Source organism: Metabacillus arenae, assembly GCF_014773385.1.
In the GTDB taxonomy this organism is placed as follows: Bacteria; Bacillota; Bacilli; order Bacillales; family Bacillaceae; genus Metabacillus_D; species Metabacillus_D arenae.
This window is the reverse complement of record NZ_JACXAI010000014.1, coordinates 115,343-158,026: the sequence shown is the minus strand read 5'-3', so window position 1 is coordinate 158,026 and position 42,684 is coordinate 115,343. Positions and strand designations below refer to the sequence as shown.

Annotated in this window: 32 protein-coding genes (1 of these 32 running past the window's edge); all 32 read right to left on the bottom strand. The window is 38.3% G+C overall.

Features of this window, described 5'->3' with window-relative positions; all coding sequences use genetic code 11:
* Positions 1-245: 245 nt before the first annotated feature.
* Positions 246-1,661 carry a glycoside hydrolase family 1 protein gene (locus tag IC621_RS12290; RefSeq protein ID WP_191158603.1) on the bottom strand — a complete coding sequence of 472 codons (1,416 nt, stop codon included), beginning with the start codon at positions 1,659-1,661 and terminating at the stop codon, positions 246-248.
* A 69-nt stretch (positions 1,662-1,730) separates the two neighbouring features.
* A complete protein-coding gene (locus tag IC621_RS12285; protein ID WP_191158602.1) occupies positions 1,731-3,596 on the bottom strand; it encodes a beta-glucoside-specific PTS transporter subunit IIABC in 1,866 nt (621 codons plus the stop codon).
* A 187-nt stretch (positions 3,597-3,783) separates the two neighbouring features.
* The gene (locus IC621_RS12280; RefSeq protein ID WP_191158601.1) at positions 3,784-4,671 is read right to left on the bottom strand and encodes a LysR family transcriptional regulator; all 888 of its coding nucleotides are present in this window, start codon (positions 4,669-4,671) and stop codon (positions 3,784-3,786) included.
* 244 nt (positions 4,672-4,915) lie between these two features.
* Positions 4,916-5,311: a cupin domain-containing protein gene (locus tag IC621_RS12275; protein WP_191158600.1), complete on the bottom strand. Its 396-nt coding sequence runs from the start codon at positions 5,309-5,311 to the stop codon at positions 4,916-4,918.
* A gap of 80 nt (positions 5,312-5,391) precedes the next feature.
* A complete protein-coding gene (locus IC621_RS12270) occupies positions 5,392-6,723 on the bottom strand; it encodes an MFS transporter (RefSeq protein WP_191158599.1) in 1,332 nt (443 codons plus the stop codon).
* A gap of 717 nt (positions 6,724-7,440) precedes the next feature.
* Complete coding sequence (locus IC621_RS12265; RefSeq protein WP_191158598.1) at positions 7,441-8,184, bottom strand: glucose 1-dehydrogenase; 744 nt, start codon at positions 8,182-8,184, stop codon at positions 7,441-7,443.
* 107 nt (positions 8,185-8,291) lie between these two features.
* Complete coding sequence (locus IC621_RS12260; RefSeq protein ID WP_191158597.1) at positions 8,292-9,263, bottom strand: SMP-30/gluconolactonase/LRE family protein; 972 nt, start codon at positions 9,261-9,263, stop codon at positions 8,292-8,294.
* A gap of 210 nt (positions 9,264-9,473) precedes the next feature.
* Positions 9,474-10,559, bottom strand: coding sequence for a zinc-binding dehydrogenase (locus tag IC621_RS12255; protein WP_191158596.1), 1,086 nt, complete (start codon positions 10,557-10,559; stop codon positions 9,474-9,476).
* Between the two features lie 234 nt (positions 10,560-10,793).
* Complete coding sequence (locus tag IC621_RS12250) at positions 10,794-11,756, bottom strand: NAD(P)-dependent oxidoreductase (protein WP_191158595.1); 963 nt, start codon at positions 11,754-11,756, stop codon at positions 10,794-10,796.
* Positions 11,757-11,908: 152 nt separating this feature from the next.
* On the bottom strand, positions 11,909-12,271 hold the full coding sequence (locus IC621_RS12245) for a cupin domain-containing protein (RefSeq protein ID WP_191158594.1): 363 nt from the start codon (positions 12,269-12,271) through the stop codon (positions 11,909-11,911).
* Between the two features lie 170 nt (positions 12,272-12,441).
* A complete protein-coding gene (gene dctP / locus IC621_RS12240; RefSeq protein ID WP_191158593.1) occupies positions 12,442-13,530 on the bottom strand; it encodes a TRAP transporter substrate-binding protein DctP in 1,089 nt (362 codons plus the stop codon).
* Positions 13,531-13,723: 193 nt separating this feature from the next.
* Positions 13,724-15,025 carry a TRAP transporter large permease gene (locus IC621_RS12235; protein WP_191158592.1) on the bottom strand — a complete coding sequence of 434 codons (1,302 nt, stop codon included), beginning with the start codon at positions 15,023-15,025 and terminating at the stop codon, positions 13,724-13,726.
* Positions 15,026-15,027: 2 nt separating this feature from the next.
* The gene (locus IC621_RS12230) at positions 15,028-15,510 is read right to left on the bottom strand and encodes a TRAP transporter small permease (protein ID WP_191158591.1); all 483 of its coding nucleotides are present in this window, start codon (positions 15,508-15,510) and stop codon (positions 15,028-15,030) included.
* Positions 15,511-15,931: 421 nt separating this feature from the next.
* Entirely contained in the window at positions 15,932-16,903 is a 972-nt protein-coding gene (locus tag IC621_RS12225; RefSeq protein ID WP_191158590.1) for an SMP-30/gluconolactonase/LRE family protein, read from the bottom strand.
* Between the two features lie 183 nt (positions 16,904-17,086).
* Positions 17,087-18,586 (bottom strand): aldehyde dehydrogenase, encoded by a 1,500-nt coding sequence (locus IC621_RS12220; protein WP_224752489.1) that lies wholly within the window; start codon positions 18,584-18,586, stop codon positions 17,087-17,089.
* 225 nt (positions 18,587-18,811) lie between these two features.
* On the bottom strand, positions 18,812-19,603 hold the full coding sequence (locus IC621_RS12215; RefSeq protein ID WP_191158589.1) for an SDR family NAD(P)-dependent oxidoreductase: 792 nt from the start codon (positions 19,601-19,603) through the stop codon (positions 18,812-18,814).
* A 755-nt stretch (positions 19,604-20,358) separates the two neighbouring features.
* The gene (locus tag IC621_RS12210) at positions 20,359-21,114 is read right to left on the bottom strand and encodes an SDR family NAD(P)-dependent oxidoreductase (RefSeq protein WP_191158588.1); all 756 of its coding nucleotides are present in this window, start codon (positions 21,112-21,114) and stop codon (positions 20,359-20,361) included.
* 38 nt (positions 21,115-21,152) lie between these two features.
* Positions 21,153-22,307: an acyl-CoA dehydrogenase family protein gene (locus IC621_RS12205; protein WP_191158587.1), complete on the bottom strand. Its 1,155-nt coding sequence runs from the start codon at positions 22,305-22,307 to the stop codon at positions 21,153-21,155.
* Positions 22,308-22,380: 73 nt separating this feature from the next.
* Complete coding sequence (locus IC621_RS12200) at positions 22,381-23,145, bottom strand: enoyl-CoA hydratase/isomerase family protein (protein ID WP_191158586.1); 765 nt, start codon at positions 23,143-23,145, stop codon at positions 22,381-22,383.
* A 37-nt stretch (positions 23,146-23,182) separates the two neighbouring features.
* Positions 23,183-24,718, bottom strand: a complete 1,536-nt coding sequence (locus tag IC621_RS12195; RefSeq protein WP_191158585.1) for an ATP-dependent acyl-CoA ligase — start codon at positions 24,716-24,718, stop codon at positions 23,183-23,185.
* 54 nt (positions 24,719-24,772) lie between these two features.
* On the bottom strand, positions 24,773-25,087 hold the full coding sequence (locus tag IC621_RS12190; RefSeq protein WP_191158584.1) for an AtuA-related protein: 315 nt from the start codon (positions 25,085-25,087) through the stop codon (positions 24,773-24,775).
* A complete protein-coding gene (locus IC621_RS12185) occupies positions 25,080-26,432 on the bottom strand; it encodes an acyclic terpene utilization AtuA family protein (RefSeq protein ID WP_191158583.1) in 1,353 nt (450 codons plus the stop codon). The genes IC621_RS12190 and IC621_RS12185 overlap by 8 nt, the downstream gene beginning before the upstream one ends.
* A 699-nt stretch (positions 26,433-27,131) precedes the next feature.
* Positions 27,132-29,120, bottom strand: coding sequence for a TRAP transporter permease (locus IC621_RS12180; RefSeq protein ID WP_191158582.1), 1,989 nt, complete (start codon positions 29,118-29,120; stop codon positions 27,132-27,134).
* A 193-nt stretch (positions 29,121-29,313) separates the two neighbouring features.
* Positions 29,314-30,366: a TAXI family TRAP transporter solute-binding subunit gene (locus IC621_RS12175; RefSeq protein WP_191158581.1), complete on the bottom strand. Its 1,053-nt coding sequence runs from the start codon at positions 30,364-30,366 to the stop codon at positions 29,314-29,316.
* A gap of 320 nt (positions 30,367-30,686) precedes the next feature.
* Positions 30,687-31,448, bottom strand: coding sequence for an SDR family NAD(P)-dependent oxidoreductase (locus tag IC621_RS12170; protein ID WP_191158580.1), 762 nt, complete (start codon positions 31,446-31,448; stop codon positions 30,687-30,689).
* A 175-nt stretch (positions 31,449-31,623) separates the two neighbouring features.
* Complete coding sequence (locus IC621_RS12165; protein ID WP_191158579.1) at positions 31,624-33,066, bottom strand: aldehyde dehydrogenase family protein; 1,443 nt, start codon at positions 33,064-33,066, stop codon at positions 31,624-31,626.
* 81 nt (positions 33,067-33,147) lie between these two features.
* A complete protein-coding gene (locus IC621_RS12160; protein WP_191158611.1) occupies positions 33,148-34,449 on the bottom strand; it encodes an MFS transporter in 1,302 nt (433 codons plus the stop codon).
* A gap of 111 nt (positions 34,450-34,560) precedes the next feature.
* Positions 34,561-35,793: an MFS transporter gene (locus IC621_RS12155; RefSeq protein WP_191158578.1), complete on the bottom strand. Its 1,233-nt coding sequence runs from the start codon at positions 35,791-35,793 to the stop codon at positions 34,561-34,563.
* A 137-nt stretch (positions 35,794-35,930) separates the two neighbouring features.
* Complete coding sequence (locus tag IC621_RS12150) at positions 35,931-38,096, bottom strand: acetate--CoA ligase family protein (protein ID WP_191158577.1); 2,166 nt, start codon at positions 38,094-38,096, stop codon at positions 35,931-35,933.
* A gap of 372 nt (positions 38,097-38,468) precedes the next feature.
* Positions 38,469-39,656 (bottom strand): thiolase family protein, encoded by a 1,188-nt coding sequence (locus IC621_RS12145; protein WP_191158576.1) that lies wholly within the window; start codon positions 39,654-39,656, stop codon positions 38,469-38,471.
* Positions 39,657-39,753: 97 nt separating this feature from the next.
* Positions 39,754-41,124 carry a CoA-binding protein gene (locus IC621_RS12140; protein WP_191158575.1) on the bottom strand — a complete coding sequence of 457 codons (1,371 nt, stop codon included), beginning with the start codon at positions 41,122-41,124 and terminating at the stop codon, positions 39,754-39,756.
* Between the two features lie 258 nt (positions 41,125-41,382).
* Positions 41,383-42,684: the 3' portion of a sigma 54-interacting transcriptional regulator gene (locus IC621_RS12135; protein WP_191158574.1), read on the bottom strand. Its footprint extends 783 nt past the window's final position; the window shows 1,302 of its 2,085 coding nt (coding positions 784-2,085); the start codon falls outside the window, past its right edge; its stop codon occupies positions 41,383-41,385.

The window sequence follows — 42,684 nt, the reverse complement described above, 5'->3', positions numbered from 1 at the left end:
TTATCCATTATAAAGGACTTTTTCTTTGCACAAAATAATAAAATTGAACATTTTGAGTATTCTTAATAGTGAAAATTAATTAATGCAACACTAGTGTTGAAACATAAATTAAGTTTAGAAAGCAACTTTGAAAGAAATGCTAAAAGGCTGCCGAGAAAAATATCGGCAGCCTCCTTTTTATACAGTAATCAAAATAAAAAGAAGTGATGGCATCTATCTAATAAGCTATAAACTTCGTTCCTTTTTTATTGTAATTTTTCTCCATTGGAACGAATCACATCCTTATACCAATAAAAGCTTTGCTTAGGAATACGACGAAGTTCTTTCAAGTCAAATTCCTCACGGTCGACAAAAACGAAGCCGTATCGCTTCTTTGCACCTGAGTGCGTGGAAATTAAGTCAACCGCTGACCACGGACAATATCCGAAAAGATCTACCCCGTCAGTAATAGCAAGCTGCATTTGTTCAATGTGTTGTTTAAAATAATTAATGCGGTAAGGATCACGAATAGATCCGTCCTCTTCAACCTTATCTATTGCTCCAAGCCCATTTTCAGTAATGATAATTGGTAACTGGTAACGATCATATACCTCACGAAGCGTTGCACGGAATCCAACCGGATCGATTTGCCACCCAAAATCATTTGTTGGAAGGTTAGGGTTGCTATGCCCTTTATAAACACCTGCTTCCCCAATGACAATTTCCTGATCCCCAGTTCCACTCTTATCATTCCCATCTCCAACGGAGGCTTCGACTGTTTTTGTAGCATAATAGTTAAACGCAATGTAATCTGGTTTAGCTTTTTTCAAAGTTTCCATATCCCCATCTTCAATTGTAGGAACATAGCCTTTTTCTTCTAAATAGCTCCAAGCCGTTGCATTATACCGGCCATATACGGCAGCGTCTAGATATAGCCAGTTTCGAATTGCATTGAAATTTTGCGATGCTAACACATCCTCTGGGTTAGAGGTAGCTGGATAAACATAAGCAATATTAGGAGCTGGCCCGATTAAAGCTGCAGGCAGTGTTTGATGACATAAGTCCATTACCTTCGCTTGTGCAACTAGCATATGGTGATTCTGCTGATAAAGCTCACGATCTGCATCCTCTAGATCTGGGTCGAGTATACCAAGTGCTTTACCGTGCATAATCATCATGTTCTGTTCATTAATTGTCAGCCAGTATTTTACGCGGTCGCCGTAGTTTTCAAATAAGACTTTTGCATAATCAACAAAGGCATTAACCGTTTCTCGATTAGACCAGCCGCCGCGCTCATGCAGGGCATATGGCAGGTCAAAGTGATACATCGTCACGATGGGCTCGATATTATATTTGATAAGCTCATTGATTAAATTGCTGTAGAATTCAATCCCCTTTAGATTCACTTCACCCGTTCCGTTCGGGATAATCCGTGTCCAGGCAATCGAGAATCGATACGCTTTAAAGCCCATTTCAGCCATTAGCGCAACATCTTCCTGATAGCGGTGATAGTGGTCGCTCGCTACTTTAAAATCTGTTGTCCCCTCTGGATATTTCCTTCTCATATCCATGACAGAAGGACCTTTGCCATCCTTATTCCAAGCTCCTTCCACTTGGTAAGCGGAAGTTGATGCTCCCCAGAAAAAATCCTTTGGAAATGGTTTTAATTGTGCGTGTTTCATTATTAAATTCCTCGCTTTCTAAAAAACAGACGGTTTCAGCGCCAAGCTGAAACCATATGTCTCTTCATTTTATGCTTTTAAAACTAACAACTCATTGTTAAGATCAATATTTTTATTACTGATATTTGTTATTACATCAGAATAATTGTGAGTATTCGTTACAATAATAGGAGTTTGGGTTACATATCCTGCCTGCTTAATTTTCTCCAGCTCAAACGTCAATAAAGTCTGTCCTTTGGTGATTCTTTGACCCTGTTCAACATGAGCTTCAAAATATTTTCCATTCAGTTCAACTGTGTTTATTCCAACGTGGATGAGTACTTCTACTCCATCATCTGATACTAAACCGATTGCATGTTTCGTAGGAAATAGTGAAACAATTTTTCCATTAAAGGGAGCGATCACTTTTCCTTCACTTGGTTCAATGGCAGCTCCTTTCCCCATCGCTTCTGAGGCAAAGGCCTGATCTTTCACTTCACTTAAAGAAACAATTTGACCACTGATTGGATTTGGTATGACTGTATCTTTAATTCTAATCGTCTTATCTTCTTTCTTATCTTCATTCTGCTTAGGTATATCTTTTTCATATTTTAGACTTAAAATATACGTAAGGATGGCAGTTACAATAATTGTAATGACTGATGCGATTAATATGTTATATAAGTTCCACATGTTTTCTCCGATATAAAGCGGAATAGCTGGAATACCTGAATGACCTACCGCATAACGTGAAACATTCATAATACCTGCGTAAAGACCTCCACAAGCACCACCTATCATAGCAGCAATAAGAGGATACTTTTTAGGTAAATTAACACCGTAAAGTGCTGGTTCCGTAATCCCCATCAATCCTGTTATTCCAGTAGTAGTTGCAATTTGTTTAGTTCCTGCATCCTTTACTCGCAAACCTACTACTAATGCAGCAACACCTTGAGAAATATTTGCGAGCATAGCTCCAGGACCTATAATATTCTCGTATCCTAAGGTAGTTAGTTGCCCGACTGATAACGGAGATAAACTATAGTGAATTCCAAACATAACAAGTATTGGCCAAAAGGTTGCAATTAAGAAAATGATTATCCAAGATCCTTGTGCTCCTAAAAAGTCAAATCCCATTGCTAAATAATCGCCGACCAAAGATCCTATCGGTCCTAATAAAGTCACACCTATGATTCCAGTAACCATAATTGTAAACAACGGAACAAAAATAATTTTTACAGCGTCAGGAATAATCTTCTTAAAAAATGGTTCAATGTAAGATTGTGCCCAAACGATCAAGAGAATTGGAACCACTGATGAACCATAGTTAACAAGTGACATCGGAATTCCGAATATACTTACATCTTCTCCAGCCGTTCGCAATTCAACCATGTTTGGATGGATTAATATTCCAGCTAATACCATTGCAAAAACCGGGTTACATTTTAACTTGTTAGCTGCTGAGTATGCTAGTACAATCGGCAAGAAGTAAAAAATAGTATCTGCCATGAAATTTATTACATAATAGGTCTGAGACTCTCTTGTAATCAAATTAAATACAAGAAGTAAAGCCAATACCGCTTTAATCATCCCTGCACCCGCAATAGCTGGTATGAGTGGACCAAAAGTCCCTGATACAAAATCGATTACTTTATTCAGAAAACCTTTTTTCTCTTTAGAACCTTCAGTATTTGTATTTTCCGATGGTTCTATATGCTTGACTACCTCATGATAAACTTCTTCAACATGTGCGCCGATAACAACCTGAAATTGTCCACCACTTTCAATAACATTAACAACTCCATCTAAAGCTTTAATACCTTCTAGATCCGCTTTTCTATTATCGTTTAGTGCAAATCTAAGTCTGGTCATACAATGGGTGAATGTTGATACATTTTCGGTACCGCCAATTTTTTCGGCGATATCCTGACCTAATTTTTCATATTTTTTTCTCATAGAATATCCCCCTCTTTTTATTTTTAAAACATGATCAAATATTGATAATCAATGTCTATAATTTTTAAATCGTTTTCAAAAACAAAAAAGTTATTTATCGGCAATAATGAAAGGTTGTAATCGCGTTTACATCCTTATATTATCACCAAATAAATAACTATATCTAATACCTATAATCTATGCCTTATTATGCCTTTAAAGCATGTTTGATAAATTGGATAAAGCGAGTAGCAGTTTCACTCATAACCTTGTGTTTTTTCCAAACGATTACACATCCTGATAGAAGTTCGGGATAAAACGGCCTGAAACAAAGATGGTCAGAATCCCTCATCCCAAGAGCACCTTCTATACATATTGCATTTCCCAAACCATTTTCTACAAGATTAATGACATTGGAAATTAAGGTAAAGGTAGCTACAAAACGTAAATGTGCATAGTCATCAGCAAACCAACTAGCAATTTCATTTTGTACTACTGGGCGACCAGAGATGAGTAGGGGAACTCTAATAAGATCTTTAGGAGTTACATGATCCTTCTGTGCAAGCGAAGAAGATATCTTTGTAAGTATTCCCCATCGTTCCTTTTGAGGCAACCTGATAAAATCGTATTTTTCACTGTTGATATTAATAGGCTCTAATAAAATTCCGACCTCAAGTAATCCATTATCTATTTTTTCCTTTATTTCATCTCCTGTTCCTGTAAAAATATGATAACTTACTTGTGGGTATTCAGCATAAAATGCTTTTAACAATTTCCCTAAAACTTGCGAAGACATTGCTTCAACGCTTCCAATGGCTATTGTACCTCCTACAAGGTTTTTTCGATCTTTAAATTCTTTCTCTGTCCGATCAGCAAGGGTAAGGATTTCTTCTGCTCTTTGACGAAAAAGCATACCAGCATCTGTTAATGATATCTTTCTTTTTCCACGTATAAGTAGTTGAGTACCTAACTCATTTTCTAAATCCGCTAGTTGTCTGCTTAACGTGGGCTGTGTTATATGTAATATATCAGCCGCATGAGTAATACTTTCTACACGTGCAACTGTCAAAAAATACCTAAGCACTCTTAACTCCATTTTCCAGCTCCTAATTAATATTCATTTTTAACTTAGGTTATCATAAATCCGTTGATTTACTCGCGAGAATTTATGGGATTCTTCCTATGTCTCCTCCGGGCGAATTTGATGATACAAATATTGCTTATAAAATACTGTTAGACGAGTTATTTCTCTTGTGGAGAGTTGTTATAAGAACGGCAAAACCGATTCCCCAAAATAATGGAGAATCGGTTACTTATTCAGGCATTAGCCGTTTATATAATTATAATTCATTATACCATTCATCATCGACAGGTTCTAACCAATCCGTTTCACCCGGTGTCATTGCTAAGTGGACAAACCAACTGTCTTTTGTCGCACCATGCCAATGTTTTACATGCGGCGGAATATTCACCACATCCCCTGTTTTGAGTAACTGAGCTGGTTTTCCTTCTTCTTGATACCAACCCTCACCTCCTGTAACTAATAAAACTTGCCCAATTTTATGAGAGTGCCAGTTATTGCGAGCACCTGGTGCAAAGGTTACATTCCCGATTGATGCATTGAGTGGCGTCTCATCGGTAAACACCATTTGTAAGTATGCATCCCCGATAAAGTTTGCTTCAACTTTTTCCCCCAATGGAAAGATTGTGCTATTGCTTAATTGTTCATTTTCCATATTTTAATTCCTACTTTCTTTTTAATTTTTTTATGAATTGATACTATTTATTAAATCTGTTTGAGAGATTAGACAAAACCTTATTCATTTACAGTTAATGATTTCATCGGTTTTGAAACAGCAGGTTTTTTCCTAGGATTTACAAACAGCATTGCTACTGAGCCCAATAAAGCTGCAACAGCTGCTCCTATAAACATTGCCGTATATCCATTGCTTGCAACAAGAATTCCTGTTAATGTTGGGCCTAAAATGGATGCAGTGCTCTGTATAAATTGCGTCATTCCTCCAAATGTTCCTATTTTAGAAGGAGCTGTATCCACAATTACGGTCCAATGTATACCGACAGATAGAAAATTAAATGCGTTCCCAACACACATTAAGAGTATCACTATTGCAGCACTATTTGCATTAAGGGTTAATATAAAGCAAACAGCGGTACAAAAGTAGGAGAATGCAGTCAAACCTGATCTTGCAATTTTCAAGCTACCTGTTTTGCTTTTTAATTTATCAGAAATTTTCCCCCCCAAGACGATCGTAAAAACAGCTCCAATCCATGGAATCATCCCCAGATACCAAAGAGAAGAAAGACCATAATTAAATGTATCCATTAAATATTTCGGTGTCCACGTTAATATCACAAAAGCTATATACGTTCCACAAAACCATCCTAAAGCATTAAATATCAATGTTGGGTTCTTAAAAAACGTATACCATGGAATATGTTCTTTTTCAGATTCATCTATTGTTATTTCATTTTCGAGCAAACCTTCCCTAGAACGAATAGCCGCTAACTCTAAGCTTGTTACTTTTTTATTGTCCTCAGGACGATTTGTGAAAACTTTACTCCATATAATTGCCCAAACAATACCAATTGCACCTAAAATAACAAACATCATTTTATAACTAGCAATAGATAGCAACCCTACAGCTACAGGGGCTGTTAGTAAAGCACCTATCGGTACACCTACAACTCCGATAGAATTAGCAAAAGCTCTTTCTCTTGGTGCTGTCCAGTTAGCCATACTACGAATTCCTGCTGTACCAAACGGAGCTTCCGCAAGTCCAAACATTATACGTACCACTGCTAATCCAAATAAAGCAGATCCTCCAAAAATTTCTATACTTATTTGTCCAGCAAAGGGAGTAAGGGCCACAAAGATTGACCAACCGCATGCGGCTAATATCCAAACAAGTTTCGGGCCTAACTTATCCACAAGAATGCCACCCAATAGCGCTCCAAAGATATAACCGTAACCGAAAAAGCCCAATACTTGTCCCCATCCCTCAGTAGTTAAATGATATTCTGAAATAAAATATTCCGAAGCGTAGGAAATGGCTCCTCGATCTACATAATTAACAATATTAATAAATATAATCAGTGACATAATAAAGAATCTATATCGATTATTCATTTATCTTATCCCCCTATATAAACTACCAATTATTTTAGTGAACGCTTACAATTTGTCCTCATTTCGTTGTGAGTCCAAGATACGTCCTCACCTTTGCACCGTTAGCCCGTTTCTCCTTTAATGCCTAACATTGCATGATCACAAAGATTTATGTCCTACCGAGATTTACGTTTTCATCCTTCTGCCTCCTACTAGTATTATTAATCTATTAATTTTGCAAAATGCATGCCAACATAAATTTTACTAGTAGTACCTTGATTTTACTTTGTCTGTATATATATGGTTGATGTAATTTCCCATCCTTTACTGTAACATTGCATGATTACAAAGGTTTATGTCCTACCAGATATTTACGTTTTCATCCTTCCACCTCTTCCGAAAATTCAATGGTCTTTTTCTTAACCTCGACCGTTACGATTTCTTCCAAAAACCTGCCCGGTTGCTCCGCTTGCTGCGTTCAGCGCTGACTTTCTCGGCTGGCAAATGCCTTAAAAGAGGGTTTTATCATGTTATCATAGAGAAATCGATAGAAACGAGAAAAACCGCCCCATCTTTGGTTTGATAGGCGGTTTTCTCGTATCTCACAAGGCGTTAGCCCCTTTCTTTTGTTTATGTATATTCTACCGATAGGGGTAGTACTCGCACCCTTCACTTAGATAAAGGATGGTTTAGACTATACAAAATTGTATAGCAAAGATTTCGATTTTATAAAGTGAATTAATTGGATGCGGTGACGCCACCATCAAGAACAAATTCGGATCCCGTCGAATAACTTGAATCATCTGATGCCAAGAATATCACGAGTTTAGATACTTCTTCTGGTTGTCCAACTCTTTTTAATGGTGCTTTTCCATACGTTTCTCCAGCATTTTCTATCGCATCCTCAGTTTCAATCATCGGAGTTTGAATAGCACCTGGATGAACGGAATTTACTCGAATGCCATATTCGGCAAATTCCAATGCGGCAGTCTTCGTTATCCCCCTTATCGCAAACTTAGAAGCGTCATAGGCTGCACTGGCAACCATACCTCGTAATCCATTTATGGAAGATACATTAATGATAGAACCTTTTCCTGCCTTTTTCATAGAAGGAAGAACTGTTTTCATGCCAAGGAATACAGAAAAAAGATTAACATTAATCACTTTTCGAAACTCTTCTTCAGAAAGGTCTTCAATATACTTTCCCAAATAGATCCCAGCATTGTTTATGAGTATGTTAACAGCTCCAAAGGTTGATTCCGTTTCATCCATTACATGTTTCCATTCTTTCGGATTCGTGACATCATGTTTAACGAATTTAACATTTTCACCTAGTTCTTTTGCTAAGGCTTCTCCTTCATCAACAAGAATATCAGTGAAAACGACTTTAGCCCCTTCTTCTACAAACATGCGAACATGTGAAGCACCTTGTCCGCGGGAACCACCAGTGATGACAGCGACTTTCCCAGCTAATTTGCCCATTACTTAACTCCTCCTTATTGTCATTTCATATTCTTTTATGAAACTATATCCCAAAAGTGTAAACACTTTATGTCGTGAGGGTTAGGTGATCTGTGTTCCAATTCATCCTACTCGCTAAATTGATATCCTAAATGCCCGGTTGCGAATCCTCGTGCAATGTAAATCCATGCACCACGTCCATTGGTGCCATCATTTGAACAAATAAGGAGTTGATCTGTACCAGGTATAAAAGCTGGATGAGTTGAACGTAACATATGCCCTGTATCGCGCCCTGGCAAGAGGATTTGTCCAATTGGGTAACCGGTTTTACTAAAAACAAGGGCTCTTCCTTGTTCATACATTGCAACGTAGAGGTTGTCATCACTATCAATACAGCAAGAGTCAGGTCCATGATGACCAGTAAAAGTATACGGAATATTGGCGCCAAATGGAGCAATCTGAATGCCGTCATCTTGCAAAAGAACACGGTGCAGCCTATTCGCATTTAATTCCGTAGCCCAAAGGGTTTTTTCATCTGTGCTTAAGGCAATTCCATTCGCAGCAGCCATGTTTTGTAAGACAGGCTGTATTGTGGTAAAATCCGGTGATACATAATAGACACCACCTATAGGATTGGTAGGGAACCCTTTAAGATCGGTGAAGTAAAATCCGCCTTTTTGGTCAAATACCAAATCGTCAATACAGTACCCCGTACTAGAAGGTACAATCACTTCTACTTCCGATCCGTCTTGTTGCATGGCTAAAATACGACCCGTACTTTTAAAGTCGCCCACTCCACATACAAAAAGTCTGCCATCTTTATGGATTTTCACTGCAGCCGGGTTTAATTCCGGTAACCTGTAGATAATCTTTATCTTTTTTTCAGGAAGGGTGACCTGGTATACATTTCCGCCGAAGGCATCAACAAAATACAAATTACCTTGACGGTCGAAACACAGTCCTTCCAACGCAAGACCTTCATCGGATATTTTCAACCAAGGTTCAGCGATGACTGTTTGTAAATTGCTTTCTCCACTAAACATCGGAACTAAGGAGTCCCCCTGTTTATACTTTAGTTTCGGTAGCTGTTTCACGTACATTGTATCGCCTCTCAATTGTTAAAATTCGAGTACAATGAATTTAGGACTTAGTGGTAAAGGTATGTACGCAGCGTAGGAGATCCTGTATTTTTTGAGTTTGAATAATGGGAATATTCTTTGTACTCGTGTCAAAATTTAATCAATGGCTGTTTTTAACTGGCTTTCACCCAATGCCTATAAAAGTGCCATTTTTAATACAGCGTTTACAAATTAAGCAATCACAATGGATGCTCTTGTTACTTCTCTATTAATTGATTTATTTAAAGCGATTTCAATTTCTTCAAAATGAAAATCCGCGTCCACCAAATCTGCAAACGGATATTTGTGTATATTACTAGCTAAAAAATCTAGTGATTTATTTAAAAACCAAGGTTGATAACGATTAACAGGATAAATATTTATCGATTTTCTTGTCAATAAACCGGGATCAAATTTGGTAAACGCTCCAGTTATAATATTTCCCATAGTGACATACCTTCCGCCTGGTCTTATATGGTGAATTCCTTCACTAAATGCATCTGGAACGCCTGTGACCTCCATGCCGACATTGGCTCCGTTTCCATTCGTGAGTTCCTTTATTAATGAACTTCTTTTTGCTACCGTATCATATTCATGTAAATTAATTATATAATCGGCACCGAATTTCTTGGCAAGATCTAATCTCTCCTGCACCCCATCAATGATAATTACTTTTGCTCCGCTTTCTTTTGCAATAGCGGCTCCATAAAGCCCCAATCCGCCGGCACCTTGGATCAGGATCGTTTCATTCATTTTCAGCTGGGATTTGTCGATTCCATATAAAACCTGAGATATGGCACAGTTGGCACTTGCTGCAACAGAATCCGGGATGATATCAGGAACTTTATAAAAAAATTGATTAGGATGTACATAATAATGTGTGGAAAAAGTCCCATGAAAATGAGGAGATTCTTCTGGCTGTTTATTTAAAAATTCGTACGTATTTTCACATAAAACATATTCCCCATTCGCACAAGAACGGCACCTACCGCATGCTTGAAAATAGGTCACAGCTACACGGTCTCCGGCACGAACCGGTTTTCCCGAATGATCCTTAGTAACTCCTTCACCGATTTTTTCTATTAACCCTACCATCTCATGTCCCAAGACACCATCCTTTTTCACTGGATGACCTCCGTGCCAAACATGCAGTTCTGATCCACAAACGTTTGTTCTAATAACCTTCAACAACAAAGCGCCTTTTTCTGGAGTCGGCAAATCATATTGTTGATATTCAAGTTTATGCGGTTCTACCATAACGGCGACTTTTCCTTTCATTAAATAACCTCCACAAATATGTTTTATTAGAATTAATACTTTAAATATGTACCTCGCTTAAGCTGCACCTTGGTAAGAAGGAAGTTTCTGCGTCTTAAGCATCTGTTAGGGTACGGATGTGAAACAATTCGAAAATGAAACAATATAAAATTGTAAAACTGTTATTATCTATAGTGGTTCACGATTGAAAATTGAATGCTTTAAGGGACTTGCAGCTGTTTGGGCTTGATCTAGTTATTCAGAAACCGTTCCCCTAACTTTAACATTGCACCACTCTTCATACATATTAATAATATTTAGACAATCTTCATCGCCTTCACCCTTAGCAACTGGAATGTTCCACAACTGATAGACGGTATTTGAAATAAAAGCAGGAATTTTTAATCCCTTAGCAATTTGGTTATATAATCCAAGGTCTTTAGTCATTAAGTTCAATGTGAAATTAAACTCCTTATTTGGTAAGACATAATTAGGAAACTTGTTCATTGTAGCATCATTTCTCCCCCCGCTATCTCGGAGCACCTCAATAGCTTTTTGAGGAGAAATCCCCGCCTTCGTTGTAACCATTATTGCCTCAGCTACAGCAACCGTACCAACTCCAGACAAAAAATTATTTACTAGTTTAATTGTATGTCCAGAACCAATCGGCCCAATATGAATAATCTTTCCCCCTATCACTTCTAAAATAGGGCGGCATTTTTCGAATATTTCTTCATTACCACCGGCCATAATGGATAAGGTTTGGTTGATCGCACCGATTGTTCCTCCACTTACTGGAGCATCAATCATTTCAATGCTTTTTTCTCCCAGCATTTGGCTTAATTTTTTAGTACTGTTAGGATCAGCCGTAGTCATATCAATGACAATAGTATCCTTCCGAGAGTTGTTTAAAATCCCATTAGGTGCTAATACTAACTCCTCTACCTGTTTTGAAGTTGGCATACTAATTATTATTATATCGCTCATTTCAACTAGTTCTTCTAAAGAAGATGCGCCTTTTGCCCCAGTTTCTAATAAATCATTAAGGACAGCTAATTTCTTCTCATAATCTGGTGCAATTGGAGAAAAACCAGTACTTGCATCTATTTCCTTTCGATAAGCAGGCAAGACAAGGGAATAGCCATTTTTTGATAAACTGCAGCACATTGGTAACCCCATAGAGCCCAGACCCAAAAAACCAATTACAGCATTTTTCAAACAATCTCCTCCAAATCTTATTGTGGTTTGAAACACCACAATTTTTATTTTTGTTCAATAGAGTTGAATAAATAAAGCTGCTGTCAAGTCTCTATTTATAGTATTTTATGAGATTATATGGTGTAACTCCTAAATATTTAATTAAGAGAGCATTAATCCTCCACCTGGGTAGTGGTAGCTTCCGCGTAAACTATGGCAATGTGGGAAAAATTTGATTCATTGCTTGCACCATGCCAATGCTTTAGTTCCGATGGAATACAGACTATGTCTCCTCTACTCACTTTCCATTCCTCATTCTCCGTAGCAACAATGCCTTCCCCATCAGTTATGATGAGTATCTGCTCGCTACTGTGAGTGTGAAATTTATTTCGCACACCCTTTGAAAAGTTAACAACCCCCATTACAAAGTCTTTGCTGTCACCAACAGACAACAAAGGCCCACGCATAACATCTCCTGTAAAAAAATTCGTATTCGAATGATCCAACTTCACTTCATTCCCTTTTATAATCTTCATATTTCATTATTCTCCTCTCTCATTTTTATAATAGGTATTCTGCACTTAATCATCTTCGTTAGTAGTTTATAAGTCAGGCGTGCGAAGGAAAGATGAAGTTAATAAATAATGGGAAGGGTAGCCATCTCTTTGTCTTTCAGTGCGATAGTATTAGGAACAAATCTCTCATATTATTTAATAAATTCCACATTCACACCCTCTTCTTCAAGTAATTCAATTAAATAATCTACCATTTCTTCTCCAGGATAACCTCTCTCATTTGCCATTTTAACCCATTCATTCCATGCCACAAAACCATGTTTAGTAAAATCCTCAAGCTCTTGTTCTGGCAACCTTGTAATAGTAACATCCTCTGGTCCCATTTCTTCTGAATACGTTTTCGATAAATCAGCATAGGACTTTGCTATCATTTCCCCGAGAGCAGGTGCCAGTTCGTTATCAAAGATTTCTTTCAAATCTTCCGGAAGACTCTCATATTTTTCTTTGTTCATTATCAGAGGTAGGGTGCCGTTCGTAATAGCCAAATTTTGTACGAAGTATGGAGCGACTTCATTGTATTTTTGTCCGCTTTTTCCTGCAGAAACTCCACTAAAAATAACTGCATCAGCTGTCTTACGTTGTAACGCTTCATATATTTCATTTGATTCAAAAAATACCGGTGTTGCCCCCCACTTCTCAAGTATTCTAGCTGGTAAACGTCCAGATACAGCGATATTCATACCTTGGACATCCTCTATTGAGTTGACGGGCTTTGTACTTACTACTATATACGGATCCCGTGGAGCATGACTCAAATATTTTACATGTTGATTGAGTTCTTCTATACCAAATTTTTCAACCACTTTCGAAACAATTCTTTGGGTTTGTACTGGATCGGTAAATACAAAAGGCAGCTCACTTATTGTCCAAGGAAACAACTCTGTGTCATAGGCATAATCTGATCCTGTTACTCCAATGTCATATACACCGCCTTTAACATCCTCATATACACTGAGATTCCCACCAATTGAGGCTCCAGAATATACTTCGACCTTCATTCTTCCATTTGTCTTTTCTTCTACCAACTTTGACCATGGTTCAAATCCATTGACAGTTATATGATGAGTAGCTGGAGCTGTGTTATTAAGTAGTAGTGTAATTGGTTTATCATCGTTATTCGATCTATCTTGACCCGTCGTAGCAGTGTCCGTTCCGCAAGCACCCAGAATAAACAATAAGCTTATAGAACTTACAAAAAGAATTCTTCTTAGCAATTTCATTCACAATACCCCCAGTAAATAAAGAAAATTTGAAATTTTCAGATATAAAATTAGAGACGTTTATTTTTTCTCTATAATTGCTAAACTCCTCCACATGACCTCCTTACCTTCTTCCCCTCCACTTTGTTTAAAGTATTTAAACCTTTAAAACAATAACCTTGTAAGGTAACCACTTCTATTTACATATACTGCTTTAACCTACTCTATCTGGAAGAAAAAGGGCGAGTTCCGGGAAGATAATCAAAATAGTAATTAGGACTACTATGGCAATGATAAATCTTGATGCCCCCAGAAATATTTCTCCTATTTTTAAATCTGGTGCTATCCCTTTTAAGACAAAAATATTCATACCTATCGGAGGAGTGATTAACGCAAGTTCAATAACCAAAACAATGATTACACCAAACCAGACCAGGTCGTAGCCTAAAGCCTGTATAACTGGAATTACAATTGGAATCGTAACTACAATCATAGCTAACGCATCCATTAATGCACCGAGTATGATATACATAAGTATGATAAGTATAAGAATCATTAGAGGACTTAAACTTGATGAAGTTAAAAAATCGGCTATTAAAATAGGAACTCTGGTGATAGTTAGTAGATAATTTAATAGAAATGAGCCAAGTATAATCGCAAAAATAAAGCCTGTTGTACTCAATGTTCTGCTAACAGAAGCTATAAATAAGTCCCTTGTCATTTTTCTTCTAAACAATGCGATTAAGAATGTACTTACAGCACCGACTCCTGCAGCTTCTGTTGGACTAAACCAGCCCATATACATCCCACCAATTACTACCAAAAAGACAATCATTATCCATATTACTTTACTAAGAGATTTGAATTTTTCTTTCAAAGGTACCCTTTCACCTTCAGCTGCTAGATTAGGTTGTAGCATTATTGATAGATAAACGGTTAACATAAAGAATATTGTTAAAAGGATTCCAGGAACGATACCAGCTATTAACAGCCTGCCGATAGATTGTTCTGTTAACATGCCATAAATGATAAACGATGTACTTGGAGGAATTAATATCCCAAGTGTTCCACCAGCAGCAATCGTTCCGCTAGCCAAACTATTACTGTAACCATATTTTTGCATTTCTTTTAACGCCATAACTCCAATTGTTCCTGTTGTGGCTACACTGGAACCCGATGCCGCAGCAAACATGGCAGAAGCTCCTACCGTAGAAATTCCGAGACCGCCTTTTAACCTCCCGAACCACTTTCTAAACATGTTGAATATTTCTTGACTAATTCCTGACATATAAATAAACTCGCCCATTAAAATAAACATCGGAATAGTAGTTAACAGATAACTAAAACTTTGGTTCCAGATAATCGTGTGTATTGCTGTATTCAATGGTGCGAACCCTCTTAGAAAATAAATACCTAAAAAAGATACTAACAACATGGATATTGTAACTGGAACCCTTAGAAATATAAGAATTAACACTAAGATAAGTGCTAGAAATCCAATCATCTCAACAGACATGTTCACACCTCATTTCTATTATTTGTAAACATCATGACTACTATTTGTACAAACCATGCAGTAAACCCGACGGCAACGATTACCTCAAAAGGATAGAAAGGTATCCCATATGAGTCTGTTGTTCTACCACTATTTATTGCACTGCTAAATGCAACATTATAGTACACTATTGCGATAGTCATGATGACAAATAGTGACATTAAATTTGACATGAACATAATGATCTTTTGTACTTTTTTAGGGAATTTTTCGACAAAAAGTTCTACCGCTATATGGGCTCTTTGGGATTCACAATAGGAAAGGCTGCAGGTTATAATAATAACCATCATGAGCCGAACAATTTCAATATTACCCAACAACGGGCTTCCCAGTTGTCTCAATATTACACCGGCGGCAATAAAAAACATCATCAGGGTAATTGTAAGTAAACCTGTCCACTTTGTTATTTTTATCATCCAGTTCGTTATAGAAAATACTTTCTGCATGCTTGGCCTCCCTTGTTAGTGTTATAAAATATTACCCTTATTACAATTATTAAGATTACCGCTATAAACTTGTTCATATTTTAAGTCTGACAAGAATTTATTTATTATGAGAAGGATCGTTTAAGCTGTATATTGATAGAAGTAGCAAAATCAAATTCACCTGATTCGTTGAATTCCTTTGCCATGTTACTTGTCAAAACCAAATTAATTCTCAAAACAACTGTATCCGCTTTCATTTATCCGCTACATGTAATCGTAATGCAAATGATAACTTCATTCAGGTTATTGTCCGTAATCAGAATACAAAACAACGTATTACTAGAATTGAATTTGTTTTTGTTAGGGTCGTAAATTTGTATAAAAGACTAAATTTTGATTTCAAAGATTAAGGTTTGTCTTCGAAACGATATTCCTAATTATCCTACTCGCTAAATTGATATCCTAAATGTCCTGTTGTAAACCCTCGTGCAATGTAAACCCATGCACCACCTCCATTAGTGCCATCATTTGTACAAATAATGAGTTGATCTGTACCAGGGATAAAAGCCGGATGAGTTGTATTTACCATATTCCCTTTATCACGCCCCGGGATAAGGACTTGCCCGATTGGAAAGCCGGTTTTATTGAAAATAAGGACTCTGCCTTGTCTAGCCATTGCAACGTAGAGGTTGTCGTTACTATCAATACAGCAAGAGTCGGGTCCACGATAACCAGTAAAAGTATACGGAATAAAGGCGCCATATGGAGCAATCTGAATGCCGTCCTCTAACAAATTAATATGATGCAGCCGATTTGCATTAAATTCCGTAACCCAAAGGTATTTTTGATTCTTGCTTAAGGCAACTCCATTCGGAGCAGCCATGTTTTGTAAAACAGGCAGGATTGTACCGAAGTCCGGAGATACATAATAAACACCACCTATAGTGTTGGTGGGGATCCCTTTAAAATCGGTAAAGTAAAATCCGCCTTTTTGGTCAAATACCATGTCGTTAACACAATACCCCGCACTTGGGGGTACAATTTCTTCTACATCTGATCCGTCTGGTTGCATGGCTAAAATACAACCTGTACTTTTAAGGTCACCCACTGCACAGACAAAAAGTCTGCCATCTTTATGGATTTTCACTGCAGCCGGGTGTAAACCCGGTGAATGGTAGATAATCTTTATTTCTCGATCAGGAAAGCTGCCCCGGCATACATTATCACCGGAACAATCAACAAAATACAAATTACCCTGACGGTCAAAACACAATCCTTCTAACGTAATACCTTCATCAGATACTTTCAGCCAAGGTTCGGCATTGACAGTTTGTAAGTTGCATTCTCCACCAATAATCGGATAAATGGAGTTTACCTGTTTATATTGTAATTTTGCTAACTGTTCAACGTTCATGGTTCGCCTCTCAATCATTAAATTTTTTTCTTAGTCACTAATCTTGAATTATATAAAGAACGGTTACGGCTTGTTCTTATTATTTAGTAACCGTTCCCCTGACTTTTACTTCCCACCATACCTCATACATTTTGTTAGACAACTCAATAGGTAGAGCTTTATCACCCTCACTTGAATTGAGTGTTAGGTACGAACAGTGAAAGGATCACTGATTTCATCCGAGAGCTCAATCCAAACACTCTTCATTTGCATGTAGTCATAAATTGCCTCAATTCCGTTTTCACGACCTAGCCCGCTGTTTTTAACCCCACCAAAGGGGGAGTTATAAGCTGATGCCCGGTAAGTATTGATCCAGACTGTTCCGGATTCTATGACTCGTGCCATCCTGTGGCTCCTTTTCAGATCGTTTGTCCAAATGCCTGCCCCAAGTCCAAATTCCGTATCATTGGCCATTTTCACGACCTCTTCTTCACTATCAAATGGAATAACGCATAGTACTGGACCAAAGACTTCTTCCTGACAAATTCTCATAGAATTATCAACGCCGGTTAAGATCGTAGGGTGGTAATATAATCCTTCTGACAATTCTGGTTGGCTTGGCCGTTTTCCCCCAGCCGATACACATGCCCCCTCATTGATAGCAATATTGACATAATCCTCAATCTTCTTTAATTGGCCAGGTGTAGCAGCCGGTCCCATTTGAGTATCGGGCTGCATAGGATCTCCTAATCTTATTTCATTTGCACGTTTCACCAATCTATCTACAAACGAATCCGCAATAGACCTTTCCACGAATAAGCGGGAACCAGCAATACACGTTTGCCCGCTAGCTGCAAATATTCCAGCAATCACCCCTGCCTCGGCCGCATCTAGATTCGCATCAGCAAAAACGATATTTGGGCTTTTTCCTCCTAACTCCAATGTAACATCGGCCAAATGAGAAGCGGCATTGATCGCTACTTTACGACCTGTTTCGGTACCGCCGGTAAAGGCAACCTTATCCGCAAGTGGATGCTTAGAAATAAGATCCCCTACCGTATGGCCGTATCCCGTAACCACATTAAGAGTCCCTGCTGGGAAACCTACCTCATGGAATATTTCGGCAAATTCCAAAGAGGATGCCGACGTGAATTCCGATGGCTTAAGTACAATAGTGTTTCCTGCAGCCAATGCAGGAGCCATTTTCCACGTGGCGAGCAGAAGCGGTGAATTCCATGGCGTGATGCAGGCTACGACACCTAAAGGTTCCCGCAAGGTATAATTTAATACGCTTTGTCGGTCCAGCGGAATAACCGTTCCCTCAACCTTATCTGCTAAACCAGCATAATATTCATACCAAGAAGGAATCATCTTTAGCTGAGTCACCATCTCGCGATACAGCTTGCCATTATCTTGCGTTTCGATTCTCGCCAGATGTTCTGCATTATCTTCTATGGCTTCTGCCAGCTTACGCAGCAATCTGCCCCGTCTAGTAGGAGATAAGCCTCTCCATTCCTCTGATTCGTAGCATCGCCGTGCAGCTTGAAAGGCTCTGTCCACATCTTCTTTTTCTCCTTTTGGTATGTACGTCCAAAGCTCTCCTGAAGCAGGATTGATTGATTCAATATAAGCTTGATCAGATGAATCGACAAATTCCCCGCCGATGTACATTTGATAACGTTTTATGGGATTTTTCTGTTCCATATTTCCACCTCTCTAACAATTTAATAATCTATTTGTTATAGCAAGACACATGTCAACAAAAATTAGATTCCTTGACCCTGATGGGAATTGTTTCAGTTACTCCAATTTTCCCCTTAAATGATACATGCTGCTTTTTTTCTTGCACCTGTAGTGACAGCAATAAAAATGACTTTTAGCCAGCAGAAGCCTCTGCTGCCCAAAACGCCGTTAATTTTGACTCTTTATCTAAATAATCGACTCTCCTCCGTCAACAAATAACAGTTGTCCTGTGATATGCTTAGCAACTGATGATGAAAGAAATAAAGCTGCATTTACTTGATCCTCTGGATCAGCTGTACACCTTAATGGGATACCCGCTCTAAATGTTTTAGAATTTCCTAAAATAAAATGATCGAATGTAAAATCAGGATTATTTCTTCTTGTTTCTTCAAACATTGGAGTATTCGTTGCACCAGGACATACTGCATTGACCCGCACATTATATTCTGCCATTTCTAATGCCAGAACTCTTGTTAGTTGTGCTATCCCTGACTTTGATGTGCTGTATGCTCCCAGATTCCATCGAGGTATTTTAGCAGTTAAAGAACCAATATTAATCAATACACCTTCTCTTTTTTCAGAAAACAATTTCCCAACATGTTTTGAACACAGGAATGCGCCTTTTAAATTAACATTCATTAAAATATCCCATTCTTCTTGTTTCATCTCTATTATTGGTTTAGTTCCAATTTCAACTCCAGCATTATTAACTAGAATATCAATCGTATTGAACTTGTTGATTACTTCTTCTACCATATTCATTACATCTTTTTCTTGAGTAACATCACACTTTAAAGCGATTGAGGCTCCTCCACATTTATCAATGATTTCCTTTGTTTCTGAAGTTTTCTCTAGTGAAACATCGGTAATAACAACTTTAGCGCCCTGCTCAGCATACCCTTTTGCTAATGATTGACCGATACCACTGCCAGATCCAGTAATGATTACTACCTTATCTTTTAAATCTTTTAATCTCATATTTTTTAAACTCCTTCCCCAATGGCTTCTTTTTCGGTCTTTTACAAAGACAATTTTAACCTCAACAAGTTCTGAACATTTCTTAGATTCTCGGATAGTATAAACATTTATGTCCTACCGAGAAATACGATTGGATTCATTACCTCCTACTACTTTTCAATCTATTAATAGTACATTGCAAAATGCATGCCAACAGAAATTACTAGCAGAAACTTGCTTTTACTATGTCTAAATATATGAAGTTGATGTAATTTTCCATTTTTTGATGCAGCTCTGCATGATTACAAATTTTGCACTTGGCTAGGAAGTCGAATTGAAACGGTCGTTGGCAGGTTATCTGTGTTCCAATCTTTCTACTCGCCAAATTGATATCCAAAGTGCCCTGCTGCAAATCCTCGTGAACAGGAAGCGCTTTCATTTTAGTTAATAAAATAGCTGCTCTGTTAGTAGACAAGAACATTAATGAACATTTGTCTATAATTATAAACAGAAACAGGATGCTTGCAATGGTTAAACGAACTCCATTTGTTAATTACTGAACAAATCAATTAAAATTGTTAAATATCTTTAAGGGGATTTGGTGACCCTTACAATGTATAGTGAATAGAACTAAATATCGTACTAGTATTCTGTCATTGGACAAATGACAGAATACTAGTCTTGGTTAGAAAAGATTATGGCAAGCTCATCCGTGGACTTTAGTATAACAGTTTTGATCGTTTAATCTTTGCCCCCTGAAAATTAAACTAGGTTATTTACACATTACGCAATGCCCCTCTTAACCCTCCATCAACTCGTATTGTTTCTCCTGTAATATAATTGCTTAGATCACTAACCAAAAGTAGTGCAGCTCCAAATAGATCCTCTGGTTTTCCACGTCTTCTTAGTGCTATCTCATTCGTATCACCGGAACCTTGATTAATTGAGGCTTTTGTATCAATAAATCCTGGAGCAATCCCATTAACAAGAATATTATACTTTGCCCATTCCACCGCAAGTGTTTCTGTTAGTAGATTTAATCCTCCTTTGGCAGCGGAGTAGGGCGAATAATGTACATCCGGCAAGAAAGCAGCAACGGATGATATATTTATAATTTTCCCCCCATGCTGCTGATTCCGCATAATGTTAAATGCTGCTTTTGAACAGTAAAAGACCGAACTTAAATTTGTTTCTATAACCGCATTCCATCCATTTGCAGATATTTCCTCGGCTGGAGCTGAAAATGATCCCCCCGCATTATTAATTAATACATCTATCTTGCCATATTGCTCATATGTTTTATTTATTAAATTTTCCACATTCTCGTATTTTCTTAGATTGGCTTGAATAGCTAGTGGTGGTTCACAGCCCCTGCTTTTAATGATGTTATACACTTCTTGAATTTTTTCTTCTTTACGACCATTAATGACAACTTTTGCCCCTAATTCAGCAAATTTTATTGCTAATTCCTTCCCGATTCCACCTGAACTTCCCGTAATAATAATAACTTTATCTTTAATATCTATAAACATTAACTAGCCTCCCTAAATAAAGCCATGAATTCTATAACTTATAATTCCAAATCCTTAGCAATGGAATTTCTAAGAATTTCATTCGTTCCCCCACCGATACGCTGGAGTACGGATTCTCTATAATGTCTTTCCATCGGAAACTCAGGTGTAACCGAATACCCACCTAAAATTTGCATTCCCTGATTTGCAATTCGGTTATAGGCTTCAGTTACAAAGATTTTAGCCATAGAAGCTTCCATTCTACTAGGAACATTCGCATCAATACGGTTTGCTAAATCATAGGTTATCAGATGTGATAAATGAGCTTCCATTTTCATGTCTGCTAGCTTATGCTGAATGACTTGAAATTTACTAATGGGCTGTCCAAATTGTATACGCTGCTTTGCATAATCAATAGCCGTATCCACTGCTGCCCGTGCTGCCCCTGTCATCATCGCTGCAATCGCGAACCTTTCTTTCGTCAAATTGGTCATAAGGTGCTTCCATCCGTTGTTCAATTCACCTAACATATCATCCTTATGAATGCGAACATCGTTATAAAATACTTGATAGGTTCCAAGCGCTCGGAAAACCATAGTGTCCATTCGTTGAATTTCAATCCCTGGCGTAGTTGGATCTACAAAAAACAATGTGATTCCTTTATGTTTTGGTACACTTGTATCTGTTCGAGCAGCCAATACCGTTCTAGTTGCGATGTTCACCGCAGAATTAAAAATTTTCTGTCCGTTGATGATAAAATAATCACCATCTCGTACCGCTCTCACTTGAATAGAAGCAGCATCAGAACCGGAATTAGGCTCTGTTAAGCTCAAGGATGATCTGAATTCTCCCTTAGCTATTAAAGGAAGGTATTTATCTTTTTGTTCTTCTGAACCGTAAGTTAATAAAGATTCAGCCCCATGAACAGACGCTCTGTAAATCATAGTAGCCAACTCAAGGTAACCGTATGATAGTTCATCTAGCACAATTCCAAGCTCTGTAAATCCTAATCCTGCCCCGCCATATTTCTCGGGGATAACGACTCCTAACAATCCCATCTCTGCAGCTTTATGAAATGCTTCCCAAGGTACTTTCTTTTCTTGATCACATTTACGAGCATACTCTTCCGGAACATACTCCTTTATAAATTTACGGACTGTATCACGTAACATTAACTGCTCTTCTGTAAATCCATAGTTTTTAACGTCTATCATTATTTTTTGCTCCCTTCGTTGTTGATTTATCATTGATACCTCTTTATTTTAATTACCTTGAATGAGAATTTAATCATCTTCCTTTCCAATTAGGCGGGCGCTTTTCTTTAAACGATAACGGTCCTTCTAGAGCATCCTCGCTCTCATATACCTTCTCAAAAATTGCATCCGCTGTCTCCCAGGCAGCCGTTCGGCCCATCTCTGTTGCCAAATAAACCATCTTGTGTGTAGCAGCTATTGTCAACGGAGCACCTGCTGCAATACTTTGTGCCAACTCCATCGACCTCTCCATAAGAGAAGCAATCGGAACCACATCGTTTAATAATCCAATAGAATATGCCCGATTCGCATCGATTAACTGACCGGTTAAAGCCATTTCCATCCAAATTCTTTGCGGGATCATATTCAATAAAGGAACAGACCAGGGGGCTCCTCTCCCCCAACGAGCTTCCGGCATACCAAAACGGGCATTGTCTGCAGCAATTGCCAAATCACATGTCTGAGCAAGAAGAAAACCACCACCGAGGGCATCACCATTCACTGCTGCGATAACAGGTTTATTCACCCAGATGTTCCTATTTAACATGGGCATAATATTTCGGTCAGGCACTGCTGTTTTATTTTCTGCAAACTCCTTAAGATGGGCCCCAGCACAAAACGCTTTACCTATTCCAGTAACAATTCCTACTTTGGCATTGCTATCATCACGAAGTCGTGAAAATGCATCCCAAAGTCCTTTACGGATCGATGAACTTAGAGCATTCCGAGAATCAGGTTCATTCAAGGTAATGATCGCCACTTGATCTTGAACTTCATACAATACAGCTTGATTTTCCACTTTCATTCCCCCTCGGGTACAATCGTTTAAAACACCTTCATATTAAATTACACTTTACCCTATCCCATGCTTGACCAATTCCCTTCACTCTTAATTTATACTTTTGAATTCTCTGAGTTGGTGTTCTAGGGAAATCTTCAACAAACTCCACATACCTGGGAATCATAAAAGAGGACATGTGCTCTTTGCACCAATTGATTAGATCCTGGGGTTCCAATTCTTCTCCAGGCTGCAATCGAATGTATACCATTACCTCTTCTTCACTTAACTCATCGGGGACACCTACTGCCGCACATTCCAACACTTTAGGGTGATCGGTAATCGCTTTCTCCACCATGTAAGATGAAATGTTTTCACCGCGCCTGCGGATAGAATCTTTCATTCTATCAACAAAATAAAAATATCCATCCTCATCCCGATAGCCCCTATCACCCGTGTGAAACCATCCTCCTCTCATAGCTTCTTCGGTTTTATCGGGCATTTTGAAATAACCTTTCATTAACACATGTTCTTCAAACGCTTTAACAACAATTTCACCTGGTTGATTCGCAGGAAGTTCTCGATCATTTTCATCAAAAATCCGGACATCAAAGTGCGGCAACGGCTTGCCGCATGAGCCAATACGAAATTCTTGCAATGTGTTGTACAAGCAAGCGGTTGCAGTTTCGGTAGAACCATAACCTTCTAATAACCGGATATTATACCTTTTCTCACACTGCTTCCATATCTCTTTTGGTACAGGCGATCCTGTGGCTAAACGGACTTTGTGCTGGTGTTCAAATTCATTCTCCTGTTGCTTATAGAGTATGGAAAGCATAGCGCCTATAAATTTAAATACCGTAACCTCATAACGAACCATGTCTCGCCAGAAATTTGAAGCGCTGAATTTCTTCGCTAATACTAAAGGAGTTTTGGTCAGAAGGGCTGGCATCGTTGTTACTTGTTGTGCATTCACATGAAACAAAGGCAAACAAGTATATATGCGATCTCCATTTTTAAACTCATAGATATATTTGGCTGTATATTCACCTGTGATAAAATAGCTGTTATGACTTAACATGACCCCTTTGGGTAATCCCGTCGTACCAGAAGTGTACAAAATACACATCAAATCATTTCGTTTTACATTTTCATCAGCATTAAAAATATCCGAAGAGTTTTTAAATAACTCTTGATAAGAGAGGGCCATTTTAGAATTTTTCAAGTTAGCCCCTTCAACACATATCACATGCTGAATGTTATCTAGTTGATTCTTTATCTCAAGATATAATGGATAAAACTCATCATGAATAAAAAGTGCCTTTGCATCAGAGTGATTTAAAATATAAGCCAGCATTTCACCTTTGGTAGTGGTATTAATGGGCACCATCACAGCACCTATTTTGGCTAAAGCAAACCAAGTATTTAAAAATTCAGGAGAATTTGCCATAATAATGGCCACTTTATCTCCCTTACTCACTTCCAAAGTACTTAAGATGTTAGCAACTCGGTTTACGTTTCGATTAAGCTCTTCAAAAGTATAGATTTGCTCTTCAAAAAAGAGCCATTCTTTATGTGGATCTTCTTTCGCCATCTTCTCAATAAGCATGCCGACACTTTCGTTCTTCAAGAAGCAATACCTCCTTTATTAACGTTCGATTTCTAACCGTAAAATCAAGTTACCCATCGATTTTCCGTGAGCATCTAGATTTAAGGACCGGGATACACCACCAGACAAAGCTTCTTCCATTACGAAATTGAGAGACTTGATGCCATCAAACTCATATCTTCGTATTTCTCCTTTTACCAGTTCTCCATATAACCCAGCTACTTTCTCTACAGTTAATTCTCTTTTCAACCATTCATAGTCATCTTCATTATATGGAATCACTCCCACGTTAGAGGTATTTCCTTTATCTCCAGATCTGGCAAATGCCACTTCTCTTAACTGGACTTTAGACATACTGAACCTCCTTCACCTCAACCTTGTATTGAAATTCGTTTCTAGGCACTAATGTGGAATACATGGCTAATACCTCACGGACGTATTTCCTGAATCCGCCCCCGCCAGAAGGACCAAAAAACTGCCATTCTACTTCCTTTCCTATGGCTTCAGCAATGTTCTTATCATGAGTACGAGCAGCCACACGCACTCGAACATCATGTAAGGTTTCGTTTAGCAAGGATGTTGCACTTCCATGAATACTGTCCAATCCGATGATGTCAATTCTTAGTTCTTCGATTTTTTCACCATAGCGTCGATTAATCCTTTTATACAATATTTCCCTGCTAAGTTTTGCACGTTCAGATGCACCTGGGCCTGCAAAAGATACCTCTCCTTCACCTATATATCCTTCAAAAACACCCACTAAAACTTTTAATGTATCAGGCCATTTTTGTCCTGTTGCACCCCATACAGCCACACGATCTTTTATTTCTTCCAATACTTTCGCATTCCGCATATTACAAGTAACATCAGGTGTTAGATACTGTTCAGGATCATGGACTTCGTATACCATTTGAGCTTTTATTGTACCTGCCGTTACCATGCCCCCTGTATCATCTAATTTGGTAATAATCGCATTCCCTGATGGCTCTATTTCCGCTATTGGCAATCCTAAATGATCTAATTCAGGTACTACTCGATAAGGGGGATCAGCAAAATTCCCTCCTGTTACATGAGTTCCACACTCTAACAGATGAGCGATTAACGTTCCTTGTCCAATTTTATCCCAGTCGTTCAATGACCAGTTAAATTCATAAGCCATTGGACCAATATATAAGGACGGATCCGCCAACCGGCCACCAATTATAAAATTGGCTCCTTTCTCCAGTGCCTCGACAATGGGCTCTGCTCCGATATAAGCATTAGCCGATACGACTTTACCGCTAAGTTGACTTAGTCGTTTCCCCGTTTCCCACAATATAGGATCAATAGATTCTATTTTATCTGAAATGTCATCTCCTGTTATGGATGCAAATTTAACATTGCGAAGCCCCAATTGTTTGCATATTTCCACTGCTTTTTCCACGGCTGCAATTGGATTGGCAACTCCCATGTTTCCAATTACTTTTAATTTTCCTTTTTCAACATAAGGAGCAAATGTTTTAACCAATTCTTCTAATCTTAAATCATAGCCCAATTGTGGATTGTTAATTTTTCTCATCTGTGCAAGTGCCAACGTACGTTCAGCTAAAGAATCAAAACAGATATAGTCTAATTCCCCTTTTTCCGCCAAATCACTAGCTGGCATTAAATCATCCTCAGCGTAAGCAGACCCACTCCCAATACGTACTATACTTTTCATAAAATTTTCACAACCCTTCAAATTAGCTACTAACGCTGTCCTTCCTCATCAGACCAAAATAAAATGATTGGTTTGATTCCTTTTTAGCGAAATCTTTCATCACGTGTAGAATTCTTGCATGTGATAGCGATGAGCGCTATTTTCTACTTCAACCGGAACTTCCATAACACTTGGTATAAGCCTTTCGTTTTTGCTCACCGCCTCCTACTAGTTTTGTTAATCTATTAATAGTAATAATGCAAAATTCATGCCAACAGAAAATACTAGTAGAAGCTTGATTTTACTATGTCTCAAAATGCAAATTTACATTTTAATGTAGTAATACATTGTTGAGAGCTAAATACCTACATATGACAAAAGCCTTTCACTATCTGTGAAAGGCTTTTTTGGAACCGTCTACTCATTTTTTGAATCATTATTGATATTTACTTGAGAAAATCTATTATATAAAACAATTATAATAATCTGAAATATGATCGTTCCTAATAGAAAATATAATATAAAACGAAAAGGTGTAATTATTTGATAATTATTTGAACCAAGGATTGAACAACTAACCAAAAATAACAGTACTATTATCCAGCCTGCAGCATTATACATTGTAATCTCCTCCTTCATAGAATTTGAATTAACTTGACAATATTGTTTCCGTTTCACTTTATACCTCTGTCTAATCTTGGATTACATGAAAATAAATGTCTACTGTGCAAGTTCATTAGAGGGTTTTAAATCCTTAGAGTTGATTTTCTTCATTATCTGTTTTGTAATAAAATAGAGCACGATTAGATATCCAATTATACAAGTAAAAACATTTGGAACAATTAATGCAACCGCTCCAAAAATTAATATAATCTGATCTAATAAATTTATAGGTAAAAGAAACCATTTACTCATAGTAATGCCAAGGCAGAAAATTACTGTTAAGGATAAAATAAACACTAATATAATTTCCATCGCAGTCCCTTGTAAGATTAGGGCCGGTTCTAAAATAAATATGATTGGGAGTACATAAGTTGCAACTCCTAGTTTAAAGGATTCATTTCCAGTTTTATTTGGATCAGCACCCGATATACTTGAGGCGGCATAGGATGTTAATGCCACTGGAGGTGTAATTCCAGACACAATTCCATAATAAAAAACAAAGAAATGTGCAGCCAACATGTCGACGCCCAAATTTACAAGAGCAGGAACAATAGTGATGGCCATTGTAACGTATACTGCAGGTGTAGGTAATCCCAATCCTAATATTATCGCAACAATAGCTGTTACAATGATTGCAATATAAATATTTCCCCCTGAAATATCCATTACTAACATAGAAAGGATATCACCTAGTCCAGAAACGTTCATAACACCAACAATAATTCCGGCAGCTCCGCAGGCCATAGCAACAGGAACAGTGTTAATAGCACTTGTTTGAAAGGCTTGCACTAATTTAATTGCACCCAATCTTTTTGTTTGATAGGGCTTAATTAATCCAAGTACGATTAGTGAAAATAGACCATATACTCCAGACATAATGACTGAACTACCATAAGCCATAGCTCCAGTAATCACTATTAATGGGAGTAATAAATGCCCACCTTGAACAAGGGTTTTCCTAAATGAAGGTCTCTCTGACTTTGGAATTGTTTCTAAACGATTTCTTTTTGCATAAAGAAAAATTGTCCAAAATACTGCGATATAAAACAGCAGTGATGGTAAAAGCGAAGCTTCTACAATATCCCAGTAAGGAACACCAATAAAGGCTGCCATAATAAAAGCTGCTGTTCCCATGATAGGAGGCATCAACTGTCCTCCTGTTGATGCAACGGACTCTACCGCACCTGCGAATGTAGAAGAAAAACGACTTGCTTTCATTAAAGGAATGGTAAAAATACCAGTCGTCATAACATTAGCGATAGGGCTTCCACTAATTGAACCTAGAAATGCACTGCTTAATGTTGCTACATGGGCAGCACCCCCAGCAATTCCTCCAACTAGACTGATAGCCAAATCTTTAAAGAAGTTAGATGCACCCACATAACTTAGTATTGTTCCAAAAGCGATAAAAATTAATAAATAACTCCCTAGTACTGCTATTGGTTCAGAAAATATCCCATATACTCCCATAAAAATAATTTCAATTAAACGTTCTGGTGCTATATTAGCCGCTTTAAGTGTACCAGGAAACATTTCTCCAAATAATGCATGAATCGAAAATATTCCTGTAAGAATAACGAGAACCCAACCTATCGTTCGACGAGTCAACTCTAAAGTGACAAGTATTAAAAATAAACTCACTGCGTAATCTAGTAAACTCGGATTCCTCCATCTGTCTGTAAAATTGGGCCAATCATGAAAGATCCAATATGCACTAAAAATAATCAATACAATCATGATTAAATCTAACGCTCGAAACAACCTAAATTTTAAACCCTGTCCCTTTTCCTTTAATGGAAATAAGATTAAAGCTAAGATCAAAAAAGCGATGAGAGTCAAGCACCTTTGAAGAAATGGTTCCATCGCACCATAATAGGCAGCTAGTAACTGATTGAAAATAGTTATCAATGAAACAATTAATACAATAAATAGTAAAATTCTTGAAAGCATGGACTCTTTTTTATCGATTAATTTTTCATAAAGGCTTTCACTATCCATAGCTATCTTTTCGGAACTTATATCTTTTCTTTCATTTACATCTACCATGACAAACCACCTATCCTTTATTATTCTTATTTCAAAAATGAAAAGACAAGTGTTGCAATTTCCAGGCCACCCTCCAGAGAAATCGTGTCATTTTCTGTCTGTAAGATGGGCATCGATGTGTTTTTCATTCTATCCCCACCTGATGATGGAATGAATCCCCCACAGTCAGTAAAATTTCCCCCTTAACTACTTTTTAGGGTAATATTCCTGCCTCCTTATAATATTTTTCTGCTCCAGAATGAATAGGTATTATATCATCATTACCTAATAGGGCTTCTTGGCTAAAGTCCTTCCCATTCCAATGTTTTTGAACAGGCCATATGACTTCTTCTTGATTTTCCCAAAATGCCTTGGTAAATTCATAAATCCACTCTTCAGACACTTCTTTACTTGTGACTAATTGGGATACCGTGGCTAATGTACGATAATCCTCTTTTTGCCAATCAAACGTTTTAGCTGGCAGCTCTGTCATAAAAAATTTTGTTATAGGGGTCACTTTATTTAATACTTCCTCACTAATTGAAACAAGCTTAACATCTTTAGTTGCGCTCAATTCCGTTATTGCCGTGGCAGGTTGAGCTATACCTGATATAACAGCATCTAATTGTCCGTCTCCAAGCATTCTGTATTGCTCACCCCAATCACCAGTAATAATTGCACCCCCGCTTTTTTTCATGGTGTCTTCTTCTAAACCTACCGCTTTCAGAATTTCAATCCCAACATTACTGCTTACGGTTCGTCCGTCTCCGATGCCAACCCTTTTGCCTTTTAAATCCTCTACTGTGTCAATCCCAGATGACTCCAATGCAAGAATTGTTATATAAGATGGATCATCTATTGATAAAACTAACCGTAAATTTTCATGTTTTTGCCCTTTATATACACCTTCTCCATGGAAAGCATCATAATTATTTGGCGGAATAGCATACCCAATCTCAGCCAGCCCATCATTAACCTTCGTAGCAGCTTCCGTGGTTGAACCTGGAGTTTTTCTTATAGCTGCATCTGGAAAAGCAATTCGAGCTCCGTTTTCCCCAAGTGTTGCAACAATATCACTTGTAGCACCAATAGTTGTTCCTCCTATTACAGTAAATGAAGAAGGGCCGTTTGAACTTGATGTATTCTTATCGTTTTTTGCATTATCTTGACCATTACCCCCTGATTGTGTGGATGAACACGCTGCCAAAATCATTGTTGAAAGGAGAAAAATAATTAAATATGAAACTTTTTGTCTTATTTTATTCATTTTTATTACCACTCCCTAAATTATTTGTAATGAAATGGATGAACTCGTTTCTGATGTAGTACCCCAGTATAAAGGACTTTATATTTGTTTAACTACTAAAATTTAATATTTAATCAATTTAATAAAACACTTGTGGCCGTTTTTATATCAATTAACAATATTAAGGAATATGATGATTTTCCGAATGGTTAGTAAATTATTTCCTGCGTTACATAATTAAAAAGGAACTTTTACGAAAGTCACTTTTTTCATAAAAAGCCTAGGGCAATCTCTGTGGAATCATCGTAAATCGCACACAACTTAAAAGATAGAACTATTTTTTAGGCTGTCTGCCCTCCATCTACAGGTAGATTTATACCAGAAACGTAGGTGGATTCTTCTGAAGCAAGAAATAATGCTCCATACGCTATGTCATTTGGAGAGGCAAGTCTTCCAAGTGCGATTTTACTTGTAATGATTTTTTTGTTCTCTTCCAGATCATCGTCTTCATTTCGTTTTAAGAATTGATTCATCATTGGGGTTTCAGTTAAACCGGGACTTACACTATTTACTCTGATATTTTTAGGACCCAGATTTTTTGCAAGGGCTCTAACTAAATTAACGACTGCTCCCTTAGCCGCTGAATATACTGGACTAAAAGGAGATCCTTGTACACCGGATGCAGAAGTAGTAAAAATAATGGCCCCGCCTCTTTCTTCCATGGCAGGAACCGCATACTTAGTAGTAAAAAATCCACTTTTAATATTTAGGTCCATGCAAAAGTCATAATCGTTTTCTTCTACCTCTAATAAGCCTGATGGCCCTGGAATCCCTACATGATTCCATAGAATATCAATACGATTGTACTCATGTTTAATTTTATCAACCGAAGTTTTAATAGCTGTTACATCTGACATGTCTGTATAGTAAAAGTTTGCCTCTCCACCATTATTTCTTATTTCTTTTACAGCTTGTTCTCCATTTTCACGATTAATATCTAGGATATTTACTATTGCTCCTTCCTTTGCGAATAACATTGCTCCGGCCTTTCCCATTCCAGAAGCACCTGCACTAATGACAGCAACTTTGTTTTCTAATCTCATTTATTTACATCCTTTCAAATTTTATTAATTACACCTAGAAGATTTTTCTTAAGACCCTACAATAATCAATATCAGCATAAATGAAACCAATACCAATTAAGGCATCATCATTCCAATAGATATACATTGAAAATTAGTTGTAAACTATCTGTAAAATTACATCCATTTTGTTTTTTTAATTTTCAAGATCAACTACCACAGTTTTTACGTGAGTGTATTCATTAATAGCCTCTATTCCATTTTCTCTGCCCCAGCCGCTGGCTTTATAACCACCATAAGGTGTTACCCAACGGACATACCTGAAAGTATTTAGCCAAACAGTACCAGCCTTTATATTTTTTGCCATTCTAAAAGCGCGAGACGTATCTTTCGTCCAAACTCCAGAGGTTAACCCATAGGAAACACTATTTGCAATTTCAATTGCTTCCTCTTCATCTGAGAATGGAATAAGAGAAACAACAGGGCCAAAAATCTCTTCTTTTGCAATACGCATGGATGGGTCTACATCTACAAAAACAGTTGGTTGAATATAGTATCCATTTGCCAAATCACTTGGGCGCTCACCACCAGCGGCAAGAATTGCTCCTTCTTCTAGACCGATATTAATATAATCTAATGTTGTATTAAGTTGTTGTTCATGCGCATGTGGACCAAGATCAACATTTGTAAAAGGATCACCCACAGTTAATTCCTTCACTTTTTCAATATATTTTGAGACAAAATCTTTATAAATGTCTCGATGTACAAGAACACGTGAACCAAGCGTACAGCTTTGACCTGTTAATACAAAAGCGTTTGTAACTGCGGATTCAAAAGCAGCATCTAAATTAGCATCAGGAAAAATGACTTGAGGGGATTTTCCGCCAAGTTCAAAACTTAGCTTTTTCATATTAACGGAAGCAGTGCTCATCAATTTTCTCGCAGTCTCTGTTGCTCCCGTAAAAGTAAGTTTATCTACATCCATATGTGAAACTAATCTATTTCCTGCTGTTTCCCCTCTACCTGTTACCACATTAACTACTCCTGGAGGAAAACCTGCTTTTTCAGCCAGTTTTGCTAGTTCTAATGCGGTTATCGGGGTTGTCCTAGCAGGTTTTAATACAACCGTATTTCCTGCGGCTAACGCCATTGATAGTTTCTGAGTTGCCATAAGCAAAGGTGTATTCCAAGCTGTAATAGCACCGACCACACCTAAAGGTTCTCTCAGTGTAAAAATATGTTTATTGTCTTCGAAAGGGATGGTTTCCCCGTGAATTTTATCGGCAATTCCCGCGTAGTAAAACCACCATTGAGGATTATTTTGAGCTTCGCGCAAAGCGAGATGATAAGGCTTTCCATTCTCCAATGTTTCCATTCTTGCTAAATGTTCTGCATTTTCCTGTACTAATTGCCCCATTTTTCGTAAGATTTCAGTACGCTCATATGTACTCATCTTACGCCAAATACCATGATCAAAGGCAAATCTAGCAGATTTAACAGCCTCATCGACGTCGGCTTCCATACCTTCTGTAACCTTCGCCCAAATTTCCTCATTCGCAGGATTAATGATATCCATAAATTTTCCTGAACTAGATTCAACCCATTGGCCACCAATAAATAATTTGTCATATATTTTCATTTACTCTCTCTCCTTCTAAACAATGCATTTGCATCATCAGAGACTTAGGTTCGATATATGAACTGAATCTTTAAAACGTTATCAATTAAGAGATACTTCTTGGGATTCAGAAGAAAACTTTTCCTTTACTCTTTTACCTGGTTTAACGAAAACCATGCAAACCATGGTAAATAAAGCTGCAACAACCACTGAAATAAACATCGATGTGTAGCCGTAATTCATGACAAGGAAACCCGTCAATGTTGGAGCTAAAAGACTAGCAAAGGCACCAAAAAAATGTAAAATCCCACCGTATGCACCTGCCCGCGAAGGCTCTGTATCGAGTACAATCGCCCAAAATAGCGTACTGTTAAGGTAAGTAAACGATGTTCCTAGAAACATCAGGAATAGCACCGCTCCCGGACTATGAACAGTAAGTATGATCAAAAAACATACAGCAGTTAAAAAATATGAAATGATACTTATGCCAGTTCGAGCCAATCGCAAGTTATTAGTTTTTTGACGCAGTAGATCAGAAAGTTTTGCACCAAGCGGACATGTAATGCAAGCCCCTATCCAAGGGATCATTCCAAGATACCAAAGAGACGATAAATTGTAATGAAAGACGTCCTGTAAGTATATAGGTGTCCATGTTAAAATTAAAAAACTTACATAGTTAGTACCAAAATAGCCTAGCGCATTTAGAACAAGAGTTGGGTTTTTAAAAAAATGATACCAAGATGTATTAGTATGTTGTGATATTTCAAGTGCATTCTCTGATTCTAATAACTCTTCTGAGGAACGAATTTCAGCTAACTCTTCCTTTGAAACCCTCGGGTGATTTTCGGGGTAATCCGTAAATATTTTTGCCCATACCAAGACCCATATCAGCCCAAGCACACCTAAAACAACAAACATCCCTTTCCACCCTACAATGGATATTAAAAAGACTGCAACCGGCGCTGTTAATAGAGCGCCAATGGGTACCCCTACATGTCCTAGTGATAATAAGAACGCTTTCTCACCAGGGGCAGACCAATTCGCCACAGTTCGGTTAATAGCTGTGAAAGATGGACCTTCAGCAGCACCAAATAATATCCGAAATACAGCAAAGCCGATTAATGCAGAACCACCAAACAAAGTCAACCCAATATCACCAGCAAATGCCGTTACTATTTCAAAAAGAGACCAAGTTGTTACAGCTATGATCCAAAGAAATTTGGCCCCCTTCTTATCAGCCAAAATTCCACCAAATAAACCTCCAAGCATGTAACCGTATCCAAAAAAACCAAGGATTTGACCCCATGATTTGAGATCCAAACCATATTCCTCGATGATAAATTCTCCGGCATATGCAATAGCTCCACGGTCAATGTAATTGATAATTGTGATTACTGTAAGCATTGACATGATCAGGTAACGATATTTTCCTCTCACTCTTCCCCCTCCTTTCATATAAATTCAACTAGAATAATTATTTAGACCTAAGCTGCTTATTACACATCTTTTTCTCTCCTAACCAGATACGCTTGTCCTTTCAACATCCTGTTCCTTCTTTCTTTGCAGGCGATACAAAACCACAGCAGGGAAAAACATACTTCCTGCCAATATCATCCATGGAAGCGAAAACCCACCAAAAAAGTCATGTAAATATCCGAAGAGCGGTGTTCCTATCGTCGGGCTTAAATAACCCAAGGTAGCTGTAATGCCGCTTGCAACTCCCACATACTTTGCTTCAACTGATTCAATGACAATAACATTAATTATTCCAACCCATCCCGAACCTGTCATGCCAATCAAAAACGCAAAGATCGAGAGTGTTGTAAAACCGTTAGAAGGGTTCAGTGCAAATGCAAGCATGATCAGGCCGGTTGCAATCGAAATGCACGCCAGCAATAGCTCTCTTCGGTGCATAAAAAACAAATCCCCGAGCATCCCAAAAAAAATCCGGCCAACAATCGATCCAAACTGCAAAAAAGCTAGTAAATATCCTGCTTGGATCAGCGGGATTTCAAACCTTTCGTTCACATCTACCACTAAATAAGCTGCCGTTGTGAACTGGGCAATAAATAAAAATGGAGTCGTAAAGCAGATCGCTTGAATTGTCTCGTTTCGCAGAACATACACAAATTGGCTTCTTGTTAACGAACTGTTCACGGAATCTTTCATCTTACGGCCTTCATGTTCAACATCCCGGAAAAACAAAGCAGTAAAACTAATAAGCATCAAGAAGCAACCAATGATCAAATAACCTGTCTTCCAATGATAGTTTACAGCCATAAAGGGAAGCCAAACGGCCCCAATAAAAGCGGAAACGCTTACAACTGTTTGCCTAATTCCCATGCCAGTACCTCTAATCTGCGGCGGGAATAATATCAGGATCCCTTTACTTATGGATGGGTGAAAATTTGCATAGCAAATGCCAATAAGCAGGAAAGCAATCAGAATAAACACATATCCTTCCAGCCAATATAGACTGAAGCTTGCCATCCCAACCGAAAGCCCTCCAAGAAAGAGCATCCATTTTACACCGAAATAATCCACTAGCAGCCCAAAAGGAATAGAACACATTGCGATTCCTAATTGAACTGCGGCTGCCAAATACCCCATTTGTACGACCGATAAATGTAACTCTTGCTGAATAAAAGGCAAAATAGGAGTAATGCCCAGCTGGGACATGGATGCCGTCATTTGAATGAATAACAAAGATGTAAACATCCATACCGTATAGGATTTTCTTAAGTACATATTAAAACCTTCTTCTTAGAACAAGTAATATGATAATCCCAATGATTGGGAGAGGATCAACGTTGAATTAGTGAAGTTCCTCCACCAACGGCAGCCTGTTTCCTTCCTGCCAATACCTTCCCTCAACGATTTGCATTTCATCGAACGGCTTGTTGGTCATATACCACCACCCTTTTTCCAATAATTAAAGCATCTGCCGCTTTTGCGCCTCTCCCTTCCGGAAAGACCATCAATGGATTAATATCAATCTCTTCCACTTCATCCTTTAATGCAGCTGCCATAAGGCTAACCTTGTGCAGGATATCTGCCAAAGTCTCAAGGTCGGCACCCTGCTCGCCTCTCACTCCTTCTAAGATACGGAACGTTTTGGTTTCTTTGATCATGGAAAGGGCCGTTTCTCTGTCAAACGGAGCGATCCGGAACGACACATCCTTTAACACTTCCACGAAAATTCCGCCTAATCCAAACATGACAACGGGACCAAACTGCGGATCGTTCTTAACCCCAATAATCACCTCTTTAGCCGGTGGAAGCATTTCCTGCACCAATACACCGTTAATTCTTGCTCCCATGACTTTGGCAGCGTTTTGAAGAACTATCTGGTAACTGACTTCCAGCTCCTCTTCATTTTTAATATTCAATTCTACACAGCCGCTATCCGATTTATGAAGGATGTCCTGCGAATCAATTTTTAGTGCAACGGGATAAGTGATTCTTGCTGCAGCTTGCCTTGCTTGTTCTATGCTCTGCACCAGTTCAGAATTCGTTACCGGAATTCTAAAAGACTCGATGATATGTTTGCTTTCATACTCGGAAAGCGATTCACCGTTTCGCAATTTATTAATGTATTTTTTCTCCATTAGCGAAGAACTGTAATCCATGGTTATGTTCGTTTTTGGATTCTCTCGCTTTTGCAAAATAGAAATAGTAGAAAATAAGGTTTCGATAGTTTTGAAGACTGGATATCGGGAATGTTTCAATCGATCAAAATCTGGATTGTTGAGATTTCCCGAATACCAACAAATGATAGCAGGCTTGGCAAGTTCATGTTGTGCCTCCAGAAACGTATCTGTGATTCTTTTGGCAGCTATCGGTGGCAAAGTAGTCAGACAAAACAGCATCATATCGACATTTTCGTCTTTTTCCATTATTTTAGCTAAATCAATAAACAACTCCGGGTGGCGCGCGATTTCGGCTGTTGCGTCAACCGGATTTCCTACCGCTGCGAAAGACGGTAATTTTTCGCGCAGTTGTCGTGATGTCTTGTCCGATAAATCGGGAATCACCATCCCAAATTCCTCGGCAAAATCAGCAATAACGCCGCCGGCGCCCCCAGAAGAGGAGAGCACGCCTATTTTATTGCCAACCCTTTTATCTTCCAGCTTAACCAGCGTTTCCGCTGCCAACAATAAACCGTCCAGCGTATGCGCTCTAATGACGCCCTGCTGTTTAAACAGGGCATTGTAAACTTGATCGGAACCTGTTAATGATCCGGTGTGAGCTCTTGCAGCTTTTTCCGCCTTTTCCGACTTTCCCACCTTGTAAACAACAAGCGGCTTTCCGGCCCGGCGGCAAGCTTCCGCCGCCTGAATAAATCGTTCTCCGTCACGAATCCCTTCAATATAAGCTGCAATTACTTTCGTATTTGGGTCTTCAGCCATATACATTATATAATCAGCAATGTGAAGATCCGCTTCATTACCGGTGGAAACCAAATGGCTGAAACCGACCCCCAGCGTTTCCGCCTGACTAAGGAATGCGCTGGACAGCGCCCCGCTTTGTGAAACAAAGGCAACATGTCCTTTTGGTATCTGAGAAATCCAAAGTCCGCTTGAAGTACTTGCAGCCGCGTTAAGATGTACGTTCACTATACCCAAACAATTGGGTCCGCAAATGCGAAAATCGTTCTTTAGGGAAATTTCAGATATTTTTTGCTGCAGCTCCTTTCCTTCAATCGAATTATCCTCGGCGAAACCTGAGGTGATAACAATTGCCGACTTTATTCCCTTCTTGATACTTTCCTCAATGACCGGCAAAACCATTTTCCGCTTTAATCCGATCACTATGCAATCCACTTGTTTAGGCAAGGATTGAATATCAGGATATGATTTGCAACCCATTATCGATTGATATTTTGGGTTTATCGGATAAATGTCCCCCTGATATCCGAATTTAATCAGATTGTTCATTAAACCCGTTGCCCCGATATGTCCCACCCTTGATTGATCCCCGGATACGCCGATGAGAGCTATACTTTTTGGTGCCAATAAATGCTCCATATTTGCCTTCATTGCTTCTTTCATGCTCTAGACCTCCATAAGTTCAATTTTCATAAATGCATTTCATAAACTTAATTTTTTTTGACTTTTCTAATAATTCCAATTAGATAAATGGTACACATAAGCAGTCAAAAGTTACACTTTCTTTACTATTAAAATATTTTTATAATATTTCGTTCTCTATTTATTGAACTCTTAATGCAATATACGTGCCAAATAAAAATGTACATAATTCGCTATATTTATTTAGAATATTCATAACTATTAATGTAATAATTCATTTATCCAATGTAAAATTGCACAAATTAATTGCTTGAAGATGAATCGGTCGTTCTATATTAATTTTTTCCGCTCGGATTCAGTTATCAATTCGGTTCATTATTGACTTCTAAGAGTTTAGAGCAGCTCCAGTAATATCGCCATCCCTTGCCCGCCCCCGATGCATAAGGTAGCAATTCCATATTGCACATTACGCCGATGCATTTCAAACATTAGCGTTGTCATGATCCGCGCTCCGGTTGCACCTAACGGATGTCCAAGTGCAATAGCCCCTCCGTTGACATTCACTCTTTCCATATCGAGTCCAAGTTCTCTAATGACAGCCAACGATTGTGAAGCGAATGCTTCGTTTAGTTCAATCAATCCGATATCAGACAAGCTCATTCCCGTTTTCGCCAACAATTTTTTCACGGCAGGAACCGGTCCGATTCCCATAATTTCCGGTGAAACCCCTGATGTGGACCAATCAACAATTTTCGCCATCGGCTTTAAGCATAACTGCTTTGCCTTATCAGCCGACATAATAATCATTGCCGAGGCTCCATCATTTCGACCGCAGGCGTTTCCGGCGGTTACTGTGCCATTTTCTTTTAAAACGGTACGCAATTTAGCCAATGTTTCTATTGTCGTTTTAGGCCGTGGATGCTCATCTTCGGAAAATTCAATGGTCTGTTTCTTATCTTTGACAGTTACCGTTACAATTTCTTCCTGAAACCTGCCCAATTGCTTTGCTTGCTGCGTTTTACGCTGGCTTTCAGCAGCGAATGCATCTTGGTCCTCCCGACTCACATGATATTTTTCCGCTACATTTTCAGCGGTCACTACCATACTCATATGATTCCCATAGATTTCAGCCGGCTGCGCCCCATTTTCCGTATGAGAATCTATTAATTGGGGATTGCCTTCACCGAAGCGGGCATTCCGCAAATAGATTGGTGCCCGGCTCAAATTCTCCGTACCGCCCGCAGCTACGACCTCTGCTTGCCCAAAGGTGATTTGCTGAATCCCCGAAACGACAGCCTGCATGCCGGATGCACACAGCCGGTTTACTGTAAATGCCGGTGTCGTTTCTGGAATACCGGCCCTTAGCGCAGCAACCCTGGCGACATTAGATGACTCAGAGGTTTGCCGTACCTCACCCAAAATGACTTCGTCGATTTGTTGCGGTTCTATTCCCGCTCGCTGCACTGCTTCCCGCAGCACAATTGCAGCCAATTGGCCGGAGTTGATGTTCTTCAAAGAACCACCAAACCGCCCTATCGGCGTTCTTACCGCACTTACAATAACAACCTCACCATTATTCATTGTTACATCCTCCTTAAGCATACATAAATGTATTTTGGCATTATCTAAGTTGTGATCTTCATCCGCTTTGCTACCTTTTAATCACTTTAGAATCTTCCTATAAAATGTTCTTTTTCATTAGGACACTCCGATTTAGGTAATAATCTGTAAAATGCTTGACAGCAAGGATACATGCATCGGCAGTTCGATAAAAAGGCAGTTGGCTATCAATCAAAATTTCGAAACTCGTTTCCAATTCACCTGATAAAGAAGTCCATAGCGGAATAATCGGTTTATTCATACGCTTTGCTACTTCTATGGTTTGTCTCACCATCATCTCCGTGTAGGTTCCTAATTTGTATGGAAATGGAACGAATACCACATCCAAATTTGGATCGTTAGCAAATATCTCCAGGTATTCTCTAAAAACTCCTAAATTTTGAAAAATGGAAGACGTTAAATGGATTGGATTTGACGCCATCCCAAACTCTGGTGCTAGTTCTTGTAAAAGTACTTTTGTTTTATTGGTAAGGTCGAGAACAGTAAGATTGGCTAACCGACACTTATTGGCTAATAAAGTTTTAATCCCAGGGGAGTATGCAAATATACCTATCCGGTTTCCAGCAGGAATTCCATGTGTAACAAAAAGCCATCCCACATCAATCAGTTCATTGATATCCGCAGTCGAAATTATACCTGCCTGATTATCCTCTACTCCCGTCTCCGGATTCCCAATATTAAATAGGAGCAGAGGCTTTCCTGCCCTGTTCGCTGCTTTCGCCGCATTTCGAAATTTCTGTTTATCTTTTATCCCTTCTACTAATGCAAAAATGACTTGTGTAGAGGAATCATATGCCATATATTTGATAAAATCAGCCACTTCTAAATCAGATTCATTTCCGGTAGAAATCCAATAATTGAAACCAATTCCTCGATCAGCTGCATCCAGGACGGTTCTCCCTAACCCTCCATCTACGGTGATAACTGATATCCTTCCTTTTTGTAAGCGGTTCGGTTCGTAAAACAGCGAGGAAGAGATGCCAAACGGTTCATTAATATTGAATAGGCCGTAACTGTTGGAACCTAAAATTCGGATTCCTGTCCCATCAGAAAACGCTCTTAATGTTTTCTCTAAAACACGGTGATCTTCAGCCGGTTCAGCAAAGCAAGTTAAAAGAACAATGAATTTTACTTTTTTTTCTTCACATTCATTAAGTAAAGGAACGACAGATCTTGCAGCTGCGATAATGACAACTGTATCTACCTGCTCAGGTATACTCATCAAATTAGGATAGGTCCTTATCCCAAATATCTCATTGTACTCGGGGTGAACCGGATAGATTTTACCCTTATAATGAGATTTTTGGAGATTAATAAGTACTCTTCCTCCAATTGTATTGGTGTCAATCGATGCTCCTATAAAGGCAACGGATTTTGGAGAGAGTAGATAAGATAAGTCAGGAAAGTTGTATTCAATCAGAATTATCACCACCTTCTAATCAAAATTAAAATTTATATAATACTATTTGCAAAAACTATGCCAAACTGAAAAGGTTTATTTCACTGCATTAAATAGATTACTTTTCTCATTAAAAATGCAAATTTCCATTTTTGATGTGGTTATACATTGTTGAGAGGTAAATACCTGAATAATGACAAAAGCCTTTTGCTATTTGCAAAAGGCTTTTTCCTAGTTTTTATCTTTAAATTGAACGGAAATCATTAAGAAGGATGTCTTACCAATAATTTACGTTTTTAGTTTTTGTAACTTTCGAACAATGGTAGATTGGTCTACATGTAAAATTTCAGCAGCTCTATAAGTATTCCCGTACTTCTCTATAGCCTTCCCTATTAGTTTTTTCTCAAACTCCATAACCGCTTTCTTAAGGGGGCGAATTTCTTCATCGTCCATCATACTTTGTACCTTAGGTACTTCCTGCGGAACAAATAATTGAAAATTAATTTCTTTTAAATTAATGGCATCATCTTCGGATAGTACAAAACACCGCTCGATAACATTTTTCAATTCACGGACGTTCCCTGGCCACTTATACTTCAACAGCATTTCATAGGAATCTGGAGTGAATTTTTTTGACAGCCCGTAAAACTGATTGAATTCATTAAGGAACATCTCGATTAATGGGATGAGATCTTCCATTCGTTCGCGAAGCGGGGGTATCATTATCGGGATCACATTTAAACGGAAAAATAGATCCTCGCGAAATTTTCCGCTTTTTACTTTTTCTTCTAATTGCATATTGGTTGCAGCAAGAATTCGGACATCCACTTTAGTCGGTTTGATTCCTCCGATTCGCGTCACTTCCTTTTCTTGAATAACCCTTAAAAGCTTCACTTGTAATGGAAAGGGAAGATCTCCAACTTCATCCAGAAAGAGTGTTCCTTTATCTGCCAATTCAAACATACCCGGTTTTCCTTTTTGGCCGGCCCCAGTAAAAGCCCCGCTTACGTAACCAAATAGTTCAGATTCGAGCAGGGTCTCGGGAATCGCTCCACAGTTTATCGTAATTAACGGACCTTCACTCCGTGAACTATTAAGGTGTATGAGCCTTGCAATTTCTTCTTTTCCCGTTCCGGATTCTCCTAATATTAAAGTAGTAGATTCAAACGAAGATACTTTTTTGACTAAATGCAAAACATGTTTCATTTTCGAAGATTCACCTATAAAATTGATCCGAGATTTCAATTCCGTTCGATAGTGGGATAATTCTTCTTTATAACGCTCAGTCAGTAATTTATTTTCTTCTACTTCCTTTTTTAACTGAATTAAGTCAGTAATATTTCTTACATTGACTACAATATAATCTATATTTTCCTTACTATGAACAGGATTTACTGTAATAATTAAGTTGACCCCTGATTCCATAACATGCGATATAGTGATAGATTTTCTTTCTTTCAAAACTTTCTTAGTGATATCTGATTTAAATGAAGGGAAAATGTTAAATATATTTGTATGTGATAGTTTGTCAGATTCCGATACAAAGAGCGTTTCTATCGCTTGGTTATAGCGAATAATTTCCCCATTGCA

Coding starts and splice junctions, on each gene's coding strand:
- IC621_RS12230 (WP_191158591.1), bottom strand. CDS start 15,510: ATGCAGAAAGTATTTTCTATAACGAACTGGATGATAAAAATAACAAAG.
- IC621_RS12225 (WP_191158590.1), bottom strand. CDS start 16,903: ATGAACGTTGAACAGTTAGCAAAATTACAATATAAACAGGTAAACTCC.
- IC621_RS12270 (WP_191158599.1), bottom strand. CDS start 6,723: ATGAATAATCGATATAGATTCTTTATTATGTCACTGATTATATTTATT.
- IC621_RS12235 (WP_191158592.1), bottom strand. CDS start 15,025: ATGTCTGTTGAGATGATTGGATTTCTAGCACTTATCTTAGTGTTAATT.
- IC621_RS12165 (WP_191158579.1), bottom strand. CDS start 33,066: ATGAAAATATATGACAAATTATTTATTGGTGGCCAATGGGTTGAATCT.
- IC621_RS12215 (WP_191158589.1), bottom strand. CDS start 19,603: ATGAGATTAAAAGATTTAAAAGATAAGGTAGTAATCATTACTGGATCT.
- IC621_RS12150 (WP_191158577.1), bottom strand. CDS start 38,096: ATGAAAGAAGCAATGAAGGCAAATATGGAGCATTTATTGGCACCAAAA.
- IC621_RS12260 (WP_191158597.1), bottom strand. CDS start 9,263: ATGTACGTGAAACAGCTACCGAAACTAAAGTATAAACAGGGGGACTCC.
- IC621_RS12145 (WP_191158576.1), bottom strand. CDS start 39,656: ATGAATAATGGTGAGGTTGTTATTGTAAGTGCGGTAAGAACGCCGATA.
- IC621_RS12210 (WP_191158588.1), bottom strand. CDS start 21,114: ATGTTTATAGATATTAAAGATAAAGTTATTATTATTACGGGAAGTTCA.
- IC621_RS12205 (WP_191158587.1), bottom strand. CDS start 22,307: ATGATAGACGTTAAAAACTATGGATTTACAGAAGAGCAGTTAATGTTA.
- IC621_RS12170 (WP_191158580.1), bottom strand. CDS start 31,448: ATGAGATTAGAAAACAAAGTTGCTGTCATTAGTGCAGGTGCTTCTGGA.
- IC621_RS12280 (WP_191158601.1), bottom strand. CDS start 4,671: ATGGAGTTAAGAGTGCTTAGGTATTTTTTGACAGTTGCACGTGTAGAA.
- IC621_RS12155 (WP_191158578.1), bottom strand. CDS start 35,793: ATGTACTTAAGAAAATCCTATACGGTATGGATGTTTACATCTTTGTTA.
- IC621_RS12245 (WP_191158594.1), bottom strand. CDS start 12,271: ATGAAGATTATAAAAGGGAATGAAGTGAAGTTGGATCATTCGAATACG.
- IC621_RS12275 (WP_191158600.1), bottom strand. CDS start 5,311: ATGGAAAATGAACAATTAAGCAATAGCACAATCTTTCCATTGGGGGAA.
- IC621_RS12290 (WP_191158603.1), bottom strand. CDS start 1,661: ATGAAACACGCACAATTAAAACCATTTCCAAAGGATTTTTTCTGGGGA.
- IC621_RS12180 (WP_191158582.1), bottom strand. CDS start 29,120: ATGGTAGATGTAAATGAAAGAAAAGATATAAGTTCCGAAAAGATAGCT.
- IC621_RS12190 (WP_191158584.1), bottom strand. CDS start 25,087: ATGTCTAAAGTCCAGTTAAGAGAAGTGGCATTTGCCAGATCTGGAGAT.
- dctP (WP_191158593.1), bottom strand. CDS start 13,530: ATGAAATTGCTAAGAAGAATTCTTTTTGTAAGTTCTATAAGCTTATTG.
- IC621_RS12220 (WP_224752489.1), bottom strand. CDS start 18,586: ATGGAACAGAAAAATCCCATAAAACGTTATCAAATGTACATCGGCGGG.
- IC621_RS12195 (WP_191158585.1), bottom strand. CDS start 24,718: ATGGCGAAAGAAGATCCACATAAAGAATGGCTCTTTTTTGAAGAGCAA.
- IC621_RS12255 (WP_191158596.1), bottom strand. CDS start 10,559: ATGAAAGGAAAAGTCGCCGTTATGGTAGAACCGCATAAACTTGAATAT.
- IC621_RS12285 (WP_191158602.1), bottom strand. CDS start 3,596: ATGAGAAAAAAATATGAAAAATTAGGTCAGGATATCGCCGAAAAAATT.
- IC621_RS12185 (WP_191158583.1), bottom strand. CDS start 26,432: ATGAAAAGTATAGTACGTATTGGGAGTGGGTCTGCTTACGCTGAGGAT.
- IC621_RS12265 (WP_191158598.1), bottom strand. CDS start 8,184: ATGGGCAAATTAGCTGGGAAAGTCGCTGTCATCACTGGTGGTTCCCGC.
- IC621_RS12175 (WP_191158581.1), bottom strand. CDS start 30,366: ATGAATAAAATAAGACAAAAAGTTTCATATTTAATTATTTTTCTCCTT.
- IC621_RS12160 (WP_191158611.1), bottom strand. CDS start 34,449: ATGCTTACAGTAATCACAATTATCAATTACATTGACCGTGGAGCTATT.